This is a genomic window from Paenibacillus chondroitinus NBRC 15376 (genome assembly GCF_004000765.1).
Lineage (GTDB): Bacteria > Bacillota > Bacilli > Paenibacillales > NBRC-103111 > Paenibacillus_E > Paenibacillus_E chondroitinus.
The window spans coordinates 1-57671 of sequence record NZ_BILW01000015.1 but is presented as its reverse complement, the minus strand read 5'-3'; the positions used below and the strand labels follow the sequence as shown (position 1 = coordinate 57671).

Sequence of the window (57671 nt, the reverse complement as noted above, 5' to 3'; positions counted from 1 at the left end):
TGAACAAAATGAGCACCTTCTAACGAATTCTTGACGAATATTAACGTTTATAACGCGAGCCTGAACCTGATTTATTTTTAAACAAATGAATATTTTCCAAGGCGCGGCCTGTCCCAATCGCTACACAATCAAGCGGATTCTCTGCAACGAGAACGGGCATGCCGGTTTCTCTGGCAAGCAAGCGATCCAAGTTGCGCAGCAAACCGCCACCGCCGGTTAACACGATTCCGCGGTCCATAATATCCGCTGACAATTCCGGCGGACACTTCTCCAGCGTAACTTTCACAGCTTCAACGATCGCATTCACCGTATCCGTCAATGATTCTGTGATCTCATCAGAGGTTACGCTCATGGTCTTCGGCAGACCGGAAACAAGGTCACGTCCACGGATTTCGAGTGTTTCCGGCTGTTCCATTGGAAGCGCAGAACCAATCTCCATCTTGAGCGTCTCCGACGTGCGTTCCCCAATCATCAGATTGTATGTACGTTTGATGTATTGAATGATGGCCTCGTCCATTTCATCTCCGGCTATGCGGATGGAACGGCTCGTCACAATGCCCCCAAGTGAGATGACCGCTACTTCTGTGGTTCCCCCGCCGATATCGACAACCATGCTTCCCGTTGGTTCCCACACAGGAAGATCTGCGCCGATCGCTGCCGCAAACGGCTCTTCAATCGTATAGGCTTCACGCGCTCCGGCTTGTTTCGTTGCGTCTTCCACCGCACGTTTCTCTACGGCCGTGATGCCGGAAGGCACACAAACCATCACATTAGGGTGACGTTGGAATAACCAGCGCTGTTTTTGAGCCTGTCTCAAAAAGTAGCGAATCATGGTTGACGTTGTTTCAAAATCAGCAATAACGCCATCTTTCATCGGACGAATCGCACGAATATTGCCTGGTGTGCGGCCGATCATTTTTTTGGCTGCGTCTCCAACAGCTTCGATTGTTTTCGTATCCGTACGTAGAGCAACCACCGATGGTTCTCTAACGATTATTCCTCTGCCTTTTACATAAACCAGTGTATTCGCTGTACCTAAATCAATTCCCAGATCTTTCGTAAAGCCTCCAAACATGGCAGTTACTCCTTTCCTATTGCCAACCTATTATATTACATAAAGCCTTCTTCCTTCAAACTTATGAATCTCTGATCACCTATGATAACATGATCCAACACTTCAATACCAATAATAGTTCCGGCTTCCACCAAACGGTGGGTTAGCTGTATATCTTCCGGGCTTGGCGTGGGATCCCCGCTAGGATGATTATGTACACAAACAATAGACGCACTGCTTCTTTTGATGGCTGCACGGAAAACTTCGCGGGGATGGACGATGGACGCGTTCAAGCTGCCCATGGAGAGTGTTTCTTGCGCAAGCACATGATTTTTCGTATTCAAAAACAAACAAACGAAATGCTCCTTCTGCAAATATCGAAGTTCCTCGCTCATTAAGTTCGCGATATCCTTCGGGGATCGAATCGTAATCCGCTCTGCGAATGTGCTTTTGGCAATTCGCCGACCGAGCTCGATACCGGCTAGAATTTGCAGCGCTTTGGCATCACCAATGCCTTTGATTTGTGTAAGCTGATCCTTGCTCATGTCCACCAGGCTGCGCAATCCTCCGGACTCGCTTAAGATGCGGTTTGCCAGACGAACCGCTGACTCCGAAACCGTTCCGGTTCGAAGAATAATCGCCAACAGCTCGGCGTGGCTTAACGCCTCAGCTCCATATTGAAGCATTCGCTCTCTAGGCCTTTCTTCCGTCGGTACTTCACGAAGCATTAAACTTGTGACTTCCATCAATTCCCCTCTTTCCATCTGTAGGTTGTGTTACTTATCCGTATCCCATTCATCGCGACAAGGACCTTAAAACGACACAAAACCCCCGGATTATAAGATCCGAGGGCTTCTAGGATAACTGCTCATTATTCAATTCCGGGCATCCGTAAGCTTTGATTCGTTCCAGCATACCGCCGATGGTATAACCATCGAAGTATAATTCCATCTGCTTTTCGGCGTCTGCGAAAACGTTGCCCATCAATTTATCCATTTTGGATGAAATGATACAATCGTTATTCTTCTCATCGCCGGAACACCAGCTTGGTTTCAAAGAACCATGACACGTTAATCGGTAAATTTCACCGAGTGTCACATCATCCGGATTACGGCAGAGAATGAATCCGCCCCCGATGCCTTCTTTGGTTGAAACGTAACCTGCTTTTCGCAGAAAGCCCATAACTTTGCGTATACGAGCAGAATGTGTGGATACATTCGTAGCAATTTCTTCACTGGTTGCCATATGATCAGGCAAATTTGCAAGAAATACGAGACTGTGGACGGCTATTGTAAATTCGCTGTTCATGGCCAATCCTCCCTGAAGTTGCGATGTCATGTCGCTTACTGTCATTGTAACCGTTACAGATTGCACAGTCAATGTGTGCACGACTAGAAAGGAGAGATTACAGAACTTGGATATCGAAGGTTAACAGCAAATCACTAAGCAAGGAAAGCGGCAAGCCAACAACTGTAAAATAGTCCCCTTCAATGGCTTCTACGATGGTTGCGCCAATCCCTTGAATCGCATACGAGCCGGCTTTGTCCTTAGGCTCGCCTGTCGCGATATATCGACGAATCTGCTCGTCTGACATAGCTTTCATCTTCACATTCGTTACGCTGTGCGAGACTACCTGCTTGCCTGTAGCTGCATCGATGCAAGCCACTCCGCTGTACACCTGATGCGTCGTGCCTTGCAGGCCTTTCAACATCCGGAAGGAATCTTCTTCATCCACAGGCTTTCCAAGAACCTCATGGTGAAGCACAACGACCGTATCAGATCCCACGATGATCCCGTGTTTTTCACTGGACTCCAGCATCTCGCGAACCGTTGACGCCTTGCGTACCGATAGAACTTCTACTAGTTCTGAAGGCGTTATTTTTCCTTCTACGGTCTCATCCGCGTCGCTTACCCGAATGATATAGGGTAGTCCAAGTCCCTGAATCAATTCCTGCCTCCGCGGCGAGGATGAAGCAAGAATTAATCTTTGCTCGTGGTTTGGTGATTTATTCAACAGAAACAACTCCTAGCTTATGATAATGTCCGTATAGGATTCAATGCCGATTACAGCTTGCGATACAGGAGGAAAGCACCTACTAATCCAAGAATACTGCACAAATTTAGTCTCACCAGAAGATGCAGCTCATATTTCACAACTTGCAGATCTGCCTTTGGATCCCAAGTAATCGAGGCCGATTTGGTTAAAAAAGATAGAGCGGGCACAGGAGTCAGCAGCTGGCCGACAATAATCCCGGTTATCAATCCGATGATTAAAAATATGACTAAGGTAAAAGTGCCTTTTTTCATCGCTGTCATCCTCTCTTCTATGTACAAGCCCTATTATACGGGCACACTCTACTTTTTTCCATGAAAAATGTAACCGGATGGTGATTCTTACCTGCTTACATCCTTAGCTGTTCCTAGTAAGATAGATTTTGGAGGTACTTCAACTTATGACTTTACTTAAAAGACTTGTTCTACTCACCTTTATACTTACGATAGCGTTTCCTTATCAAGCTTTTGCCTATAAAATCGTTCTTGATGCCGGACATGGCGGAAGCGACCCCGGTGCCTTGGGCTTGAACGGTTTGAAGGAGAAAGATGTCAATCTCGACATCACGCAAAAGCTGCGGGACGAGCTAACGAAGCGAGGTTACGAGGTCGTCCTGACAAGAACCGATGACACGTATTGGTCACTCGCGGAGCGCGTAAATTTCACGGATGCCTTGCAAGCGGATTTATTCGTATCCGTCCACGCCAATTCGCATCCGAACGGCACAACCAGAGGCAGCATGGTGCTTTACTACGACAACGATTACCCCCAAGAGGATTATCCCGCAAGCGACAAAATGAAACAGTTGACACCCTACAGTAAAGATTTGGCCCAGCATGTTCTGGATTCCTTGGTTTCGGCAGCCGGCACGAAGAACTTGGGTTTAGTTCCAAGCGCGGTTTACGTAGCGAGAATGGGCAGCATTCCAAGTATTCTTGTGGAAACTGCTTTTCTAAACCAATCCAGCGATGCAGCATTGCTTGCAAGTGACGCCGTTCGAGCGAAAATGGCTGTTGGGATTGCCAACGGCATTGCGGGCTATGCCCCGCCCTTATTCACAGATACCCTTGGGCATTGGGCAAGAGAGTCCATTATGCGCATGAAAAATAAAGGCATTATTGACGGAATAAACAATCAGTATCAACCGGATCGCGCTTTGAAAAGAGCGGAATTCCTCACTTTGATGGATCGGGCGTTTTCATTCGACAAACTCGCAGCCGCTTGTACGCCAAGTGGAACCGTCACCTCAGCGGTATATAGCTGCCAGACGGCTGACCAAACGTACAAAGACCTGCCGGCTTCTTACTGGGCAAGCCCTGTTTTTGCCAAAGCGCAACAATTAAATCTGCTTCAAGGATATGCGGATGGAACGATTCGCCCTGAACAACCGATCACCCGTGGCGAAGTCGCTTATCTTTTCGACCGCCTCATTCAATTGTCTACAAAAAGTGGTGGGCAAAGCCCGGCCCCTAAGGCAACTTTTGACGATGTGCCGGCGGATTTGTGGAGCGCCAAAGCTATTTATGCTTTGAAACAGAAGGGCATCATTAACGGAATCACAGATACTTCGTTCAAACCGGAGCAAACGATGACACGCGCAGAGATGGCTGCCCTGTTAGATCGTTACTTCACAAAATAAAAAAGCAGGTGTCTTTCAAAGCTCCGACGAGCTCTGAGGACACCTGTTTTTTTCAAGTTAAGAAACGCTTATTTTCTTCAGCAAATCTTTCTGTGCCAGAATGTACTGCATCATGGATGTTTGAGCTTGCCAGAGCATCGCCGTGGAAGGGCTTTTCTTGTACTCATCCATCGATTGCACGGCACTGTTCAAGGAGGATGTCATCTTTTGGACGATAGGCTTAGTGTCATCGCTTAAGCCTTCATTTAGCGCCGTAGACAACGTAGTCAGCGATTGGTGAGAAGTGTGAATCGTTTGCAGCGAACTATCTGAAAGCGCGCTAGGCTTCGTTTCAGCCAGATGAATAAGTGCCAATTCATTGATTGTATTCACAAGCTTATTTGCTTCTGTTAGGAAAGCAGGCACTGAATCGGGCTTTTGGCCGCTCCAACGAATTCCTGTCACTGCCGGGATGTCTAGACTTTTGATATACACTTCTATCGTTTTATCCACGGTTTGGACTTGTTGTCTCAAGGCCGTGGCGTCGTCTTTGTTATTGGCAAATCCTACAAAAATCGTGGGCTTATCCGAACTGTCCAGGGCGGATGCCAAACCTTTCTTCTTCAGCGTATCCTGGATGGCTTGAGCGCTCTGCATGGAGCTGAACACCCCATTTTGCAGGAATGTATAGGATTTAGCCGGAATTTGAACCGGTGTGACAGCGCCAGCCGTTGCAGGCAAGCCAGCTGCTTGATCTGTGCCTATTTTGGTAGCACCGCCCGGCGCTTTCGAAGGAACAGCCGCTACGTTAGCGGAAGGGACAGCAATCGTAGTCTTGCCGGGCGCTGTGTCCGTCGGGGTGCGGTCAGATGGCGAGAACATCGAGAGGACAAAAAATCCGAAAGCGACTCCCGTCACGACAGCTCCTGCTACGGAGGTTGCAATTCGAATCCAGGGGGCACCGTTTGATTTAGCATATCTAGTGCCAACTTCCGGTTCGATATAAGGCCCTTTATGCGTCCAGCTCGACCATTCATCACGATTTTGCTCTGTTATCGGCTCTTGTCTTTGGACAGGAACCTCTGCCCTCACTTGCTGTTCCCGAATGGCCTGAGACTCGCGGATAATTCGCTCGACTCTTTCGCCTTCCGTCTCAATCTGGCTGTTCCAGCTGCCGAAATCCGTAGTAAACGTATTCAGCGCATGCGGTTCAAACAAGCTTTCTACTTGCTCTCTCTCAGCTTGTTGATAGGATGTTATCTCCTCTGAGTTTTGCCCGTCATTGGGAGAATTCGTTACAACCTTATACTCTTCCTGATAGAGTGGAATCACCTTTTCTTCAGGACCGGGTACTCGCGACACTTTACGGTTCGATTCTGCCGGCTCCTTGGTGTCGAAACGATACGTGATTCTTGCTTTACTCATTCCATTCACTCCTCATAAAATGTATTTGGAAACGGACCCGCCGTCATCTTGTCCAAATCTTCTGTTACTAGATTATGATTGAGAGAATTGAAATATGTTTGGTTAAGCAAAAAAAGACCGCCTCCAGCCAATTGGCTTACAGCGATCTTTCCTCTAACCGTTCGTCTCGTATTTCTTGCGCAGTGACTTCGCTAAACCGTCGGCCGCTTTCCAGATATCCCCGGCACCCATCGTCAGCACCAAATCACCTGGCTGTACATGATCGATTAAATACCCAAGAACATCTTCCCTTGTGGCAATGTGCTGAACATTAGGATTGCTATTGCTCTTGATCAATTCAACTAGTTTAGCTGAATCTACTCCCTCAATCCGCTTCTCGCCCGCAGGAGAATAAATATCGGTGATAATCACCTCGTCCGCCTCATCAAAAGAGCGGCTGAATTGCTCAAATAGATAATAGGTACGTGTATAGCGTTGTGGTTGGAAAACGGCAATGATCCGTTTGCCTGTTGCCTTGGCAGCAGAGATCGTTGCTTGAATCTCAGTCGGATGATGCGCATAGTCATCAATGACCAGGATGTTCTCTACTTCCCCGAGCACCTGGAATCTACGCTTCGCCCCCCGGAACTCTTGAATCGCCTCAGCAATCTTCTCAAAAGGCAGTCCCGCTTCCAGGCATGTGATCACTGTCGCCAATGCGTTATACACGTTGTGCTTCCCTGGCACAGATAAGCTAACCTGCCCAAGCAGCGCGCCTTGGTTGTGAACGTTAAACGTAACCTTGCGGTCGCCTAACGAAATATCGCTGGCTACGTAGTCAGCGTCATTATCTATTCCATACGTGATGACTTCGCTTTGAATGGCCGGAATCATTTCACGTAAAAACATATCATCTTGACAAACAATCGCTTTTCCACCAGGTCTTACTTGGCTGAGGAATTGCTTATAAGCTTGCTTTAAATTCTCGAAGTCGCCATTATAGTTCTCTAAATGATCAGCTTCAATGTTATTTACTAGAGCAAGCGTTGGATGATATTGAAGGAACGTACCATCGCTTTCATCGGCTTCCGCTACAACGAATTCACCTTTGCCTGCTTTGGCATTGCTGCCGACATTCATGATTTCGCCGCCGATAATATAAGTCGGATCTATTCCGCAAATTTCCATAACCAAAGCGATCATTGAGGAGGTCGTCGTTTTGCCGTGTGCTCCTGCAACCGCAATGCCTTTGCGTTCGTTCATAAGTCTTGCCAGCATCTGTGAGCGGTGAATGACCGGAATGTTTAATTCCTCCGCCGCTTGCATCTCCACATTATCTTTGGATAAGGCTGTCGAATAAACAACCAAATCAGCACCTGATACATTGCGAGCTTCATGCCCTATGAAAACTTGCGCACCCTTCGCTTTTAACTTTTCCGTTAACTCTTGGTGTGCCAGGTCGGAACCGGATATCCGGTAACCCATTTCAAGCATGACTTTGGCAATAGCACTCATGCCGTATCCGCCGATGCCTATAAAATGTACGTGTTCTGCTTGACTCACGCCGTTCTCACCATCCTTTTTCAGAATCGGTTTGATAGGTAATCCAAGAACGAACATCAGAGATTAAATACAGCGTGCCGGATACGACCGCCAGATCATCCTGCTCAGTTCTGCTTGTAAGGATTTCTAATGCCCGCTTCCAATCGCGCTCAACCACGATATTCACCTGACGGTTCATATCATGAAGAAGTTCACGTGCTAGCTCCGCGAGCATCTCGGCATCCCCTTTTTTATGAAAATCGGGTTCCGTAATGATAAGTGTATCCACCAATGGTAGTATATGCCTGAGGTAGCCCGTATGATTCTTTGTCGAAAGCATTCCCATCATGAGATTCAGCTTTCGGTAGCTATAGACGGTTTGAAGTGCAGCAGCAAGTGTCGCGGCACCTTCAGGATTATGCGCACCATCGAGCAATACACGAGGCTCGTTCGAAATCATCTCAAGCCGTCCAGGCCAGCGAGTCTCTTTCAGCCCTTTGTACAAATCCTCATCGTCCACAATGCATGCATAGTATTGACGAAGCACTTCCAGCGTCATCACGGCCACTGCGGCATTTTTCAGCTGATGTTCGCCATTCAGCGAAATCGGCACGCCCGGAATCGGCCGGAATGGACCCGTGAAATCAAAGGTCTGAAGATCCAATTGACTGGTCACATTCGCGTAATTGAATTGATCTCCAAGCGAGTAAAGCGTCGCTTTCTTGGCTTTCGCCGTTTGTTCGATAACGCTCCAGCCTTCATGAGGCTGTGCTGCCGTAATAATAGGAACACCGGCCTTAATGATTCCCGCTTTTTCAGCAGCTACTTTTTCGATGGTATCTCCCAGAATGTCCATATGGTCATGACCCACATTGGTAATGACGGTTACGACCGGATTCACGATATTCGTGCTATCCAGCCTTCCCCCCAAGCCAGTTTCCCATACGACGTAATCGGGATAAGCCACCTTGCCGAAGTACATAATAGCGAGCGCCGTAGAAATTTCAAACATCGACGGAGCGCCAAGCTCGGTTTCGGCAATCTCGTCAATCACAGGCTTCATGTCATTCACCAGTCTAAGCAGATCAGCATCTGGAATATCCTCACCGTTCACTTGGATACGATTCGTATACTTCTCCAAATACGGGGACGTGAACGTCCCCACATCATATCCGCATGCCCGCAAGACAGAAGTTAAATAAGCGCATGTAGAGCCCTTGCCATTCGTACCCGCCACATGAATGAATTTCAATCTGCGTTCAGGGTGACCGAGTTTCTCCATCAACATCTGCATCCGTTGGAGTCCCGGTTTGATACCGAGTTTCTCCATCCGCCCGACAATCCAAGAGATCGCTTCTTGCGCGCTTTGGAATGCGGCCGGATGGTTGTCTTTGAATTCGTTCATCGATCTCATCCTCATTTACTATATGAATCACCTTGTATACGTAACTAGGCAATCGTTGGTTTTATTGAAATTATCCCTTTAATTCCGCTAAACGAGCAATCACTTTATCCCGCTTATCCGCATAATCTGCAAGCTTAGCCTTTTCTTCCTCGATCACCTTCGCAGGCGCCTTGGCCACAAAGCCCTCATTGCCCAGCTTTTTCTCGATACGTTCAACTTCCCCGTGCAGAGTTTGCAGCTCTTTATCCAAACGCACGAGTTCTTGGGCAATATCGATCAGCCCTGCCAGAGGCAAGAACAGCTCTGCTCCTGTGATGATCGCCGTCATCGCTTTCTCCGGTGCGCCCATTTCAGCGTCGATCTGCAGCAGGGATGTGTTGCAGAAACGCTTCAGGTACTCTTCGTTCCTTTGAAGAATACTTTGCGTCTCACTGCTTGCCGGTTTGACCAACAGCTCAACCTTTTTGCTCATCGGAACGTTAACCTCGGCGCGGATGTTACGAACGGAACGGATCGCATCCATCAGCAGCTCCATCTCGCGAACAGCATCCGGCGATTCGAACGCCGGGTTCTCAGTCGGCCAGGAAGCAAGCGTAATCGTTTCGCCTTCATGCGGCAAATGCTGCCAAATTTCTTCGGAGATGAACGGCATGAACGGATGAATAAGGCGCTGTGTACGATCAAGCACGTAAGCTAATACGGATTGCGTCTTCTTCTTCGCAGCTGCATCTGTGCCGTATAGGCTCAATTTACTGAACTCAATGTACCAATCACATAGGTCATCCCAGATGAAATTATACAGCAAGCGGCCGGTTTCACCGAATTCATAGCTGTCGATCAAGCGAGTTACATCGCGAACTGTTTCGTTCAAACGATGCAGAATCCAGCGATCGGCTGTGCCAAGTTGGCCTGTCAGATCAATATCTTCAGCCTTAACGCCTTCGAGATTCATAAGGGCAAAGCGGGATGCATTCCAGATCTTATTGGCAAAATTGCGAGCCTGCTCCACTCGCTCCCAACGGAAGCGGAGATCCTGTCCCGGCGTGCTGCTCGTAGAAATCATATAGCGCATAGCATCTGCGCCATATTTCTCAATCACTTCTAACGGATCTACGCCGTTGCCAAGCGATTTAGACATCTTACGGCCTTCGGAGTCGCGTACGAGTCCGTGCATTAACACGTCTTTGAACGGAATTTGCTCCGTAAATTCAAGGGCTGTGAAGATCATGCGAGCTACCCAGAAATAGATAATATCATAACCTGTTACTAGAACATTCGTAGGATAGTAACGTTTAAGGTCTTCCGTATCGTTCGGCCAGCCCAACGTGGAGAACGGCCATAGAGCCGAACTGAACCATGTATCAAGAACATCGTTATCTTGTTTCAGATTCGTGCTTTGGCAGTGTGTACATGCTGAAGCGTCCTCACGGGATACCGTAATTTGACCGCAATCCGCGCAATGCCAAGCTGGAATGCGGTGACCCCACCATAGCTGACGGGAAATACACCAATCGCGAACATTTTCAATCCAGTTCAAATAAATTTTCTCAAAGCGGTCTGGTACGAAGTTGACCCCTTTGCCTGATTTTTGCGCATCGATCGCTTGATCGGCAAGCGGCTGCATTTTTACGAACCACTGCGTGGACAAGTACGGCTCGATGACAGCCCCGCTGCGCTCACTGTGGCCTACTTGGTGAACATGCTCTTCGATTTTGATCAGAACGCCTTGTTCTTTCAGATCAGCAACGATTTGCTTGCGGCATTCGAACCGATCTTTGCCTTGGTAAGGGCCCGCATTCGCATTCATCGTACCCGTTTCATCCATGACAAGAATTTGCGGCAGATCATGGCGTTTCCCTACTTCGAAATCGTTCGGGTCGTGAGCAGGCGTAATTTTCACAGCTCCGCTTCCGAACTCTTTCTCAACATACTCATCGGCAATAACCGGAATCTCGCGATTTACAATTGGAAGCAGCAATTTCTTGCCGATCAAATGCTGGTAACGCTCATCCTTCGGATGTACAGCAACCGCCGTATCCCCTAGCATCGTTTCAGGACGCGTTGTAGCGACAACGATGGAATCTAGCCCGTCTGTCGTTTTGTAAGACAAATGGTAAAGCGCGCCTTGAACCTCTTTATATTCAACTTCAATGTCAGATAACGCTGTGCGAGCCGCAGGATCCCAGTTAATAATATAGTTTCCGCGGTAGATAAGCCCTTTTTCATACAAGCTGACGAAAACTTCACGAACGGCTTGGGATAACCCCTCATCCAGCGTGAAACGCTCACGGGAATAATCCAAAGAAAAGCCCATTTTAGCCCACTGCTCGCGAATCGTGTTCGCATACTGCTCTTTCCATTCCCAAACTTTCTCCAGGAACTTCTCGCGTCCCAGATCATAGCGGGATTGGCCATCCTCGCGGAGCTTTTGTTCCACTTTCGTTTGTGTCGCAATGCCCGCATGGTCGGAACCAGGCAGCCAAAGCGTGTCATACCCTTGCATCCGCTTCGTACGAACCAAAATATCCTGAAGCGTGAAATCCAGCGCATGCCCGATATGCAGCATACCCGTTACGTTAGGCGGCGGAATCACAATGGTGTAGGTTTCCGCGTCCGGACGGCCGCCCGCTTTGAAAAACTCATTTTTAATCCAGTAATCGTACCACTTTCGCTCCGCTTCTTTGGGGTCGTACGTGGTAGGCATTTGCAATTGCTCTTTCGTTTCATTCGCTTCGGTCATAAGATTACCTCCATTACTGTTATCTCTGTTAAATAGGCTTTTGAGGCCTGTTATTAAGCTCGTTTGCTAGGTTAAATCAAACAAAAAAAGCCCTCCGCCCGCAAAGGACGAAAGGCTTGCTTCCGTGGTACCACCTTTATTCCGCGCAGCTTCAACATGAAGCGCGTGGCTCTCAAACAGATAACGGCTGCGGCCGGCAAATGCTAAGTAAGCTACTCCGCGGATCGCGGGCGCTTCCCGTCACATTCACAACTCCAGGGCGACTTCGTTCGGTTGCTTCCTATGGAACCTTTCAGCGCTGCAGTTCCACTCTCTGAAGGGCATTCCGCCTACTACTCCCTATCAACGTTTCCAATATTACTCAAAAGGATTACATCATATGATAACGAACATTTGAAATAGAGTCAATATATCATTCAAGTATTACCGTTTATGTGTAAAATATGCCGCTTTCAAAAAAGATGTTCCGCAACAAATGAAGAGCCCCCGGCCGTGAAAACGGCCAGAGGCTCTTGCCTATGTATCCAGCTTATGATCTAGGGAGATAAATAACCTGCCCTACGGAAATCTCTTGATCGCCGAGCCTGTTCAACAGCTGCAGCTCACGCGGGTTGAGCTGATAGCGCTTGGCAATCGTCTCTAACGTTTCTTCTTTTTGAACGATGCACATTTTCAGCTTTCTGAACTCTTGCGAATTCGTTTGGTTTTGAAGAAACAGGCGCTTCCACTCAACGGCGTCTATCCGCGACTCCTCGGCGAGAGCAGCTTGCGCTTCCTCCTCAGCCCGCCTCTTGTCCGTAAGATACGAGCCCGCTTTCGAGAGCAGCGACTTGAGGCCGTACGGGTTGATATCGACAGCCTCATTGGCTTTCTTCCCGAACGCAACTTTGAGATCCTTTTTCTCCTCCGTAACAACCGTGCTGTCCGAATGGGGGCTCACCTTCAATTCCGTTTGCTCAATTTCTACGACTGCCGAGCCGCCGTCCTCACCGTCGTCTTCCTCAATCGACGAAGGAGATGGCTGCACAAGCTCAGGAACGGGCTCTTCATTCACTGGCATTTGTGTAGGCATTGGCATCTGTTCTTCTATTGGCTCCTGAACCTGGGGAGTCGGCTGCATATAAGGCGTTGGAATCGGTTGAATCGACGGATTCTCTTGAATCGGCTGAGTCGGATAGTTGGCAGGCGGCGGCTCGTACCGTGGGAAATTAATCTCATGCACGAATGTAACTTCCTCTTCTTCCCGCCAGCTCTCTACCGGAGCCGAAACAATTTCGACGCCCTGCAGGGATAACACACCTGTCACATTCAAACTTCTTGCTGATAATAAATCAATGTCAAAATTCTCAATATCCACTTGAATGTCTTCTACACGATGAATGCGGTTCAGGGGCAATGTGATCTCAACCGGAATCAAATGTTCAAGTAGTCGCGGTGCTCCCCCTTCTTCGCTGGCATAGTTGCCTGTAAGCAGCAAGTTTCCTTTAAGTATCGCCTGATTATCCAAAGTAAGCACCTGAATGTGAGGAACCAATTCTACATCATTCAACTCTTGTATCCCCGCCAAATCCTCCTGCAAATGAACACGCTCGTAGATATCGAATCTCAGACCTGGTTGTTGTTCAGACACCGGATTAATCCTCCCTTCCATCAAACCCGGATGCCGAAGGCATTCTCGGATTGCTGGTCCATTTACTTGTTTGTCTTTCTAAGTATATGGGTGGTAAGGGCGAGGCATGACTACATTTTTGTCGTCGACTCGACTTTGTCCAGCAATTGCTGGAAATCAAGCGGGAGCGGTGCATGAACCTCAATCAGCTTTTGAGTAATAGGATGCTCGAACGTAAGCTTCTCCCCATGCAGGGCCTGGCGATGAAACAAACGGGAAGATCCCCCGTACAGGACGTCGCCAACAAGCGGATGCCCCAAGTGGCTTAGGTGTACCCGAATCTGATGCGTACGCCCTGTTTCCAGCTCCAGTTCCACAAGCGCAGCATGGTTCAATTGGCGCAGCACTCGATAGTGAGTCACTGCTTGATCGCCGCCTGCTGTCACTCTGCGTTTGCCGGATTGATGCCGGTCTTTGCCGATTGGCGCATCCACCGTTCCTTGCTTTCTTTTGAAAACTCCTTGGGTCAGAGCGACATAACGACGATCAATCCGCTTGTCGCGCATGGCTTCATCAAGCAGAACATGTGCCCATTCATTTTTGGCATATAAAACAGCGCCAGTCGTATCCTGGTCCAAACGATGGATATGCCGCACGGCGCAGGCTTGACCGGTCGATTTATAATAATAGGCTACGGCAGAAGCCAGCGTACCGCCTTGACCTGCTTCGGAAGGATGCACCGACATGCCTGCCGGCTTATTAACGACAAGACAGAAATCGTCCTCGAACAGGACGTCAACATCTTGGCGTTCAGCTTGGAACGTTGCCTCTTCGTTCGCAAACACATGAAGCCTTACCTGATTGTCTTGCACACGGATACGCCCTTGGGAAGCCAATCGCAGAAAGTACTTGCGCGGAACCGGCAGCAAAGCAGCAATTTCATCAACGCTACCTGGCTTCAAGGGTTTCCATGTTTCACTCGGGAGAGGAAGTTCCAGCCATTCCCCGCTGCGTTTCCACACCGTCATGAACGTGTCCCTCTATGAAAAGAAATGAAGATAGCTAGTAGAATCAGTAGAAACACCAAGGTCAAAGCCATTAAATCTATAGGAAAATCAAAAAAGTAATATCGTTTCATGGGTCAATAACTCCTTATGGATACTGGATATGAATATTGGATGACGTACATTTTATTTTAACAATTACCAATATCAATTGCATGCAAAAATATGATAATATAAATCTAGTATTGATTTTTTTCGACATTGAATCATCAAATAGAATACTAGAGCAGGAGAGGAACAACTTGGGCAGTTCAATTTTAGATCATTTTCGCAACTATAGTTGGTTGAAGCGCACTTTACTTGTTATAGCTGTATGTACATTCCTTACTTCAAGCTTTTTGTTTCTGACCCCACCGGGGACATTCATTCGCGAGTATTTAGCCAAAACAGTCATCACCACGCAGCACCGTGATTGGGCCTGGATTTTCGTAGGCGCCCAGCGCAGAGACCAGATGGTTCTTGAAATGCAAAATTTAACAGAAGTCAACTCAGTAGAAAAGCAAGACTTGCAAGCTGTTCAGTTCAATAAGAACCGTCCCATCGAGAGCCTCGTGAAGGTTGAAGATATTTCCGGTCAATTCTGGAAAGGTAAAAAGATGTATGTTTACGATCCGCGTACAATTCGGGTTGTCGTTCCTGATAAGCAAGGCGAAGGCGAAAGAATCACCTCGATGGTTCAACGCACAGGCGCTGTCGCAGGCGTCAACGGCGGCGGATTTAACGATCCGGACGGTTTAGGAAACGGATTTGCCCCAATTGGAGCTATTATGTCCGGCGGGGAAATTCTTTATACCGACCAAGAAGGCAGCATTCCTCAGCATATTGTTGGGTTTACCAAAGAAGGTACCCTCATTATCGGAAAATATACGATTGACGATCTATTGAAGCTAGGCGTTACAGATGCGGTTTCATTCTATCCTCGTGTTATCGCAAACGGCAAACCGCTTATTACAAGCGGAGATGGCGGTTGGGGACGCGCTCCCCGTACGGCTGTAGGCCAAAAAGCAGACGGCACCGTTATTTTCATCGTCATCGACGGCCGTCAAACTCACAGTGTGGGTGCAACCCTGAAAGAAGTACAGGATATTTTCCTGGCAGACGGCGTAATTAATGCAGGCTTCTTGGATGGCGGAGCTTCTTCCGAGATGGTTTACAACGATGAGTTGATCACGAGTCCTTCCAGCCGTTATGGCGAGCGCCGCTTGCCGTCAGCTTTCCTTGTTTTCGATCATCCGGATGAAGTAAAAGTGAAAAATGTTTGGGCAGGACTGACCACCATCGATCCAGGCGGCGCTTACGATCACCCTGATTTCTTGAAAGAACAAGCTGAACTCAAGGCGCATCCGCCAAAAGCAACACCGAAACCAACAGCTACTCCGACACCGTCCCAAAAGCCTGAATCCAGCGGTGATCCAGTCAAGAATGGCGGGACAACAACCCAGAACCCTTCAGAATCAAATAACGGTTCTGGCAAACCAACTTCGACGGGGAAACCGCAAACTTCACCGACGACAACACCTACGCCAACGCCGACTTCACCAGCGTCATCGGCAACTCCAACGCCGACACCGGGAACAGGCGGCGGCACAACAGGTTCCGGAGGCTCCTCGACAGGAGCTTCCGCAACACCAAAACCGAGCGCGACACCGACGCCGAGCTCGAACGCTTCGCAGGGCCAGCAGCAGGGTAACAATAACGGTGCGAACCCGTCCCAGCCCGTGACTAGTCCTCCAGCGAAAACAGAATAGGTCCCAGCTACATAAGACCGCACAAAAGGCTGTATCCGAAGTCATCGATCGTAGATGACTCAGATACAGCCTCTTTGTTGTTCATGCTGGTCTTACAATCTTTTCAACGCTTCGCGATGAGCATCAATCGTCGCCGCGATATCTTCATCCGTATGCGCAGTGGATACGAACATTCCTTCAAACTGCGAAGGCGCAACCGAAACGCCCAGATCAAGCAAATGGCCAAAGTAAGCATTAAATTTCGCCAGATCGGACGTTTTGGCCGTCTCATAATTCGTGACCTTCGTCTCGGTAAAGAACGGACAAATCATCGAGCCTACGCGATTAATCGTGCTTGCCACTCCGAATTCAGCGGCATTGCGCGTAAACCCCGCTTCCAACATGGCGGATTTGCGCTCCAGCTCCTCGTAGACGTTTGGCTCGCCTAGTAGCGACAACGTGGCATACCCTGCTGCCATCGCCAGTGGATTTCCGGACAACGTGCCAGCTTGATAGATCGGACCAGCCGGAGCCATCTGCTCCATGATGTCCAGACGGCCTCCATAAGCGCCTACAGGAAGTCCGCCGCCGATTACTTTACCCAGACACGTTAAGTCCGGTGTAACGCCGTACAGGCCTTGTGCGCAGTTCTTGTGCACGCGGAAGCCCGTCATCACTTCATCGAAGATAAGCAAAGAACCGTATTGCTTCGTAATTTCACGTAGTCCTTCCAAGAACCCCGGTGCTGGAGGGACTACGCCCATATTGCCAGCAATAGGTTCAACAATCAGAGCGGCGATTTCTTCACCGAACTTCTCAAACACTAACTGCACAGAAGCCAGATCATTATAAGGCACTGTAATGGTGTTACTTGCCACACTGCTAGGGACACCAGGGCTATCAGGCAAGCCCAGCGTAGCTACGCCGGAACCCGCTTTGATCAACAGCGCATCCGCGTGACCATGGTAGCTTCCTTCGAACTTAACGATTTTGTCGCGTTTCGTATAACCGCGAGCCAATCGCAATGCGCTCATCGTCGCTTCTGTACCGGAGTTAACCATTCGAACCATATCAATAGACGGCACACGATTTATGACCATTTGCGCCATTTCTGTCTCCAGAAGCGTCGGAGCACCAAAGCTCGTCCCCTTCTCCGCAGTCGCTTTAATCGCTTCCAGCACGACAGGATGAGCATGTCCAACGATAAGCGGTCCCCAAGAACCTACATAGTCAATAAACGTGTTGCCGTCGATATCCGTAACGCGGGATCCAACACCTTTCTCCATAAACAATGGAGTAAGTCCCACTGATTTAAAGGCGCGAACAGGGCTGTTGACGCCACCGGGAATGACCTTCTTGGATTCTTGAAAAGCGGCTGCAGAGCGCGTGTCGATTCTGCTCGAATTTTCCATAATTTAATACCCCCCGTTAAACTTTCTATGCTAAAATATTGACAATATACCTATAAAAAGGCGGTAGCTGACATGCTTGATTATATTAAAAAAGTCCCTTTATTCGCTCGGCTCAATGAAAATCAGCAGAAGGCGCTGGCAGAGATTTGCATAAGACGCTCTTACAAAGGGAATACCGTCCTTTTTTCCGAAAAAGAAATCGGCAACGTGTTTTATATGGTTGTCAGCGGGTCCGTTAAGATCTTCACAACAGGCAGCTCCGGCGAGGAGAAAATACTGTCCATCTGCAAATCCGGCGAGAGCTTCGGCGAGCTGTCTCTGATCGACGGCAAGCCGCGGTCAGCCTCAGCGCAAACCTTGGAAAACTGTGTGCTGCTTTCCATGACAGCGCAAAACTTCCTCGAGCTGCTGCGGAACCATTTTGATATCACGTTAGTCATTATGCAAGAACTTAGCAACCGGCTTCGCGATACGAATCAGCAGGTCTATGATTTAACCTTTTTGGACGCCAGAACGCGGGTTATCAAAAGCTTGATTACATTGGCTAACAAACATGGCATTCGCTCAGAGAACAAGATCACCATCAAGCTCGTGCTCAATTTCGATGAAATCTCGCAGCTTGCCGGTGTGCAAAAGGGCATCCTCATGCAAGTGATTCGCGATCTAGAGGAAAAACAAATCTTGGTCATCTCCCCTTCCGACTTCAAGTTGGATCTGGCCAAGCTGCGCTAGACGGAGGCGGAGGTTACAGCCGGCTCCTTAGCGGATTGATGTATGATACGGTCTGCAAGCTGCCAGGCAGCCTCTTTCCCCTGCCTGATGCAGTCAGGAAGACCAACGCCATGGAAACCTGCCCCTGTCACCAGAACCTGTGGCATTGCAGCATTCAGCTCTTCGCGGAAGCGCGCAATCTGCTCCAGATGCCCTACAGGGTATTGAGGCATTGAATGGTTGAGGCGCGTTACTTCCGTAAACAGCGGCTCAGCCGTTAAACCGAGCAAGTTACGCAGATCATGGCGCGCTTTGCTGATCAACTGCTCATCAGACCACGCAGGCCATTCCTGCTCGCCTGAACGCCCGATGTAGCAGCGCAGCAGCACTTTACCCTCTGGAGCCGTGTGCAGCCACTTGGCGGAGGTTAACGTGCACGCGGTGATCGTGCTGCCCTCATTTCGCGGAACTAGAAAGCCCGAGGCGTCCAGTTCAAACGGAATATCTTTCCGATCAAATGCCATGATGACATTCGCTACGGAAATATAATCGATTTTCTTCAATTCGCTTGCTGCGGGGAAGTGACCCAGCATTTGGGCAGCCTGATAAGTCGGCGACGTTACAATCACGCCATCGACAATTTCGCTGCTGCCATCTTCAAATAAGATCTCTGTCTGCTGTCCTGCCTGACGAATAGAAGCAACCCCTAACCCCGTTCGCAAGTCCGCTGACTCCAGAGCTGCCACTAAACCCGAAACAAGCGTTTGGAGCCCTTTCTTGAACGTAACGAAAACCGAACTACGAATCGCTGCAGGCAAGTGTGCCGTTTCTTCCGGAACGTTTTTGCGGCTCGCCATCATGCCAAGGATCAAGCTCCGATGCTTCTGCTCCATCGTTCGGAATTGAGGAAACGTCGATTTCAAGCTGAGATTGAACGTATCTCCCGCATAAATCCCAGCTAACAACGGTTCCACGATTCGCTCCAGGACTTCTTTGCCTAAACGGCGTTCCAAAAAATGACCCAAAGACTCGTCGTTCGTGATTTCACGCTTAGGCAAAACCAGATCCAAGGCTGCCCGCACTTTGCCAAGCGGAGAGATAAGACCTGTTTTCATGAACGGGGTCATTTGTGTGGGAATCCCAAGCACTAATCCAGGAGGCATCCGATGCAGCTTGCCTTGACGCACAATATACGTCTTTTTGGCCTTCGGGTTCGTGCCGGTAAGCTCCTGCTCAAGTCCAAGATCATACGCCAAATCAATAATAGGGCGCTTCCGGGCAAGAAAGGAGTCGGGCCCCTTTTCAATAACGAAGCCCTCTTTCTCGATCGTACGAATTTTCCCGCCAAACGCCGCCGCTTTTTCCACCACTGAAATACGAAATGGCCTGCCTTCCGCTTCCAAACGTTTCTTTAGATAAAACGCAGCGCTAAGTCCCGTAATCCCCCCGCCAACGATCATGTAGTGAGGTGTAGGGGTACTCATGACTGTTTACTTTGTTCCTGCCATTTGGTGTAAACAACATCACTAAGTGTTTGCATATATAACGGGTCCGTATTAAGCGATTCCGTCCGTTCTAAATGCAAGCCCAGCTCCTTAGCCAACGCTTGCGCTTCAATATCAATGTCATATAGAACTTCCAAATGATCGGATACAAATCCGATTGGGCAGAGCAGAACGTTTTTCACGCCTTCTTCTTTATGAATTTGCTTGAGCACGTCCAAGATGTCAGGTCCAAGCCATGGCATGGCCGTTTGGCCTGCGCTTTGCCAACCGAACTGCCAATTGGTCAACTGTACGCGTTCAGCGATAGCTTTGGATGTCGCAAGCAATTGATCCGGGTAAGGATCTTTCATTTCGAGAATTTTCTCAGGTAAACTATGTGCCGTAAAAATAACACGGATGTCACTCCGCTCCGCATCATTGAACTTCGTTAGCGCCTTTTCGACCCGAGTGCTCAGAGCATCAATCAATTTCGCATGAAGATGGTAGTCCAGAACGAAGCTCATTTTAAGTCCAAGCTCCTCCGCCTTATCCTTCGCTCTCTTCACATAACCGCCAACGCTCATCGTCGAATAGTGAGGCGCCAAAACGACTCCTACAGCCTCTGTGATCCCGTCTTTGACCATTTGCTCCACACCATCTTCAACATACGGCTGAGCGTGCTTCAGGCCTTGATAGCACACAAACTCAACTTCCGGATGCTCGGCACGCAATGTGTCCTCAAGACCTTTGACCTGCTTATTCGTATTTTCGCGCAGCGGGAAGAACCCGCCTACAATCGCTTCATAACGCGCAGTTAATTCGTGCAGCTGCTCAGGTGTAGGCGGATGCCCGCGTCTAATATGCGTGTAATACGCTTCCACCTGATCAAGACTTTCCGGTGTCCCGTAGGACATGACTAATACACCAACACGACGTTTTGTCACCCTAAACACCACTCTTTTCTGCTTGTTGAGTTAACACGGAATGCGAGTACGCATGAATGAATGCCGTCAAATCTTTGAGCTTTTCCAGCGACGCTTCCGGGAACAACCCATGTCCAAGGTTAAAAATATAACCTGGCTTCTTCATGCCTTCATCCATAATCGCTTTCGCCTGCTGCTCGATGACATGCATAGGAGCCGTCAGGATATAAGGATCCAGGTTGCCTTGCACTGCGAAACGCTCGCCTACCCGCTCACGTCCTACCGGGATCGGAATCCGCCAGTCCAAACCAATGACATCCGCTTGCAGATTGTGCAAATACGGAAGTAATTCGCCTGAGCTCACGCCTGGGAAATAGATTTTCGGCTCCTTCAAGTGAGACAGCTCCTTGAAAATCCGCTCCATTGTGGGTAAAACATACACTTGAAAATCTGCAGGAGACAGCGCCCCTACCCAGCTATCGAATACTTGAACAGCCTTCGCACCTGCGGCAATATGGGATTTCAAATAAGTAATCACCATGTCACCAAGTTTATCCATCAGCGCAAACCAAACGGCAGGCTCAGAGTACATAAGCTGCTTCGTACGAATGTAGCTCTTGGATGGCTTCCCTTCAATCAAGTAGCTGGCAATCGTAAATGGCGCTCCGGCGAATGAAATCAGCGGAACTTCAAGTTCTTTGTCTAATATGCGGATCGTCTCAATGATATGGGACAAGTCCTTGTCCACATCAATAGGACGCAAACGTTCAACATCCTGCGCCGTACGAACCGGTGTATGAATAACTGGACCAACATCCTTGACAATATCAAAATCGATCCCAAGTGAAGCAACGGGATTCATAATGTCTGAATATAAAATTGCCGCATCAACACCAAGCTTCTTAATGGGCATCATCGTAACTTCTGCAGCAAGCTCCGGCTGTTTGCAAATCTCGAGCAGAGTGAACTTTTCTTTAATTTTCCGATAATCCGGATCGTAACGACCGGCTTGGCGCATGTACCATACCGGCAGCGTATCCACCTGTTCTTTCCGGCACGCTTTAATAAAATTGTCGTTGTAGCTCATGAGGCACCTTCCTCTGGTTTCCATCTATTCTCATTCATTATGCCCTAATTATACCCCTGTCACAACCGACGTAAGCTTACGTTTTGCGACAAATGTATGACAAAAGAACCACCCGCAACTAGGTGTGGCAACGGTTCAATTTCCTCTGGAAACTGCTCGTCTGCGCCTTCTAGGGTGGATGGTTCCAACTTTTAAAATTAGCTGTTTTTCAAATAACGGGCAATATCTTTGGCAAAGTACGTCAGGATAATATCGGCACCGGCGCGTTTAAAGCTTAGCATCGTTTCCATCACGATCGCCTCTTCATTAACCCATCCTTGCAGGGCAGCAGCCTTAATCATGGAGTATTCGGCACTCACATTATAAGCTACGACCGGCAGGTCGAAATTATCTTTGAGCATGCGAATGACGTCCATGTAGGCAAGAGCCGGCTTCACCATTAAGAAGTCAGCGCCTTCTACAACATCGCTTTCCGCTTCACGCAGCGCTTCTCTTCCGTTCGCAGGATCCATCTGATACGTTTTGCGGTCGCCAAATTGCGGTGTGGAATGTGCAGCATCCCGGAACGGGCCGTAATATGCTGACGCATATTTCACCGAGTAGGCCATGATCGGTGTATTTTCATAACCCGCTTCGTCCAATCCGGAACGGATCGCCTGAACATAACCGTCCATCATATTCGATGGGGCGATAATATCGGCTCCGGCTTTTGCTTGGGAAACCGCCGTTTTGACCAGAAGCTCAAGGGAGGCATCATTCGCAACGTCGGCTGCGCCTGTAATCGGATGATGGTGAATGACACCGCAATGCCCTGTATCTGTAAACTGGCACAGACAAGTATCTGCAATAATGAGCAAGTTCGGGTTCAATTCTTTGATAAAACGCGTTGCTTGCTGCACGATACCTTCATCCATGTAAGCGGACGTGCCTTTTGCATCCTTGAAGTCGGGAACTCCGAACAGAAGAATGGCTTGGATACCAAGCGATGTAATTTCGTCAATTTCGGCTTTCAGCATGTCTAATGACAAATGGTAAACGCCAGGCATAGAAGCAATTTCGGACTTGACGTTCGTGCCATGGGTTACAAAAATAGGCTGTACCAGGTCATTGACGGTCACCTGATTTTCACGAACTAAATTACGAATAGCTGCATTACCGCGTAAGCGGCGATTACGAACAATGGGGAAACTCATGAGGATTCCGCCTCCTTTTTTAATGCCATTATTTAGGTTGAATCATGCTTTGAACAAGTGAAGCAATAGTGGCCTCTTCAGCCATATACGTAATCGGCAGTCCATATTGACGTACCGTTTCTGCGGTTTTGGGTCCGATACAGGCAATTTCAACACCTTGCAGCAGAGATAAAGGTTCTTCAACGCCAAGCTGCTTCAAGGCTTCAATCAAATTCGTAACGGTGGATGAGCTCGTAAAAGTAATAATATGAATGCTATGATTTTGCAGCAGATGAATGATTTCATCTCCGTCATCCGCTGTGAGCACATTCTCGTACACATCAACTTCCGCCACTTGCAAACCAAGCTCACGCATCTTAGCAGGTAAATAATCACGTGCCAAATCGGCTGTTGGCAGCAGGACCTTCTGACCCGCTATCAGATCAGCCTGAATGGCCTCCAGCATGCCTTCGCCCTGATATTTGCTTGGTAGTACGTCGGCGATAATGCCTCGCTCAGCAAGCGCCTCAGCCGTTCTGGGACCAACTGCCGCAATGCGGGCATTGCCCATTCTGCGAACATCGATCTTCCGCTCGCGCAACCGGTTGAAGAAAAACTCCACCCCGTTCACACTGGTCAATAAAATCCAATCGTAAGTATCCAGTTCGTCCAAAGCCTCGTCCAATGCTTGCTGGGCTTCAGGACGACTTGGCGGCTGCAGCTTGATCACCGGGAACTCGACAGCTTCTCCGCCAAGGTCATCGATCAGATCAACCAGCTCGCTGGCTTGGCTTCTGGCGCGTGTCACCAAAATTCGACGGCCAAACAACGGCTTCTTCTCGACCCAAGCCAGCTTCTCACGCAGCTTCACAACTTCACCGACAATAATGACAGCAGGCGATTTGAATTCAGCTGCTCTCACCTTCTCCGTAATGTCGGAGAGCGTGCCTGTGATGGTTGCCTGATCAGCCCACGTCCCCCATCTGACCAATGCTACCGGCGTTTCCGGGGGCTTGCCGCAGCGTATTAATTCACGGCTGATTTGTTCGAGATTCGCAACACCCATTAAGAAGACCATCGTGCCGATTGCTTTGGCCAGATGCTCCCAGTCCAGACCGGAATACGTTTTATTGGGATACTCGTGACCCGTAATAATCGCGAAAGACGACGTGAAATTGCGATGTGTGACTGGAATTCCCGCATAAGCCGGAACGGCAATGGAAGACGTAATACCCGGAATGATGTCGTAAGTCACATCGTGCTCCGCAAGCAGCTCCGCTTCCTCCCCCACACGTCCGAAAACGCTGGGATCGCCTCCCTTTAGACGCGTCACGACCTTGCCTTGCAAAGCCAAATCTACGAGTAAATGATTGATTTCTTCTTGCTTTAAAATATGTTTGTCCGGAAGCTTGCCGACAAAGATCAGCTCAGCATCCGGTCTGCGATGCTTGAGTAAACGGGGATTCGCCAAACGATCATAGACAATGACATCTGCTTTCTGAATGGCTTCCAAACCACGAACCGAGATCAGCTTAGGGTCGCCAGGACCTGCGCCAACGAGATAAACTCTTCCCTTGTTCAAGTGGCTCACTCCCTTACCTCGGCTAGGATACGTTCAGCGCCTTGTTCAATCAGCTTGCCTGCGATAAGTTCGCCAAGCGCTTCCGGATCACGCCCGGAAGCCGTTTCCTTCAGCATGGTCGCGCCATCCGGCGTTCCGACCATGCCTGTCAGCGTCAGCAGCGGCCCTTCGGATCCGCTGCCTTCTTCGCTTACGCTCGCGTAAGCGCCGAGCGGCACCTGGCAGCCTCCGTTGAGTCTGCCAAGGAATGCCCGCTCTGCCCGCACCGCGAGCGCAGTAGGCTCATGCTGGAACTTGCCCAGCAGGTCCATCACGAAAGCATCGCCGCCCCGGCACTCGATGCAGAGCGCGCCCTGCCCGACGGCAGGGAGGCACTCTTCGGGCGGCAAGTACGCGCTGATGCGATCCTGCCAGCCGATCCGGTGCAAACCGGCTGCGGCCAACATGATCGCATCGAAGTTCTCTTCATCGAGCTTGCGCAGTCTCGAATCAATGTTACCGCGGACCGACTCGATGCGAAGGTCCGGGCGAAGATGCTGCAGCTGGCTGGCACGGCGCAGCGAGCTGGTCCCTACAAGCGCGCCCTGCGGCAGCTCCTGCAGGGAGCCGTATCCGCGTGTGATAAGCGCATCGCGCGGATCCTCACGCTTCGGTATCGCTCCGACCACAAGCCCTTCAGGAAGCTCGAAGGGCATATCTTTCATGCTATGGACAGCGATGTCGATCTCGCCGTCCGTAAGCGCCTGTTCGATCTCCTTGACGAACAGCCCCTTGCCGCCTACTTTGGATAAAGTTACGTCCAAAATACGGTCGCCCTTCGTGACAATTTTCTTAATTTCAAATTGACAGTCAATCCCGTGCTCCGCAGCCAGCTGCTTTAAGAGCTCTACCGCCTGCCCCGTTTGGGTTAACGCTAGTGCGCTTTGTCTAGTACCTACAATAATGGTTCTCATCTCTACCCGCCTCCTAAACTCGCTGTCCGAAATCTGTAATCGTTGACCATGAAGGCCGGTCTGTATCCACTTGACCTGCTAATCCATTCGGCCAAGGTCCTCTTTCTATCGCCAAGTAAAGCTTGTCCTTCCAACTGTTGAACGAACCGTCGCGAATTTTGTCCAACACGTCCCAGTCCAGCATTTCTTTGAACATGCGTTGTCTAGCTTGTTTGTCCGCTATTTTACTTTGAACGAGATGCCGTACTTCGCTGAGAAAATCAAGATAAATGGCGTATTCCTCACCGTAATTGTTATCCAGTTCCCGAGCGATTTTACGTGATGCCGAAGGACTTGCTCCCCCGGTTGAAACGGCAATCACCAGCTTCCCTCTTCGTACAACTGATGGTTGTATATACGAGCTAAGCTCCGGCTGATCCACCACGTTGACCAACTTCCCCTGCGCCGTTGCAAATTCATAGACTTGTGCATTTACTTCAGGGCTGTTAGTTGCCGCAACTACCAGTGTAAAAGGCATAAATTCTTCACTGGTCATCATAGACGGATGAAACGTCTGCCTGTGCAGGACTACTGCCGAATGATTCGCCAGTTCGACTAATCCTTCCGTGAATTCCATGCTGATCATCGTCACGCGAGCCCCAGCTTCGAGCAATGAGAAAACCTTACGTTCAGCAACAGGTCCACCACCAATTACCAAACATTGCTTTCCCGCGAGATTCACCATAATTGGGTACGGGTACTTCATGTTCAATAACTCCATATCCAGTCGTGAAAACCGGAAACTAAATTGGAAACAACAAAGTTAACCACGACAATGAAAAAAGCAGCCAGGTTCCAAGCGGCTAATTTGTAGCCGGAAATCCGCATCGACTTCTGTTGAAATAAATAGAACGCATAGGCGGCGAGCACAAAAAATGAATTAATCACCTTCGGATCATAGAGCAAATTGTGATTCCCCTCCAGGACAACCCAAACCACGCCAAGACTTAACGCCATTAGCAGCAATGGAGCCCCGATAATGACGGAAAAATACGTATAATGCTCGATTTTCTCAAGCGAAGGCAATCGCATTACGGTTTGAGAAAACTTTTTAGCCTTTAACATATTGTGTAAAAACACATACATGCAAGAGAAGATTGCTGCAATGGAAAATGCCACGTAACTGCCGATCGCTAGGGAAATATGTATAAATAAGAGCTCATCGTTGACGTCCCAACCGGCTTTGATCGGCATGACATTCGGGTTTCCAAATATGTTTAAGGCGAGTATGGCGAAACCAAAAACGTTAACAAAAAATACGAACAATTCGATTCGGAAAAATCGGTTGACCAGCAAGGAAATAGACACGATCAACCATGAAAACATAAACAGGACGTCTGTTCCGGCAAATGCCCATTCTGTTAAATGATTGTATAAATTAATTGCTAAATACGCGGTCTGCAGGACCCATACAAATAAAAGGAGCCCCGTCCCCATCCGTTTTGCGCTTCGGTTCGCATTCGCGAAATCCGAAAAGTAAAACAATAGGCTCAGGGCATACATATAAATCATCGCATCAAACAACCAGCTACGAGTTACCATGGCACCTCTCCCAGGCGATTAGCGCCTTTATTCTCAAGATTTTGCCAGAATGTCCGCGGTTTGTAAGCCGCGTACGGACAGTTTCTCTTCCAGAAGCTGTTTCGCTTCCTGCGCTTTCTGCCCGGCTTCCAGCTCTTGTGCTAATTGATTGGCTTGCTCTTGTTGTTCTAATGTCTCTTCCAGGGCAAATAATTTCGTGAAGAGGTCCAGCGCTTCTTCCCCATGGCGTTCTCCCGCCATTTCCTTAATACGCAGGATAGGGTCGCGCAGCACTTGGTTCACGATGCTCTTGGTTAATTTACGGATCACTTTGATTTCACGCTCATCGAGATCAGGCAGCTTATTCAGCATGCTTTCCATCGTTTCTTCGTGAATCTGGCTGGCTTTCGCCTGTAGAGCGTTAATAACCGGACTTACACCAAGTGTCTTTGTCCATTGTTCAAACACACCGATTTCCGTTTCAATCATCGTCTCAATCTTGGCGGCTTCTTTCTTTCTCTCCTGCAAATGCTTATCAACGATATGCTCCAGATCATCAATATCATAAAGGAACACGTTCGGCAGTTCGCTAATTTGCGGATCCAAATCACGAGGCACGGCAATATCCATCATGAACAGCGGGCGCGATTTTCTCTTTTGGACATAAGACTGAATATCATTTTTGGTTAAAACATAACCCGGAGCACCTGTCGAGGAGATAATAATATCCACCTCAGGCAAATACGATGCCATTTTGTCCATGGTGCACGGAATACCGTTGAATTTATCCGCTAACTCGGCTGCACGCTCAAATGTACGGTTAACGACGATAACTTTGTTAGCCCCGTTCGCATACAAATGCTTAACCGTGAGTTCGCTCATCTTCCCGGCACCGATAATCATAACAGTTTTATTGTTATATGTACCAAAAATCCGCTTACCGAGCTCCACAGCAGCATAAGAAACAGAAACCGGATTATTGCTAATGCCCGTTTCGGAATGCGCCTTTTTGGCTAAAGTAACGGATTGCTTAAACAACGTGTTGAAATATGAACCCGTCGCTTTCATTTTTTGAGACGATAAAAAAGCTTCTTTGACCTGTCCTAGAATTTGGGTTTCCCCTATCACCATAGAATCTAAACCGCTGGTTACGCGGAATAAATGCTCAATCGCCTTCTCATTTTCATGCATATATAAATGTTTCTGAAACTGAGCCTTGGGAACTTGGAACCACCGCTCAATAAAATGTGTTAAATAATGATTGCACATCTGTGGTCGATCCACAACGGCGTAAATTTCCGTGCGATTGCAGGTGGCGACAATTACACATTCCAAGATGCTTTTTGTTTCTTTCAATTCCGCCAATGCGATCGGCAAATCTTGTTCGGAAAAAGCAAACTTCTCGCGAATTTCAACTGGAGCTGTTCGATAATTAAGACCAACTGTTACGATATGCAAGTGTACCACCTGCCCTTCTTTTATTTTCTATGAACATTATAGCACAGCAAACTATTCAATCCGACAAAATTTTTGAATAAATTATGAATGCTTCGCTATGCTCGTTAGTTTTAACAGCATTCGGCTCGCCTATACCTGAATTGGCAAGAAGCCCATTTATTGAAGCAGTTTTTTGCGGAGAAAAGCCGTTAAATTGCTATCGAGCTCCGCCAGTTTCGTGTTTTGGGAAGACACAATATCTCCATTGGAGGCCATGATTTTCTCATATATCTCATACATGCTTTTATATTGCAGCCCCGCTTCTTTGAGCGTTTGCAGTTCATCAGGCTTTAGTGCCCGTTCACCGCCGATCTGGAGACGCTGCAAGTACTGCGATAACTGTATCATGCTGGACATGGGGGTGAGATAATCCGATCCCCCTGCCGCTAGTACAAGACGTTCATGCGTATAGCCCGCTGAGTATAAGGCCTGCTGGCTCGCCGCCAGCTCATCTGTCGTTTTGCTTTGCGCGGCTTCCTCCAGGTAGCTCATTAACAGCTCCATCTGAAATAACGAAACCTGATACAGCAGATGGGAGGCGTCATGTTTTTCTTTATGATGGCCAAGCATTTGTGACAGCTGATAGATGGGCCAAATGATGAGAAACAGAACAATACTGTACAGGACTGCTTTTCTCGTTAATTTTCGTCTCACTGCGCTAACTCCCCGCTTCCCTTATTGGACATGTGCCGCAATAACATTGTATGGGAAGAAGGACAAACAAATAACCACGGATTTCTCCGTGGCCATCGTTATTGTTATGTGCAGAACCTTATTTCACAAGCTCTGCTAGCTTAATTTCAGGAGTTTCTACTTGCAATTCACCCATTCCGCGAACTAGTTTCTTCGCATGGAATGTTTCTGGTTTCAATACGGATACCATAAAATCAATTGCTAATTGAGGGTCCACTGTCTCACCGCAAGTATAACAGTCAAGCGCGGCAAAACCTCTCTCAGGATAAGTGTGAATGGAGAGATGACTCTCGGACAACATAACAAGTACAGTTGCTCCTTGTGGTTCAAATTGCTTGGATTGTACAGATAGTACGGTTGCTCCGCATACCTCGGCAGCTTCTACCATCTGAGCCTGCAACCATTCTGCATTGTTCAGAAGTTCGAAATCTACCCCCCAAGTATCTACAGCAACGTGTCTTCCGAAAGTTGAGTATTCAGTTTCCATCTTTCGGTTCCCCCTTCCTAGGAATAAAATGTGTGTAAAAATTTCATCCGCTAGGACCTACGTCATTCACTTCCCGAGGGTATTATCTCTCGCAACATTCAATGTCCTGAGTGAATCCTGGTTCCTATATTGTTTCAACGAGAATAAAAATAACATCTATCGACGAGAAATGCAATAGTTTTTTTTGCCAAAGCCCTTCTCCTCCGAGCACGCAATATCTAATCTATGTAGAAGGCGTTTAACTTGTTCATTCGGCTCAAAAAGTCGTAATTTGGACACAAAAAAGACCCTTAATCGGGTCTTCCATTTGCATGTATATGTGGTTGTTAAGCCTCCAAAATAAACAAACGATGTGTGAGCTCATTGAGGCGAGTGTCGATCTGCTGGTGTTCTCCTTGATCCTGCACCATATTGCGCAAGTCGAGAAGATGATTAATTTGGTCGTAGATCATTTCGATCTCTTGTTCGACTTCTCTCTTTTGGAACATTTCCTGCATGAGGCCAATGGTATCTCGGAACTCATAAATGACCGTTATCAATTGCCCTTTAACTTCTTCAATCTTCACAACAGTGCCGCGCTCATAGTAGTATACCATGGTATAGCTGGAATAAATTCGGTTTACCGTCGCGCTTCCTTTGAACTCCGATACAGCTTTTCGCATTAAATTAGCCAGTAAAGTATTACTTAATCTGCAGGATCCTGTACATTCATATAGGCCCGATTTCTTCTCAAATGAAAGGACAATTTCTTGACCTGCACCATCTTGAAAAACAACTTCTTGATTGCCATTTTCCAAAACCTTCACTTGCAAAGTCACTTGATGGTCCACGAACATTTGAAAAAACCTGAACATCTCGGCTTCTGTTAACTGGAGGCAGGTCTTGACATATTCAGTCGCTAACCTTTGTGCCATAAAAATCCCTCGATTCTTTGTTTTCAAGCAATGAACAATTACCTTGTTTATTATTATACTACAAGCGGCATGAATATTCCTGCGTGCATTTCATGATAATCCGCCAAATATTCTGAAAAAACCAAGGAAATACGGAATGCCAGTAAATTTTCCCTAGAAAACCTCACTTTCCTGTATGCTTCTTCTTGATTTCCTCTCTCTTTTGGCATCTTGCTCTCATATACGCAAAAAACCGCCCTTTGAATCAGGACGGTTCTCGCTGGATTACTTCTTCGTTTGTTTCTATCGTTCCAGCCGGGGCTTCAGCTGCTTCGACTTCCGGCTCTCCATAAGCAATAGCTTGCTCCAAAATCCCCCACAGCTCGTCCTTCCCGAGCGTAAGCTCAGAAGAGAACATCAGAGGCTGAACGCCTTTATCCATTCCCAGTGTTTCTCGCACAATTTTAAGGTGTTTGGCCCATTGGCTTTTGGGAATCTTATCTGCCTTCGTTGCAACCACGAGAACAGGCACATCGTTATGTCTTAACCATTCATACATCGCTTGGTCATCCTTGGAAGGCGGATGTCTTAAATCCACCAGCTGCATGACAAGACGCAACGTTTCACGGTTCAATAAGTAATTCTCAATGAATTTTCCCCATTGTTCTCTTTTTGTTTTGGATACTTTGGCGTAACCATAACCGGGAAGATCAACAAAATATAAGTCCTGATTTACTTTATAATAGTTCAGTGTTTGGGTTTTACCCGGTTGGGAGCTGGTTCTAGCCAAGTTCTTGCGGGAGATCAAGCAGTTAATGAGCGAGGATTTCCCGACATTAGAACGCCCTGCCAGAGCAATCTCCGGCAAGGCATCCTCTGGATATTGGCTAGGTCCAACCGCACTGATAACGAACTCAGCTTGATTGACTTTCAAGAATGTTCAACTACTTTCTATGGTTATCCGACGTGAGCTGGCGGCCTATTTTTCACAAGTGCATGTTCGAGCACTTGATCCATATGGCTGACCGGTATAAAGGTCATCTCATCGCGGACACTTTCTGGAATTTCGACGATATCTTTCTCATTATCCTGAGGCAGCAGAATGGTACGTATACCAGCACGATGTGCAGCGAGCGCCTTTTCTTTCAGTCCCCCGATTGGCAGCACGCGGCCGCGAAGTGTGATTTCGCCCGTCATTGCAACTGAGCGGGAAACCGGGATATTCGTCAAAGCCGAAATCAAGGCGGTTGCCATCGTTATCCCGGCGGAAGGGCCATCTTTGGGTATCGCCCCCTCCGGAATGTGGATATGGATGTCATTCTTCTCGTGGAAGTCAGGAGCAATCCCAAGCACATCAGCGCGTGTTCGCGTATAGCTGAATGCTGCTTGTGCGGACTCTTTCATAACATCTCCGAGCTTACCTGTCAGCGTCAGCTTGCCTGTGCCTTGCATCACGGTCACTTCAATTACCAGCGTATCCCCGCCGACTTCCGTCCAGGCAAGCCCTGTGACCGCTCCGATCTGATCCTTCTCTTCCGCTACATTGTACCGGAACTTAACTGGACCCAAGTAGTCCTTCAGGTTCTCTTCCGTTACATGCACCGGCGTTGAGGGGTCGGACACGATTTTTTTGGCTGCCTTCCGGTTCATCCCGGCAACTTGCTGCTCTAAATTACGAACACCGGCTTCTCTAGTGTAATCACGGACGATTTTCATCAACGCTGCGTCATCAACGACAAGTTGATCTTCCTCTAATCCATGATCTCGCTTTTGCTTCGGCAGCAAATATTTCTTGGCTATCTGCATTTTCTCAATTTCCGTATAGCCCGGGATGTACAGAACCTCCATCCGATCTAACAAAGGACGCGGAATATTGTGAACGGCATTAGCGGTTGTGACGAACATGACGTTGGACAAGTCGAACGGAACTTCAATGAAATGATCACTAAAAGTGCTATTTTGCTCGGGATCCAGAACTTCCAGCAGCGCCGATGCAGGATCACCGCGGAAATCCATGGCCATTTTATCGATTTCGTCTAATAAGAAAACGGGATTATTGGCTCCGGCATTTTTCATCCCCTGGATGATCCTGCCAGGCATAGCTCCAACATACGTGCGGCGATGGCCGCGGATCTCCGCTTCATCCCTGACACCGCCGAGCGAGATGCGGATAAACTGTCTGCCCATGGATCTTGCGATAGAGCGGGCGATGGACGTTTTACCGACCCCTGGCGGTCCCACCAGACAAAGGATAGGACCTTTCAGCTTTTTGACCAGCTTCTGCACAGCCAAGTACTCCAGCACGCGTTCCTTCGGTTTCTCAAGCCCGAAATGATCCTCATTGAGAATTTCCTCGGCGATGTTCAAATCAAGATCATCTACGGTCGATTTGGACCAAGGCAGCCCCAGCAGCCAATCAATATAGTTGCGAATGACGCCACCTTCCGCAGAAGTTGCCGGCATTTTCTCCAGACGGTCGATTTCTTTCTCGACCTTCTCGCGAACCTTGTCAGGCAGCTCAGCTTCCGACAATTGACTCCGCAGCTCATCGACTTCGCCTGCGCGGCCTTCCTTATCGCCAAGTTCCTTCTGGATCGCTTTCATCTGCTCGCGAAGGTAGTATTCCTTCTGCGTTTTTTCCATCTGCTTTTTGACACGTTGACTGATCTTGCGCTCCAGTTCAAGCACTTCTCGCTCATTGTTGAGAATATTCAGCATTTTCTCAAGCCGCTCACGCACATCCACGGTCTCCAAAATGTCTTGCTTATCCTTGATTTTGAGCGACAAATGACTGCAGATGACATCAGCTAAACGGCCTGGCTCATCGATATCGGATACAGCCGCGAGCGTCTCTGGTGTCACCTTTTTAGATAAATTGATATAATGCTCGAATTGGTTCAGAACGGTACGCATCAGCGCATCGATCTCTGGATCCGTTATTTCTTGCTCAGGCAGCTCTCTGGCCGTCACTTCGTAGTATTCATCATTCACGAGGTACTCTACAATCTCAGCACGCAACACGCCTTCTACCAAGACACGAATCGTTCCATTCGGCAGCTTCAGCATTTGCCGCACCTTAGCAATAGTCCCGATGCGATAAATATCTTCTTTGGAAGGCTCTTCAATGTTGATCTCAGATTGAGAGCAGAGGAGTATCATGCTGTCATCCACCATTGCCCGCTCTAATGCTTTAACCGACTTTTCCCGCCCTACATCCAGATGTAGAACCATGCTCGGATAAACCAGCAGTCCCCTTAGAGGCAATAGCGGCAATCTGCGCACCTTGATTTTTCCGGGTCCCATCCTCTGCACCTCCATATATAGGGAGCTCTGAGCCCTGCTCAAAGTCTCTCATTATTGTATTCATCCGTTGCCCTTTACATTTTATCAAAACTGCACAGAAAACACCAATTGGCACCTAACGCGGCATGTAAGGTAATTGCAGCTGAATTTAGGAATCAATCGTATGCTGTGAATTCGCATGCAGAATCGGCAATGTCGATGAGGCAATTGTTCTTTCTGCGGCAAAAGGCAAAGGAATGACATTGTCATGAAGTTCAATTCCCAGCGCAGCACTCAAAACTTCCTCGATGGATTCCGCAGCAACGACCTCTACCCCTGGTAAATCGGCAAACATCTCCTGCCAATTTTCCTTCGGGATGATGACTTTGGTTGCTCCAGCTTGGAAGGCCGCCTCTACTTTCGCGACTACGCCGCCTACCGGCTTGACTTTCCCATGTATGCTCATTTCACCGGTCATGGCCAGTTTGTTATCGACAGGAATCCTGTGTATCGCAGATGCGATAGCTGTTGCCATTGAAATACCGGCAGAAGGCCCGTCAATCGGCACACCACCGGGGAAGTTAATATGCAGATCATAATCGGAAGTGTTGAATCCGAGCTTGCGAAGGACTGTCAGCACGTTTTCTACAGAGCCGCGAGCCATGCTTTTTCGGCGAATCGTCCGTGATCCTCCTCCCATTTCTTCTTCATCCACCACACCTGTGATGTTGAATTTCCCTGTACCTGCGACGGCAATCGGAATAGCTGATACTTCAATCTCAAGCAAGGTACCCAAATTAGGACCATAAACAGCTAACCCGTTAACAAATCCAACTTGCGGTTGGGCAGGTACTTTGCGTTCAGGTCTGGGAGGAATTTGTGATGAATTTACAACCCATTCTATGTCGGAAGCCGTAATTTCATCTCTTTTATCCGATAAAGCGATACCGGCTGCAAGTTGAATAACGTTCACAGCTTCCCGGCCGTTCGTTGCATACTTCATGACAACCCCGACGGCAGCTTCGCATTTCTTAAAGCCAATCTTATCCAAAGCTTTGCGTGCAATCTCTCCAACTTCTTCCGGTAAAAGAGGGCGAAAAAAGATTTCCAGACACCGTGATCGAATAGCCGGTGGAATCTCGCTTGGCGTACGGGTCGTAGCCCCCACTAAGCGGAAATCCGCAGGAAGGCCATTTTGAAATATATCATGGATATAACCTGGAATATTCGTATCTTCCGAGCTGTAATACGCGCTCTCAAGAAATACTTTACGGTCTTCCAGCACCTTTAATAATTTGTTCATTTGCGTTGGGTGCAATTCACCGATTTCATCGATGAACAGGATGCCCCCATGCGCCTTGGTCACGGCGCCTGGCTTCGGCTGCGGAATTCCCGCAACGCCCATTGCGCCTGCACCTTGATAAATCGGATCGTGAACAGAACCGATTAAGGGATCGGCAATTCCTCTCTCATCGAAGCGAGCTGTTGTCGCATCAATCTCCGTAAATTTAGAATCCGCTCGGAAAGGAGATTCCTGATTTTTCTTCGCTTCTTCCAAAACGACCCGGGCAGCTGCCGTTTTACCGACACCCGGAGGGCCATAAATGAGAACATGCTGTGGATTAGCACCGCACAGAGCGGCTTTCAAAGCCTTCAAGCCTTCCACTTGGCCAACGATATCCTGCATGGAGGAAGGTCTCGTTTTCTCCGATAACGGCTTTGTCAGTGATATGGATCTAAGCTTTCTGAGCTTCTCCAATTCTTTTCTGGATTCTCTATCGACAGCAGTCCGATTCGTCTGTTGGTTACGCAGTAAATTCCAGAAATACAGCCCGATAACAACCGCAAAAAACACTTGAATTACCATTAAAATAATACTTAGACTCATTGTCATGCCTCCTTAGTAAAACCTTAGCGATAACTTCCATTATTCCCGTGTAAAAGAAGGTTAATCCAATCCATGCAAACTTTTGAATGATGTATGTAAGCTCCCTTTATGAAGAAGGATAAGAGATGACCTTTCATGCAAAAGGATGTGGCATTTTGAAGCGCTTATTGACAATCGTCCTTCTTTTTCTGTGCCTCCTCGCAGCAGCAGGCTCTGATGCTTATGCTTTTGCAGGAAACCCCCTGCTCCCTTATGCCGATATCATTATTGATGTAGGCCATGGCGGCGTTGATTCCGGAGCTAGATACGGCAAATACCAAGAAAAAGATATGAACTTAGCAATTTCTAAAAAGACTTACAAATTACTTCAGAAAAAAGGCTACCGTGTCATTATCAACCGAACCAATGATTATGCCTTGAGCCAAGATAATAAATGGTCCTATGGAGGAAGACATCGCAAAGATTTGGCACAGCGATCCGGAATAGCCAACACGATTAAGCCTAAAATGATGCTCAGCATGCATATTAACTGGTCAGGCAAACCAAATCGGCGAGGACCTCTTGTTTTTCACCAAAATCGATCCGAAAGTATCCTGTTTGCCAATTTGCTGCAAAACTCTCTTAATCGTGTGTATGGCTCGAAGGAACTGCCTATTCTCGGAAAAAAATACTATGTGCTCCGAAATACCAAATACCCGGCTGTTATCGTGGAGTTCGGATTTATTTCAAATAAAACCGATCGCAAACTGTTGAATAGCTCTCACCATCAAGCCAAACTCGCGGACGCCGTTGCCCGGGCTGTGGATGAATACTTTGGAATGGTCAATAATTCTACTTTCTCGCGTTAAGATTCACCGTTTGCGAAAGAGGAACAAAGGTTGCTTCCTTTTGAATCGTTGGAATGGCCTCTTTGATGACTTGAGCTGTTTTCTTGCCTGGAGGGCCAACATGTCCAATTGCAATGACCAAATCTCTGTCTTTCACAAACTTCTTAAACTTTACCATCTGATTGCTGATGTGGCTGTAGGTATAGAGGTCGTCAAAAAACAGCTGATTTTCTGAAAATGGAACGCCCTTCTGTCCCGCCAATTTCCCAATCAAGCTATGCGGTGTCGTGCGGCTGTCCAATAAAATAAGATTTTTCTCTTTGCAGATGTCCACAAGAATATTCATGACTCTTTCATCGGCTGTCGCTTTAGAGCCCATATGATTATTGATGCCTATCGCATAAGGGACATCCTCTATCGCCGCTACGATCCGCTTATGAATCTCATCGCTGGATAAGTCCGTAGTAATGGCTCCAGGGCCAAGCCAACTTTTCTTACCTCGTACAGGTTCCATAGGCAGGTGCAGGATAACCTCATGGCCTTTATCATGCGCTAGTTGAGCGTCTTGCTTGGTAGAGGGCAGAAATGGCATCACAGCTACTGTGAATGGGATGGGCAAATTCAACATTTCGGTGGTGCCGTCCATATTGTTGCCAAAGTCATCAATGACAATGGCTACCTTTTTCGTCTTGGATTCAGCAACAGGCTGATTGGGGTTCAGGCTATCAGCAGCGCCGGAATGTACGGGCAGCAGGAACAGCGAAATCCCCATCGTAACTGCCAAGGAAATTCGGCGTGTTGCAGCGTTCTTTTTTAACAAAATCATGGTCATTCTCCTTCATCCATAGTAAAACTTGCGTGAATTGAGCAAGCTTTCCAGTTCTCTCATTATGCTTCTCTTGCGCCCCAAATATGCGTGCGCTGAATAACAAAAAGCCGTCAAGATCCCTTACAAGGGTTCTTAACGGCTTTGCTTATGTTAAATAAAAATTAGTGCTTACGACCAGGAATGACGCCTGTTTCTTCATAGGCTTTGACGATGATATCAATTTCTTTCTTCAACTCATCGAGCAATTCGGCTTCCGGCACCTTACGGATCATTTCTCCATAGCGGAACAGCATGCCTTCACCACGAGCACCTGCAATCCCGATATCTGCCTCACGAGCCTCTCCAGGACCGTTTACGGCACAACCTAAAACAGATACTTTAATTGGCACCTTAATCTTGGCAATGTAGTCCTCTACCTCGTTAGCGATCGAGAACAAGTCAATGTCAAGACGTCCGCAAGTCGGGCAGGAAACCAGCGTTGCTGCGTTCGTAATTAACCCGAACGTTTTGAGAAGCTCACGTGCCACCTTAATCTCTTCAACCGGATCCGCGCTAAGCGAAATACGAAGCGTGTTCCCGATGCCCATGTTGAGAAGCGTTCCAATACCCGCGGCACTTTTCACTGCGCCCGTAAAGAGCGTTCCCGCTTCCGTAATACCAAGGTGAAGTGGGTAGTTAAAAGCTTTCGCAGCTTGTGAATAAGCGGCAATCGCCATCGGTACATCAGAAGCTTTGAGAGAGACGATGATATCTTGAAAATCTAATTCTTCTAGAATGTTGATATGAAATAAGGCACTTTCCACCATAGCTTCCGGCGTCGGATAACCATACTTCTCCAGAAGATGGTTCTCCAGCGAACCTGCATTCACACCGATTCGGATGGGAATCCCGCGCTCTTTACAAGCCTTAACTACCGCTTCAACCTTCTCGCGGCGACCGATATTGCCCGGGTTAATCCGCACTTTATCGATCCCGTTCTCAATTGCAGCAAGCGCTAGACGATGGTCAAAATGAATATCGGAAACTAGCGGAATATGGATCTGTTTCTTAATTTCTTTAATCGCTTCAGCGGCTTCCTTATTGTTCACGGTTACGCGAACCAATTGGCAGCCTGCTTCTTCCAGACGAAGAATTTCAGCAACAGTGGCTTTTACATCCGCTGTTTTCGTCGTACACATGCTTTGCATGATGACTTCATTGCTGCCGCCGATGGTCAGATCGCCTACTCGAACGGGCCGCGTGTCTTTTCTATGGAACATTATGGTTTCTCTCCCCATGACACCAAACATCCTCCGCTCCAATTTCCTGTATAAGGAAACCGGATTGGAGGCTGTGTGTTCGTTAATGAAATTATGGGTTACGCACTTTCTTCTTTTTTCTTACCTGACGCTTGTGAACCGTCTTTCGTTGTCAGCACAGGTGTTAGCTTGTTCTGAACAGTCTCCTTAGAGACTACACAAGAAGAGACATCGGTTCTTGAAGGGACTTCAAACATCACGTCAAGCATAATGCTTTCGATGATTGCTCTCAGACCGCGCGCGCCGGTATTCCGTTTAATCGCTTCTTTCGCAATGGCGTCAAGCGCCTCTGCGTCGAATTCGAGTGAAACGTTATCCATTTCGAGCATCTTCTGGTATTGTTTCACGAGCGCATTTTTCGGCTCGGAAAGAATACGTACCAGTGCTGCTTCATCCAGCGGCTCCAGGGTAGAGATAACCGGCAGACGGCCTACGAATTCCGGAATCAATCCGAATCTGAGCAGATCTTCTGGAAGTACCATGGACAGGTACTCACCCGGTTTCAAATCTACTTTAGCTCCGTCTGTGCTGAAGCCGATCACTTTTTTACCGATTCTGCGTTTAATAATTTGCTCTAGACCATCAAAAGCTCCGCCGCAAATAAACAGAATGTTGGTTGTATCGATTTGAATAAACTCTTGATGAGGGTGCTTACGTCCGCCTTGCGGAGGAACTGATGCAACCGTACCTTCAAGAATCTTGAGCAAAGCTTGCTGAACGCCTTCACCAGAAACGTCTCTAGTAATAGACGGGTTCTCGGATTTGCGTGCTACTTTATCGATCTCATCGATGTAGATAATACCGCGTTCTGCTTTCTCCACATCGTAATCTGCAGCTTGAATCAGTTTGAGCAAAATGTTCTCAACGTCTTCCCCAACATAACCCGCTTCCGTCAATGAAGTTGCATCCGCGATAGCGAAAGGAACATTCAAGATTTTGGCAAGCGTTTGTGCAAGAAGTGTTTTACCGCTTCCTGTTGGTCCTAGAAGAACGATGTTACTTTTTTGAAGCTCAACATCTTCCAGTTTATTTTGCGAATTGATACGCTTGTAGTGATTATAAACCGCTACAGCAAGTGATTTCTTCGCTTGTTCTTGCCCGATGACGTACTGGTCCAAAATGTTGCGGATTTCCTTCGGTTTCGGAACATCCTTCAGATCCAGTTCTTCCTCATGACCTAGTTCTTCTTCTACAATCTCCGTGCAAAGCTCTATACATTCATCACAAATGTAAACTCCCGGACCTGCAACAAGCTTGCGAACTTGGTCTTGGGATTTTCCACAAAAGGAACATTTGAGTTGGCCTTTTTCATCGTTAAATTTAAACATGGGATCACTCCTTTATTTCAAGTCGTTTCGAGTGATAACCTCGTCGATTAACCCGTATGCCTTCGCTTCTTCAGCGCTCATAAAGTTATCTCGGTCGGTGTCTCTTTCGATCTTTTCAAGCGGCTGTCCCGTACGATCCACATAAATCTGGTTGAGTTTTTGTTTCGTTTTGATAATCCAATCCGCGTGAATCTTAATATCGGTCGCTTGACCTCTTACACCGCCGAGCGGTTGGTGAATCATAACTTCAGCATTCGGCAGCGCGTATCGCTTGCCTTTGGCACCCGCTGTTAACAGCAAGGAACCCATACTTGCGGCCATACCTACACAAATCGTAGATACATCCGGTTTAATAAATTGCATGGTATCGAAGATACCCATTCCAGCTGTTACAGATCCACCTGGTGAGTTGATATATAAGTGGATATCCTTTTCGGGATCCTGAGCAGATAAAAAAAGCAGCTGGGCAATGACCAAATTAGCCACATCATCATCAATGGCAGTCCCAATGAAAATAATGCGGTCCTTAAGTAGACGCGAGTAGATGTCGTAAGAGCGTTCCCCACGTGCCTCTTGTTCAACAACCATAGGAATAAGACTCATTGTACCAACTCCTTTTGTGGCCAAAGCCATGTTTTCCAAATTGGGATTCAGTAACAGTTTAACATGTTTGAGCAGCAAAGTCATTTTTTCAGAAGACTGCTATGTATTCAATGAATTTCTTATGTTTGTAGGCAGTTTGTGGCTAAAATAGGGTAAAAGAAAGGCACGTTGCTTACGTACGTGCCTTTACTTACCTTATTTATACTGCTGCGGAAACATGCTTGCTATTTTCAAGCAAGAAGTCAACCGTTTTTCTAATCACAAGATCATTGCTCAGACCCTCTAGGCTGCCGTTAGAAGCAAACAGCTCACGAAGTTCTGCCGTTGATTTTTGGTAGGATGGTGCATATTTCTCAAGTTCCGCGTCAACTTCTTCGTCGGATACTGTGATGTTTTCTGCAGCTGCAATGGCTTCAAGAACAAGGTTGTTACGAACACGCTTCTCAGCATCTTCTCTCATTTGATCTTTCAGCACGCTCTCGTTTTGACCGGAGAACTGGAAGTAAATCTCAAGCGTCATGCCTTGGGAGCGAAGACGTCTTTCGAATTCTTTCACCATTACATCAAGTTCTGCTTCTACCATGGATGCTGGAATTTCAACATCAGCGTTAGCCGCAGCCTTATCAACAACAGTTGTTTCCAGAGCAGCTTCTGAATCTTTTGTTTTGCGCTCTTGAAGACGGTTTTTCAATTCTTCTTTGTACTCAACAAGCGTGTCGAACTCGCTCACATCTTTAGCGAACTCATCATCAAGTTCTGGCAAGTTTTTGCGTTTGATGTCGTGAATTTTCACTTTAAACACAGCCGCTTTGCCTTTCAGATCTTCGGAGTGGTAGTTCTCAGGGAAAGAAACGTTAACATCTTTCTCTTCGCCTTTGCCAAGTCCTACAAGCTGCTCTTCGAACCCTGGAATGAAGGAGTTGGAGCCAAGCTCAAGGGAGTACTTCTCTGCTTTTCCACCTTCGAATGCTTCGCCATCAACGAAACCTTCGAAATCAAGAACAACTACATCGCCGTTAGCTGCTTGTCCTTCTTCAAGAACAACCAATTCAGCATGACGTTGTTGCAGACGGGAAAGCTCGCTGTCCAGTTCTTCATCCGTTACGTTAGCATCTACAGCTTCAACTTCGATGCCTTTGTAATCGCCAAGCGTTACTTCCGGTTTAACAGTAACCTTCGCTTTGAATTTAAGAACTTGTCCTTTGCCGAATTGCTCTACGTCTACTTCCGGACGATCCACAGGCTCGATTTTAACCTCTTCAATCGCTTGTACGTAAACTTCAGGCAAAATGATGTCTAGTGCATCTTGGTATAGGCTTTCTACACCAAATTTAGCTTCAAAGATTGAACGTGGCACTTTCCCTTTACGGAAACCTGGTACATTTACTTTCGCGGATACTTTTTTGAAAGCTTTATCCAATGCATCTGCGACGCGCTCTGCGCCAACTTCCACTTCAAGAACGCCTACGTTCTTCTCTATTTTTTCCCAACTTGCTTTCATTTTATGCTTTCCCCTTCCAAAAATGTACGATGACATATTTTCACGTTACGCTCATTATAACCATTCTATTATAACATATAACAAATTCATTTCAAGGCGACCTTTCGCCCCTAAAACGGATCAGGGTTAAACTGCTTCACAAACGCCTGCAGCACGAGATGCGCCCGCTTCCATTGCAGCGCCATCGACCCTACAATCCCGTAATTATCTAGCAATTCCTCTCGGTTAACAGAACCAAATAATCGTTCTTGCAAAATCGCGTGCAAGGCGGATGCCCATACGTCAACGGCGCCCTCTTCGGCTTTCAGCAAGTCTGAGTAGATGGCTGTTCCGTAGGCATAGGCCAAAAATTCCTGCCAAGTTTGTTTGGCAAAATAAACAAAATCCGGCTGGCTTATTTCACTAATATCCCCGACTCTGCGAATCATATCACGAATTTGGGATGGAAAATCCTCCGGGCATAGCGGTGTTTCCTCGATCTGGACGGCAATCATGTTCCCGTTTTTGGGAAACTCAATGAATCCTTGCTCCCCCATTTGCTTAAGCGCCTGCAGCGCCTTGAACTGGATATGCGGGTGCCGCGGCTTTTCGCTAAGCCATTCTTTGATAGCCGAGCCTATACCAGGTTGATCGATAAAACCCAATTGTTCAAGACTGCTTACCTGCTGTTCCAAATTACCTTCTTTGAGCAAGTCCAGCAGCTTCAAGGCGTATGCCCCATCATCTGACGACTTCTCATGTATGTATTGCCTTAATAAATCCTCTTCTTCCTCTAAATCCTCTTCCGATGGACTCGGCATAGGGAATAGCTCTTCTGGAAACATGGTTTGGAGCCAAATCCGCAATGCTTCCCACTGCTCGATCTTATCCGATTGCGCAGCTGGAAATTGAAGCAGAAATGTCAGCAGTTGAAGAGCATCGCTATACTGTTCGTTTTTTAGAAACCTGGTAAGTTCCTCTTCGTAATATTGCTCTGTTTTCGGGAAAAGAATAACATTATTCATCGACAACTCGGTTATGTGGATCACCTCAGAAATCATGGTCTGCTGGTGACAGTTTACTTGATTGTTCGGGTGATTGCAAAATAATTTTAAAACAAGTGTTGACTTCTCTTAAAAAGATATGATAATATAACTCTTGCTTCGCCAAACAGCTACACGCTGCTAGGTAAGAAGAGGTCCATGTCTCAGTAGCTCAGCTGGATAGAGCACACGCCTTCTAAGCGTGCGGTCGGGGGTTCGAATCCCTCCTGGGACGTATTGCAAGGAGAGAAGATCGCGAGATTTCGCGATCTTTTTTTGTTTGAGGGGTAAGCGAAGCTTACCCCTCTATTTGTATGGAGCAATCCCCCCAATGAAATTTGCTGCTATTGCTTGGCGCTCTTAACAAGCACGAAGGGAACTACAGGTCGCTATTTCATCGAAATATGCCCTTTTTCGCGCGGAGGGGAACTGTGGGCCTCTATTTATCCGTTTTCTTAAAGAAAACGGGATAAGGCGGTCAGATAAGGCCCTGTAGTTCCGCTGAACGCTCAAATGGGCTGAATTTGCTAGAATAGTGGCCCGTAGTTCCTCTAAATAGAAAAAGCCGCCAACCCACGGTTGCGGCTTTTTGAAGCATTATTTTAAAATACAAATCCGTTCCTACACAGAAGGCCGATTCGGCTGATGATGGCCAGGCTCAGTTGAATCCAAATTAGACTGCACGCGTGAAGATTGCTTCGAATGATCGATCGTGCTTTGCGCTTTTTGTTTCATACTTTTTTTGCCCATGATGAATTCCCTCCTAGTAAGGTGAGCCCGTAGAGTGACCTCTACAGGCTCTTGTTAATGCCATTAGACTTTAGTGCTTCTTGTGAGGCAAGTTACTGCCTGGCTGACCGTCACCTTGTGTCCTGAAATTCTTCGCGGCTTTCCTCTGCTTGTCGTGCAGCTTGCTAATGAAATGACTATCCATGAGCATTCGCCTCCTGAAGAAAGAATGGCACTACCCCTTTAGAATGTCACGCAAGGTCAAGATTTAAACGCATGGCTAAATTTAGAAGAGCGCCTCTAGCTTCTGCATCTGTTTTGACTCTTTCATAGAGTTCCTCGAAATTACTGCGATTTGCAATGAATTCAGGCTCTGTTTTAATGGCGATTTGCGTCCAATTAATCAGTAAATTCTCCGCTTGCGTCAGTTCATTATAGGCACGGTGCAGGCCAACGCGTTCAATGATATCTTCCATTTCAGCCTGTCCGACTTCTTGGCCCGCCTCTTTCAAATCGGCAATCCGTTTATCCGCTTGATTACTAATTTGCAAAAAATGCTCTCTGGAGGCTAGATAATCGATTTGTGCTTTGGAATGTTTCTTTTTCATGGCCATCACCTTTACTGTTTAGTAATAATAATTCATTAATAATAACAGGCTTGGATTTAAAACACAAAATCTATCCGATGACATTTCTCGCTATTCTTGGACAGACATTATATATTCCCAATTTGCATACCCTTTATCATCATGCTCTCTTCATAAAGAAAGGAAGGAACGTCTATGTGCGGAATAACGGGTTGGATAGATTGGCGGAAAGACTTGACCGGGTACCCGTCCATTCTAGAAAATATGACGGAAACGCTCCATTTGCGTGGACCGGATGCTTCTGGCACCTGGATCTCACAGCACTGTGCCCTGGGCCATCGACGTCTTAGTGTAATGGATCCGGAAAACGGCGCTCAGCCTATGATCCGGAAACAAGGAGACTACACCTATACGATCGTATATAATGGCGAACTTTACAATGCCCCCGAGCTGAAGAAAGAGCTCGAACTTCGCGGACATCATTTCCGAACAACCTGCGATACCGAGGTGCTGCTTGTTGCCTTCATTGAATGGGGGCGGGCTTGTGTAGACCGTCTGAATGGGATCTTCGCCTTCGCAGCATGGAACGACCAGGAGCAATCCCTTTATTTGGTCAGAGACCGGCTTGGCGTAAAGCCGCTTTTTTATTCTCATCAGAACAGCGTCCTTCTATTCGGTTCTGAGCCAAAAGCCATCCTCGCTCACCCAGACTTTCAGGCGGAAGTTGGCGCGGAAGGATTGGCTGAGATCTTCGCAGTGGGTCCTGCGCGCACTCCGGGACATGGCATTTATCGTAATATGTCGGAGCTGAAACCGGGACAATGCGCTATTTTTGACCGCAACGGCCTATCCATCAGAACGTACTGGAAGCTGGAAAGCCAACCTCATCCGGATGATGTGGCAGCGACGGCGCTCCAGGTTCAACAACTGCTGAGCGACACGGCCCAGCGGCAGCTCGTCTCCGACGTACCGATCTGTACGCTGCTATCCGGAGGGCTTGACTCCAGCGCACTGACCTCACTTGCCGCGGAACATTACAAAGAAAGCGGAAAAGGCGCTTTGCACACTTTTTCAGTCGATTACAAAGATAATGATAAGCACTTCAAAGCCAATCTCTTTCAACCAAACTCCGATGCACCTTGGATTAAGCGGATGACTGAGCATCTTGGCACCGAGCACCATTATATTGAGTTCGATACGCCTGAACTAGTGGAATCCCTGAAAACAGCAGTGTTTGCCCGGGATACCCCGGGAATGGCGGATGTTGACGGATCCCTTTATTTGTTTTGCCGGGAAATTAAAAAGGAAGCCACGGTCGCCATTTCGGGCGAAGCTGCGGATGAAATCTTTGGCGGATATCCTTGGTTCCACAACGAAGAAGCCCTCTCTGCCAATACGTTCCCTTGGTCATTAAAATTGCCTAACCGGGTTGATCTGCTGGCACCTGACTTAGTTGACTGGATTAAGCCAGTTGAATACGTCAGCAATCGCTATCAGCAGGCCTTAAGCGAGGTACCGCGGCTAGCGGGAGAAACGCAGCAGCAAAACCGGATGCGGGAAATGTCCTACCTCAACATCACCCGTTTCATGCCGACTCTTCTCGACCGCAAAGACCGCATGAGCATGGCTGTCGGACTTGAAGTGCGTGTTCCGTTCTGCGATCACCGTCTTGTTGAGTATGTGTGGAATATTCCCTGGGAAATCAAAACATCCGGAGATCGGGAAAAAGGCATTTTACGAAAAGCACTCAAAGGCGTTCTGCCTGATGATGTCTTAACCCGCAAGAAAAGTCCATATCCAAAGACACACAACCCTAATTATTTAACGGCTGTTCGCAAATGGGTGCTGGAAATTTTGGATGACCCCGGCTCACCGCTGCTGCCCTTCATTGATGTAAAAAAAATACGGGCACTCGCCAGCTCCGACACGAATGACTTCGATCTCCCGTGGTTCGGCCAGTTGATGACGGGACCTCAGCTGTTCGCGTATTTGGCACAAGTGGATATGTGGTTGCGAAACTATAAAATATCAATCCGTTAATAGAAAAAGACCTGCTGTCCACTGTTGATGTGGGAGCAGGTCTTTTCATTAGGATTCATTTTGATCAGGAAGCCTATCCAGGAATAATCTCAGAGCTTTAGCGCGGTGACTAATTTCATTCTTCTCTTCCACCGTCAGCTCCGCCATGGTTCTTCCCAGAGAAGGAATATAAAACAGCGGATCGTAGCCGAAGCCACTCTCGCCGCGTTGTTCCGCAATAATGTAACCCGGGCAAGAATCCTCGGCCTCAATGGTTTCATTCGCTACCGGATCAATAAGCGCAAGGGCACAAACAAACGCTGCCTCGCTTAAAAATTTCGGATGTCCTGCTTCCACAGGCAACCCATCAGCCGGCGCGGACTCGCTCAAAGCTTGGAGCAGTTTGTGATTGTTGGCTGCATCCGTTGCGTTTTCTCCGGCATATCTAGCCGAGTAAACGCCAGGATCACCGCCGAGCGCCTTCACGCACAAGCCTGAGTCGTCTGCCAGGACAGGAACATGAAGATGCGCCGAAATAATCTGTGCTTTGATCCGCGCATTCTCTGCAAACGTCTTACCGCTTTCCACGATTTCCGGAAGATCCGTATAATCAGCCAAGCTGCGGACTTTGTACCCTTTTGGGCCAAAAAGACTTTCAAACTCCTTGACTTTCCCCTCATTGCGGGTTGCAATCACAACAATATTACTTCGTAGCCGCATGTTGTACACCCCGAATACGATCCGCTATAGGGCCTAACACTTTTGACTGCTCTTCAATCATTGTATGAATCCCTGATTCTGCAAGCGCAAGCAGCTCATCCAATTCCTTGCGTGAAAACGGAGAGTCTTCACCTGTTCCTTGGATTTCTACAAATTGGCCTTGCCCCGTCATGACAACGTTCATATCCACCTTAGCCTGCGAATCTTCTTCATAGTTGAGATCCAGGCGCGGTGTTTGGCCGATAACGCCAACAGAAACAGAAGCCAAAAAGTCGTTAATCGGAAACTTAGCCAAATTTTTATCCGTTGCCAGCTTGTTGATCGCGAACGCCATCGCTACGAATGCACCGGTAATCGAAGTGGTCCGAGTACCTCCGTCAGCTTGGATAACATCGCAGTCCAGGGTGATGGATCTTTCGCCCAATGCTTCCAAGTTAACGACGGAACGCAGAGCCCTGCCGATCAAACGCTGAATCTCCATCGTCCGTCCGCCAAGCTTGCCTTTGGCAGCCTCACGCTGATTTCTGACTTGTGTGGCGCGAGGGAGCATGGAATACTCCGCGGTTACCCAACCTTTGCCCTGTCCTTTCATAAAAGGCGGGACACGCTCTTCAACCGTTGCTGTGCAAATCACTTTCGTATCCCCGACCTCAATGAGCACCGAGCCTTCCGCATGTTTTATATAATGAGGGGTTATTCTCATTGGGCGCAACTCTTCATTTGTTCTTCCGCCAATTCGCATAAATCGTGTTCTCCTCCTGTCGCTTCCAAGGGAAGCTGAATACTCTTGCCCCATTGTAACAAAGTAGCCGGAGAAAAGCACCCTCATCAAGAACAGTGATACCCGGCTGATCAAAAAGATGAGAAAACCTCTATGCAAGATTCCTTGCATAGAGGTCTATGAAGCGACGCAAGCTGATTATGACTTGGTCGAATTAATATGAGCAGGTCTCGCGACTGGCTTCGTATAGTTCTGAGTACTATCCGAAGATGTAAATTTCACAGCACCATCCACTTTAATTTGCACTTGTTTAAAACCTGTGTTCTCCGTCAAGGAAAGAATAACGGACTTCAGAGCATCTTCAGGCGCTTTCTGATCAGCGCCAAGCAGCTTATTCGAGAAGTCAACCGTAATCAAAGCGTCCGCCGGGCTAATACTCTTCACTTCCGTTGCGGCGTTCAGAACGCTGGCCAGCCCTTTCTTCTGATCAGGCCCTTTGATCAGCTGATCTACAACGGCTTTCGCTACATTATCCGTTCTTTTGACGAGCCTTGTTACAGGTACATAATATTTGTAATTTTGATCGTTTTGATTAAGGAAGTAAAGCGTAACCGGTGTGGATTGCCCGAATTCCGCGTCTTCTGCCTTTTCAAGATTAATCCCCATTGAACGCGCCAGCGGAGTATCCAGCGGCGTCTTGCCTTTTGGCATCTCTTTGAGATCCTTGCCTTCAACACGGAGTTGTACTTTTTCTACCGTTGGGAAATTCGTCAAATTCCAAGTGATCGCTTCTAATATTTTTCTTTCGTTTTGCTGATCATACGTGAGGAACTCTTTTGAAAAATCGACAATGGCGCGTTTGTCTGAAGTTACATTTAAGGAGATGACTTTCGTCCCTTTTGGCAGCAAGGCCTGGAAGCCAGATGGGAGTAAACTGGAGACCGGACCGCCATCCACCATGTACTCCAGCGTCGTCTTCGCAACCGACACCGATTTCGGCAATCCCAGACTCAGCGGAGCGACGAAGCCTTTGGCATCCTTCACATACACCGTCATTTGGGATGAATTATCGTCGATCATATCGATCGTGACCGCAGCTGATGTCGTCTGAACGTCTGCTTCCGCACCCGTGGTCGGAGGTGCATCAATGTCAGCTTTTTTCCCAGTGCCCAGGACCGAACATCCTGTGGTCAGCAAGGCAATCACCCCCGCGATGGCGGCTGAACGAATCCAATGTTGATGTTTCATTTGCTTATTTCCTCCTTCGAGTTTTCGCAGAAGCCTCTTCTGAAGCGTCTGCCGCTTATTTACTTTTTGGCATGGCCTGTACATTGCTTTTTCGTATTATTATGTATACGGGGATTTGTCCGATTTATAACTACTTTTTGTCCACATGCTCAAAAAAGCAGTCCCGAAAAGCCTCCACCTTTTTTCTGCCAAATCCATGTCTTTTCGGCTTATTAACGCGATATGCTATACTTGTAAAAATAGACAGATTTGATCTAACTGGAGGCGCACAGATGAGAACATTCCTCAAAGATAAAACGCTCATTTTCAACGAATTCCGGGATGAAGTATTCAGTCACTATCCGCAAGCTGTCATTGAAGAGGCTGTTGCCCGCCTGCTTGTGGAAATCAAAGGCATCAAAAAAATCCCTTACGAGATGATCACCACGACCTTATTAGGGGTTTTAAGCAAAACAGAAACTTACAATGTCATGACTACGCTCATGGAACTGCAAAAAAAGGTCAAACATGACTCCGAGCTGTTAGCAAGCATGAAAGACCCTGCCTACAACGTACATCGAACCATTGCCATGTCAATCTGTGGCTTGTATGGCAGCGGCGCAGCCTCCCTTTTCGGTTTCATGGATTGTAAATTCCGCTTTTTCTTTCCGACCAAACGTCCTAAATCGTTTATTTCAAAAGGCATTTGCGCAATTGTCGCTTCAACGGCAAGTGTCATCATTTCCGAGAATGTAAAAGTCGATTATTCGCAGCGCAATCTCGCTCTCCTCGCTGAGAGAGGCGTCCAGCTAGAAGACATGGTGGAAATTCTGGATCAGCTTCAGCGTCCCTACAATCCCGACATGGAGCGCAGCCTATGCGAAGAACACATTGTCGCTGTGCTGCGCAAACAGCAGACCTTCCATGCGCTGCAGTTGGCGATCAAAATAGACACCGCCGTCGAAGCCGGCGAATTCAATCCGCAATATAATCATATTGTCGGGCAAGACGAAGGGCTTTTCGGTGTAGATGAAAGTATCGCAACCGCTGTGCCGCTGATGTATGGAACGATTGCGCTTACGAATTTTGGCTACTTGGACAAAGAGAAAATCGGGATCATTAAAGATTTGGACAGCGATCATTCCGAGGGGAAATGCAATACGTTTATTGACGATATGGTTTGCGGCATTGTAGCTGCTGCCTGCGGCCGGTTAGCGCATAATAATATTCCTACTTACAGTAAGCCTTTGAAGTAGGGGAAGGCGCGGATGGCCGCGCGTTGCCAACACGTGGAATGCCGAGAACATGAAGGCGTAGCTGCTGGGAAGATGCCGAGGTGATGAGGGCAGTGACCGCCGCGCGATGCGAACTCGCGGAGTCACCGAGACGATGAAGGCAGTGAGCTGTTTGAGCGGGTCAGGAGTAGGTTAAGGGAACCAGAGGACGCTATTCACGGGAAATAAGCGTTACTTAGATTTTAGCGGAACTACAGGGTGCTATTTGATCTCAAACTGCCGAATTTCAGCTAGAATCGGGAAAATAGTGGATCGTAGTTCCCTTCAAATCGCGAAGCGGCTGTTTCTCGCGGTAATAGCGGACCATAGTTCCCTCCAACTCGCGTAGGGCCGCCGCCAATGACAAAAAAGCACATCAACATCCGCTCAACATGAGGATGTGATGTGCTTTTATTCATTTAGCGGGTGATTGCTACGTAGCGCACCAGCTCCGCGGCAGGGTCGACCTGCTGAACGCGGCCCTCCGCCTCCAGCAAGATGAGGTGAGCGATCGTCTCCGACAACGCGAACCTCATCTGGTGCACGCTGAGCCGATCGCCGAAGGTCGAGCGGCACACCTCATAAGCGCTAAGCGGCGCGCTTAGCTGACCCTCCATGAGCGCAAGCCGCTCATGATGATGGCGCACCAGTTCCTCGGTGCGTGCGCCAAAGCCGGTCCAAGGCTCCCGGTGCCCCGGGTAAGCCATCTTAACCGGCAGCCTGCCGATCTCCTGCAGGCTGCGCAGGTACTCGCCGAGCGGGTTCTCTTCCACCTGCGGGAGGAAGGAAACGTTCGGCGATATTTGCGGCAGGACGTGGTCGCCGCAAAAGATCACCTCCGCCTCGGCATCGTAGAAGACCAAGTGACCCGCGGCATGGCCGGGGGTCTCCATGGCTTCGTACACGCGGTCCCCGAGGCGCACGGGCCCTTCACGCAGCAGCGTAACCTGCGGCTGCGGGGAAACCAAATCGACGAAGCTCACCATGTGCTTCGTCATCTCCGCCAGCCCGGCTTCCGGGAAGCCGTGCCGGGCAAAAAGCTCCAGCAGCCGCGCCGACATCGGCTGCTCCGGCCCCCACAGGAGCTGCACTTGCGCGTAACCGGTCTCCGAGAGGAGAACCGGCGCGCCCGTGCGCTCCTGGAACCAACCGGCCATCCCGTAATGGTCGGGATGGTGGTGGGTGAGCACGATCTGCTCGACGTGCTCGAAGCCGATCCCGCGCTCCTGCAGCACCTGCAGCCAGAGCGCTTCCGCATCCGGGGTATGCAGCCCCGGATCCAAGACCGTGTACCCTTTGCTTCCGCGAATCAGGTAGGCGTTCACCCATCGAAGCGGAAAAGGCAGCGGCACCTTCACTTGAGTAATTTCATCTGTATGTTCGGTTACGATGTTCATTTGCGAGTCTTCATCCTTCCTTATGCCCTACAAAAATCATCCGGCAAGATGAATCAGCCTCATACGGATGACCGTCATAACTGCCGTATACGTGATCGATATGTAAACCTGCTTTTTGCAGCATCGCTTCAAACGCCACTCGGTCGTACAATTTTACCTGTTCCAAATATTTGCGCTCCGGAAAGCCCTCCTGCGATATCACAATTCGCTTACGCACACAGCCATCTTCAATAGCTCTCGTTTCGAGAATTTGAATGTCTCCCTCCATCCGCTGTGATCGCGGTACGAGATGAGTTTGAACATAAATCGGATTCAGGAAATCGATAATAAAACGACCGCCCTCTTTTAAAAGACGATGCATCTCGTAAAACACCTTGGCATTCTGTTCTTCCTCATCAAAATAGCCAAATGAAGTAAATAAATTCACAACCGCATCAAACTGACGCCCCAAGGGAACTTCCCGCATATCACCGCGCACCCATGTCACACGCTTCTGCTTATCCAATTCTGCCGCTTCCGTCAAAAGCACTTCAGACAAGTCAACACCCGTGATTTCATAACCAAAATCAGCCAGTGCCAAGGAATGACGCCCCATCCCACAGCACAAATCCAACACATCGGCCCCTTGCTCCAGGTCAAGCCAATCCATCATTTTTTTCACTTCATGATAAGCGCCTTGCATATCCCGATGCTTATATACTAATAAATAATCATTTCCAAAGCTTTCCTGATACCAAGCCATTTTATCACCTGCAATTTCTATTTATAATCGTTAGAAGTTTTAAAAAGAGTCCAATTTCTGCTGTACCCGGCGCAAGCTTTCTGCGGCTTCTTCCGTACTAAAGTTACCTGCTACGAGCAACGTTTCTTCGGTATTCAGCAGTGTTTTATAAAAGGCAACACCTTGCCGCAGGAACTCCGATTGGTCCGGATGGTCCTCCATATAATGAAACAGCACGTCCTCCGCCTTCGCGTATTCGCCTTGTTTTTCATAATGGGCAAAAAGCAGCCTCTTCATATCCTCCGGAACCATCCAGGCCTTGAGCCGGTCCAAACTGGTTTGTATGCGAGCAGCCACTTCTACATTCTCATCATCCTTAGGACTAACTTCGGGAGAAAGAGACAAGTGCAGCAGTAAATCGAGAGATTTTACATAGGCATGGTAGGCCTCGTCCATTTGTTCATGCTGCTTCAGCAGATCTCCGTGACCGACGAACATATCTGCAATGACCATCGCTTTCGCCGTATCCAAATTTCCATGATAGGAGAGCAGCTCCAGAATATCCTTGCTTGATAAAGCCATTAACGAACGAACGTTGAGCCCGAGCAAATGCCGGCTGGCTTCGTCCAACAACTGCTGGGCATCCGCCAGTGGAATATGTTCCTTATTAAAAAGAATGCGATGCAGGACCTGAGTCATCTGCTCAATCTGCCGCATAAAATAATCACGTTTGAACATAAGAAACCCTCCTGTGCCCAAATGATATACCTCGTTTCAGCTTACCACGCCTCGGATAGAAACTCAAAAGCGGATATCGCCTATTTTTGCATATACACCGCACCATTGGCAGCAGCCCTTCATAAACTAATTTTGACTGTATCCCTAAACCTTGTATTTCCCAATACCCGAGCAAGGAGGGGTGACACACATCCATGGGCAGCGACCACAAAAACAAATTTCTACTTACGAACCGCGAACGCGAAGTATTCGAACTATTAGTGCAGGACAAAACGACGAAAGATATCGCACAGCAGCTTTTTATCAGTGAAAAAACTGTGAGAAATCATATCTCCAATGTCATGCAAAAGCTGAACGTAAAGGGTCGTTCACAAGCGGTTGTAGAACTGATCAAGCTTGGGGAATTAAAGATTTGATTCCGTCAGCAAACGGATCCATGTAAGCCTTCGATGCCTCCTATTGGAGGATTCGAGGGCTTTTATGTTGTTCGCGCGCGCGTTAAAAAGTGAACGTTTTGTTAACCCAACATTTCGACAGTAAATGATCCTTAGCATGTACTATGATAGTAACTAACAAGTACATTACACCTTTAGGGGGCTATTTCAATCCATGATCGAAATGATTACCGAGCAAAAAAATGTGTTTTCCTTGTCAGAACTCCTGAACGTGGAACCAGGCATTCTGTTTCGACTCTGCCAGTATATTGAGTCAAGAGGCCATCATTTCACGAAATCAGAAGAAGGCGCCTTCCAATTCAATGATAATGATATTGCCGTGATTTTAGCCCATTATTAATGGGTTTTTTGTTTGCTTGCAAACCACAGTTCCCTCGCACAAAAAAGAAGCCCCATGCAGGGCTCCTTCTTCTCTCTTTTTCTAACCTCTTCCCTATCTCCCGCGGTCCCTCTCCATCACTTTATCGTGATAGAAGTGACAACCTTATTCGCGCCTTTCAGCTGAATAAGCCGTCCTTCCTTAAATAACGCTAAATTGCCTGTAATGGTCACACTGGAAGCAACTTGATAAACGGTCGTCTGATCCTTACCATTAATCGATTGCACGATAGAAATCGTAGCAAGCTCACCTTGCGCATTAAGCGTTGTTCCTTTCAATTTCCCTTGCAACTCAAACGGCAAATTCTCGTCAACGCTTTTTGTTACTTCAATGTAAATGACTTTATTGTCAGAAGTGCGGATATCGACCTCGTCGCCTACTTTAAGGTCAATGGCTCTAACCTTCACGCCGCCACGATAGACGATGACATCCGGATGCAAAGTAAAAGCGGTTGTAACTCCCGATTTCGTGAGCTTCAGCTCGCTATTGGTAACAACAGCGCTAACGGTGCCGTTATTCGTGATAGGCTGCACCATTTTCGTCACTTCTATATAAATGACTTTGTTCTCGGAGGTGCGAACGTTGACTTCATCCCCAATTTTCAGCTCGGATAGAGCCACTTTCAAACCATTGCGATACACAACGACATCCGGATGCAGCTTTATTTCAAAATTCACATTGTCTTTCTTGAGCTTCAGTACGTTGTTACTCACCGCTGCCGTGATCGTTCCGCTATTCGTAATCGCTTGCGCCGTTTGTGTTACTTCAATAAAAATAACTTTATTGTCCGAGGTCCGAACGTTCACCTCATCGCCGACCAACAGAGCGGTAGCCGCAACTTTGACGCCATTTCGATAAATAACGATGTCTGGATGCAGCGTATAGTTGGTTGTAACACCTGATTTGGTAAGCTTAAGGACATTGTTGTTCACAACGGCTGTGACGGTACCGCTGCTGGATATCGGAACAACCGATTTGGTCACTTCAACATAGATGACTTTGTTATCCGAGGTCCGAATGTTAACTTCATCCCCGATTTTCAGCTCATAAGGACTCACTTTCACACCATTGCGGTAGGCGACAATATCAGGATGGAACTGCAAAGATGAGGTAACGCCCGATTTGGTAAGTGTCAATGTATTGTTGGCAACCGCTGCGCTGACGGTACCGCTATAGATAATGGTTTGCACCGGTTTAGTTACTTCAATATATATAATTTGATTGTTAAAAGTCCGCACACTCACTTCGTCTCCAGCCTGCAAAGCCGAAGGACTGATTTTCACTCCGTTTTTGTAAATGTAAACGTCCGGATGCAAGGCATAGGTTGATGTCGTACCTGAGGTTGTCAATACTAAGGCGTTCCCGTTAACAACACTTTTGACCGTTCCCTTCAGTGTGTTATTTCCTTGATCAGGCAATTGACCGCCTGTACGGTCAAGCAATGCAGCAAGCTGAGCCCGTGTAACCGGCTGATTCGGCCTGAACGTATTATCCTCGAAACCATCAACCAGGCCTTTTTCGATGGCCACAGCAACATAACCAACAGAACCCGCTGGAATCTGCTTCGCATCTTTGAACGGCAGGGTCGTGTTCATTTTGGCTTTGGCCTGAGCGTCCAGCTTCAGTGCTTTGACCAAAAGCGTCGTCGCCCATAGCCGATCGCCTTCTTTTTGAGGCTGAACGGAGTCGTCATTTTCGGAAAACAGGTCATTTTCCAGCGCAACAGCTACATATCCTACCGCCCAGGCCGGAATTTGATTGGCATCTTTGAAATTGAGATGTGTGCTCATTTTGGCTGAAGATTCTGCTTGGCTGCGAAGCCCCATAAGCCGGACGGCTGCTGTAATCGCTTCAATGCGTGAAACCGTGTTTTGCGGTTTAAAGGTACCATCCTCATACCCCTCAAATACACGCATGGATGCTAAACTCGCGATATAGCGTATGGCCCATTCCGCAGTTTTCAAATCGTTAAAAGTGAGATGGATTTCGACCTTCCCGTCATTTTTCCGATTTTCATTGCCATTGTCTTTAGCTAGAACAGCTGCGCTGCTCCCCATGATCGTTACGAAAGCAAGGCCCGTCGCAATTACTTTTTTGAGCATCAAGCTTCACTCACACTCCTTCACCTTAGATAACCACATGTATCAGATTAATTCGTAAAATTGGTTATTTTTAGGAGGGTGACTCTATATTTTACTTTCACATTCTCTCAAAACTCCTCCTTCACGGGCACGCCATTGGCGAAAGCGCCTACATTATGCTATGTTGGAAGAAATTATAAACAAGGGAGCGAACGAAATGACGGCACATGCAGAGGGACCTCTGTCTCTTTTTCACCCGATTCTGAAGGAGTGGTTTATTTCACGCTTCGGCGAGCCCACCGACGTACAGAAGCAGGCGTGGAAAGAGATTAATGCCAGGAAGCATACCCTCATCTCCTCCCCAACGGGTTCAGGTAAAACATTAGCAGCCTTGCTGCCTTGTATGGATCGTACTGTGAAAATGAAACAGGCTGGCGGCGAGCCCTACGCTCCCGGTGTACGCGTACTGGTCGTGACGCCGCTAAAAGCGCTGAATAATGATATTCATGATCATTTGTTTCATTATATAGCGGAGATCGAGGAGCTTGCCGCCTCGTTTGAAAAGGACACCGCCTGGCACGGACTACGTGTCGGCGTCCGCACCGGCGATACTACGCAGAGCACACGTGCTTCGATGTTGAAGCATCCGCCAGATCTGCTGGTGACCACGCCAGAGTCCCTCTATCTGCTGCTTACCTCGCCGCGCGCGAGAGAAATGCTCAAGAGTGTGGAGCAAGTCGTCATCGACGAGATTCACGATCTGGCAGCGGACAAGCGCGGCATGCATTTGTCATTGACGCTGGAAAGGTTGGATGTGTGGTGCGGACGATCCGTACAGCGGATCGGCGTCTCTGCCACACAAAAGCCGATTGAACGCGTCGCACGATATCTCGGCGGATGGGAAGCCGGCGAGCCGCGCCCTGTCGCGATTATCGAGAGCAAGGCCGAGAAGCACTACGCCCTGCAGGTGACGATGCCTGAGCCGGCGCGGGCCGGTGCGGATAAAGAGGCCATCTGGACGCCTCTTGTAGAACGTGTGCTGCAGCTTATGGAAGGCTGCCGCACGGTGCTCATCTTCGCCAACAGCCGCAGGCTGTGCGAGCGGTTAACCCTGCGCCTCAATGACCATGTCGGTCATGAGATCGCGCGAAGCCACCACGGCAGCGTAGCCCGCGAGATCCGGCTCGAAGTCGAGCGGCAGCTCAAAGCCGGCGAGCTTCGCTGCCTAGTCGCCACGTCGTCGCTGGAGCTCGGCATCGACGTCGGCCATGTCGATCTGGTCATCCAGATCGACTCGCCTTTCACCGCTGCCGCAGGCATCCAGCGGATCGGCCGCGCCGGCCATGCCGTCGGCAGCGTCAGCCGCGGCGTGCTG

Annotated in this window: 53 protein-coding genes and 1 tRNA gene (1 of these 54 running past the window's edge); 10 read left to right on the top strand and 44 right to left on the bottom strand. The window is 48.1% G+C overall.

The window, feature by feature from the left end; all coding sequences use genetic code 11:
* The 6 genes from mreC to PCH02S_RS17870 form a co-directional block, all read right to left on the bottom strand.
* Positions 1-7 carry the beginning of a rod shape-determining protein MreC gene (mreC, locus tag PCH02S_RS17895; protein ID WP_246069136.1) on the bottom strand. 857 nt of this gene lie to the left of the window's left edge, so only the first 7 of its 864 coding nucleotides appear in the window; the start codon lies at positions 5-7; the stop codon falls past the left edge of the window.
* A 33-nt stretch (positions 8-40) separates the two neighbouring features.
* Complete coding sequence (locus PCH02S_RS17890) at positions 41-1075, bottom strand: rod shape-determining protein (protein WP_127455304.1); 1035 nt, start codon at positions 1073-1075, stop codon at positions 41-43.
* Between the two features lie 35 nt (positions 1076-1110).
* Complete coding sequence (gene radC, locus PCH02S_RS17885; RefSeq protein WP_127455303.1) at positions 1111-1800, bottom strand: RadC family protein; 690 nt, start codon at positions 1798-1800, stop codon at positions 1111-1113.
* Positions 1801-1909: 109 nt separating this feature from the next.
* Positions 1910-2362, bottom strand: coding sequence for an RrF2 family transcriptional regulator (locus PCH02S_RS17880; RefSeq protein WP_127455302.1), 453 nt, complete (start codon positions 2360-2362; stop codon positions 1910-1912).
* A 97-nt stretch (positions 2363-2459) separates the two neighbouring features.
* Positions 2460-3068, bottom strand: coding sequence for a Maf family protein (locus PCH02S_RS17875; RefSeq protein WP_407670095.1), 609 nt, complete (start codon positions 3066-3068; stop codon positions 2460-2462).
* 50 nt (positions 3069-3118) lie between these two features.
* A complete protein-coding gene (locus PCH02S_RS17870) occupies positions 3119-3361 on the bottom strand; it encodes a DUF4321 domain-containing protein (RefSeq protein ID WP_127455301.1) in 243 nt (80 codons plus the stop codon).
* Positions 3362-3507: 146 nt separating this feature from the next.
* Between PCH02S_RS17870 and PCH02S_RS17865 the strand changes: the two genes are divergently transcribed.
* A complete protein-coding gene (locus PCH02S_RS17865) occupies positions 3508-4746 on the top strand; it encodes an N-acetylmuramoyl-L-alanine amidase (protein WP_127455300.1) in 1239 nt (412 codons plus the stop codon).
* 57 nt (positions 4747-4803) lie between these two features.
* Here the strand turns inward: PCH02S_RS17865 and PCH02S_RS17860 are convergent, their stop codons facing one another.
* The 6 genes from PCH02S_RS17860 to PCH02S_RS17835 all read right to left on the bottom strand — a co-directional run bounded on the left by PCH02S_RS17860 (position 4804) and on the right by PCH02S_RS17835 (position 14453).
* A complete protein-coding gene (locus PCH02S_RS17860; RefSeq protein ID WP_127455299.1) occupies positions 4804-6150 on the bottom strand; it encodes an SPOR domain-containing protein in 1347 nt (448 codons plus the stop codon).
* A 153-nt stretch (positions 6151-6303) separates the two neighbouring features.
* Positions 6304-7692, bottom strand: a complete 1389-nt coding sequence (murC, locus tag PCH02S_RS17855; RefSeq protein WP_127455298.1) for a UDP-N-acetylmuramate--L-alanine ligase — start codon at positions 7690-7692, stop codon at positions 6304-6306.
* A gap of 7 nt (positions 7693-7699) precedes the next feature.
* The gene (locus PCH02S_RS17850; RefSeq protein WP_127455385.1) at positions 7700-9085 is read right to left on the bottom strand and encodes a bifunctional folylpolyglutamate synthase/dihydrofolate synthase; all 1386 of its coding nucleotides are present in this window, start codon (positions 9083-9085) and stop codon (positions 7700-7702) included.
* A gap of 61 nt (positions 9086-9146) precedes the next feature.
* Positions 9147-11816, bottom strand: a complete 2670-nt coding sequence (locus tag PCH02S_RS17845; RefSeq protein WP_127455297.1) for a valine--tRNA ligase — start codon at positions 11814-11816, stop codon at positions 9147-9149.
* A 529-nt stretch (positions 11817-12345) separates the two neighbouring features.
* The gene (locus PCH02S_RS17840; RefSeq protein WP_127455296.1) at positions 12346-13446 is read right to left on the bottom strand and encodes a LysM peptidoglycan-binding domain-containing protein; all 1101 of its coding nucleotides are present in this window, start codon (positions 13444-13446) and stop codon (positions 12346-12348) included.
* A gap of 110 nt (positions 13447-13556) precedes the next feature.
* Positions 13557-14453, bottom strand: coding sequence for an RluA family pseudouridine synthase (locus tag PCH02S_RS17835; RefSeq protein ID WP_127455295.1), 897 nt, complete (start codon positions 14451-14453; stop codon positions 13557-13559).
* Between the two features lie 278 nt (positions 14454-14731).
* On the opposite strand from PCH02S_RS17835, the gene PCH02S_RS17830 reads away from it, so the two are divergent.
* Entirely contained in the window at positions 14732-16237 is a 1506-nt protein-coding gene (locus PCH02S_RS17830) for a phosphodiester glycosidase family protein (RefSeq protein ID WP_246069135.1), read from the top strand.
* A gap of 92 nt (positions 16238-16329) precedes the next feature.
* Here the strand turns inward: PCH02S_RS17830 and hemL are convergent, their stop codons facing one another.
* A complete protein-coding gene (gene hemL / locus PCH02S_RS17825) occupies positions 16330-17628 on the bottom strand; it encodes a glutamate-1-semialdehyde 2,1-aminomutase (RefSeq protein ID WP_127455294.1) in 1299 nt (432 codons plus the stop codon).
* A gap of 72 nt (positions 17629-17700) precedes the next feature.
* Here hemL and PCH02S_RS17820 point away from each other — a divergent pair, with 72 nt between their 5' ends.
* Positions 17701-18360 (top strand): Crp/Fnr family transcriptional regulator, encoded by a 660-nt coding sequence (locus PCH02S_RS17820; protein WP_127455293.1) that lies wholly within the window; start codon positions 17701-17703, stop codon positions 18358-18360.
* Here PCH02S_RS17820 and hemG read toward each other — a convergent pair.
* From hemG to lonB, 15 genes are all read right to left on the bottom strand, one after another.
* Positions 18357-19823, bottom strand: coding sequence for a protoporphyrinogen oxidase (gene hemG / locus PCH02S_RS17815; RefSeq protein WP_127455292.1), 1467 nt, complete (start codon positions 19821-19823; stop codon positions 18357-18359). The two genes, PCH02S_RS17820 and hemG, sit on opposite strands and share 4 nt — an antisense overlap.
* Positions 19820-20767 (bottom strand): ferrochelatase, encoded by a 948-nt coding sequence (gene hemH / locus PCH02S_RS17810; RefSeq protein WP_127455291.1) that lies wholly within the window; start codon positions 20765-20767, stop codon positions 19820-19822. Before hemH ends, hemG begins: the two co-directional genes overlap by 4 nt.
* 1 nt (position 20768) lies before the next feature.
* Complete coding sequence (gene hemE, locus PCH02S_RS17805) at positions 20769-21833, bottom strand: uroporphyrinogen decarboxylase (protein ID WP_127455290.1); 1065 nt, start codon at positions 21831-21833, stop codon at positions 20769-20771.
* Positions 21834-22030: 197 nt separating this feature from the next.
* Complete coding sequence (hemB, locus tag PCH02S_RS17800) at positions 22031-23026, bottom strand: porphobilinogen synthase (protein ID WP_127455289.1); 996 nt, start codon at positions 23024-23026, stop codon at positions 22031-22033.
* Between the two features lie 28 nt (positions 23027-23054).
* Positions 23055-24587 carry a uroporphyrinogen-III C-methyltransferase gene (gene cobA / locus PCH02S_RS17795; RefSeq protein ID WP_127455288.1) on the bottom strand — a complete coding sequence of 511 codons (1533 nt, stop codon included), beginning with the start codon at positions 24585-24587 and terminating at the stop codon, positions 23055-23057.
* Positions 24588-24592: 5 nt separating this feature from the next.
* Positions 24593-25540: a hydroxymethylbilane synthase gene (gene hemC, locus PCH02S_RS17790; RefSeq protein WP_127455287.1), complete on the bottom strand. Its 948-nt coding sequence runs from the start codon at positions 25538-25540 to the stop codon at positions 24593-24595.
* A gap of 13 nt (positions 25541-25553) precedes the next feature.
* Entirely contained in the window at positions 25554-26285 is a 732-nt protein-coding gene (locus PCH02S_RS17785; protein ID WP_164819611.1) for a precorrin-2 dehydrogenase/sirohydrochlorin ferrochelatase family protein, read from the bottom strand.
* Between the two features lie 2 nt (positions 26286-26287).
* A complete protein-coding gene (gene ccsA / locus PCH02S_RS17780; RefSeq protein WP_127455285.1) occupies positions 26288-27121 on the bottom strand; it encodes a cytochrome c biogenesis protein CcsA in 834 nt (277 codons plus the stop codon).
* A 33-nt stretch (positions 27122-27154) separates the two neighbouring features.
* A complete protein-coding gene (gene hemA, locus PCH02S_RS17775; RefSeq protein ID WP_127455284.1) occupies positions 27155-28558 on the bottom strand; it encodes a glutamyl-tRNA reductase in 1404 nt (467 codons plus the stop codon).
* A gap of 156 nt (positions 28559-28714) precedes the next feature.
* Positions 28715-29251, bottom strand: coding sequence for an S-adenosylmethionine decarboxylase (locus PCH02S_RS17770; RefSeq protein WP_127455283.1), 537 nt, complete (start codon positions 29249-29251; stop codon positions 28715-28717).
* Between the two features lie 118 nt (positions 29252-29369).
* Complete coding sequence (gene speD / locus PCH02S_RS17765) at positions 29370-29777, bottom strand: adenosylmethionine decarboxylase (protein ID WP_127455282.1); 408 nt, start codon at positions 29775-29777, stop codon at positions 29370-29372.
* 326 nt (positions 29778-30103) lie between these two features.
* Positions 30104-30691, bottom strand: coding sequence for a non-ribosomal peptide synthetase module (locus PCH02S_RS17760; RefSeq protein WP_127455281.1), 588 nt, complete (start codon positions 30689-30691; stop codon positions 30104-30106).
* A gap of 244 nt (positions 30692-30935) precedes the next feature.
* Positions 30936-31604, bottom strand: a complete 669-nt coding sequence (yihA, locus tag PCH02S_RS17755) for a ribosome biogenesis GTP-binding protein YihA/YsxC (protein ID WP_127455280.1) — start codon at positions 31602-31604, stop codon at positions 30936-30938.
* A gap of 23 nt (positions 31605-31627) precedes the next feature.
* Positions 31628-33973, bottom strand: coding sequence for an endopeptidase La (gene lon, locus PCH02S_RS17750; protein ID WP_127455279.1), 2346 nt, complete (start codon positions 33971-33973; stop codon positions 31628-31630).
* 148 nt (positions 33974-34121) lie between these two features.
* Positions 34122-35840 (bottom strand): ATP-dependent protease LonB, encoded by a 1719-nt coding sequence (gene lonB, locus PCH02S_RS17745; protein WP_174806792.1) that lies wholly within the window; start codon positions 35838-35840, stop codon positions 34122-34124.
* A gap of 155 nt (positions 35841-35995) precedes the next feature.
* Between lonB and PCH02S_RS17740 the strand changes: the two genes are divergently transcribed.
* Positions 35996-36688 carry an N-acetylmuramoyl-L-alanine amidase family protein gene (locus PCH02S_RS17740; RefSeq protein WP_164819610.1) on the top strand — a complete coding sequence of 231 codons (693 nt, stop codon included), beginning with the start codon at positions 35996-35998 and terminating at the stop codon, positions 36686-36688.
* Here PCH02S_RS17740 and PCH02S_RS17735 read toward each other — a convergent pair.
* The 6 genes from PCH02S_RS17735 to PCH02S_RS17710 all read right to left on the bottom strand — a co-directional run bounded on the left by PCH02S_RS17735 (position 36672) and on the right by PCH02S_RS17710 (position 43236).
* Complete coding sequence (locus tag PCH02S_RS17735) at positions 36672-37493, bottom strand: divergent polysaccharide deacetylase family protein (RefSeq protein ID WP_407670093.1); 822 nt, start codon at positions 37491-37493, stop codon at positions 36672-36674. The genes PCH02S_RS17740 and PCH02S_RS17735 overlap by 17 nt on opposite strands.
* Before the next feature lie 164 nt (positions 37494-37657).
* Positions 37658-38755, bottom strand: coding sequence for a flavodoxin-dependent (E)-4-hydroxy-3-methylbut-2-enyl-diphosphate synthase (gene ispG / locus PCH02S_RS17730; protein WP_127455275.1), 1098 nt, complete (start codon positions 38753-38755; stop codon positions 37658-37660).
* Positions 38756-38853: 98 nt separating this feature from the next.
* On the bottom strand, positions 38854-40122 hold the full coding sequence (gene clpX, locus PCH02S_RS17725; protein ID WP_127455274.1) for an ATP-dependent protease ATP-binding subunit ClpX: 1269 nt from the start codon (positions 40120-40122) through the stop codon (positions 38854-38856).
* A 12-nt stretch (positions 40123-40134) separates the two neighbouring features.
* On the bottom strand, positions 40135-40725 hold the full coding sequence (gene clpP, locus PCH02S_RS17720; RefSeq protein ID WP_127455273.1) for an ATP-dependent Clp endopeptidase proteolytic subunit ClpP: 591 nt from the start codon (positions 40723-40725) through the stop codon (positions 40135-40137).
* Between the two features lie 199 nt (positions 40726-40924).
* Positions 40925-42226, bottom strand: a complete 1302-nt coding sequence (tig, locus tag PCH02S_RS17715) for a trigger factor (protein WP_127455272.1) — start codon at positions 42224-42226, stop codon at positions 40925-40927.
* A gap of 110 nt (positions 42227-42336) precedes the next feature.
* Complete coding sequence (locus tag PCH02S_RS17710) at positions 42337-43236, bottom strand: hypothetical protein (protein WP_164819609.1); 900 nt, start codon at positions 43234-43236, stop codon at positions 42337-42339.
* A gap of 173 nt (positions 43237-43409) precedes the next feature.
* Here PCH02S_RS17710 and PCH02S_RS17705 point away from each other — a divergent pair.
* Positions 43410-43483 (top strand) — tRNA-Arg (locus PCH02S_RS17705).
* 386 nt (positions 43484-43869) lie between these two features.
* Here PCH02S_RS17705 and PCH02S_RS36720 read toward each other — a convergent pair.
* The 3 genes from PCH02S_RS36720 to PCH02S_RS17695 form a co-directional block, all read right to left on the bottom strand.
* A complete protein-coding gene (locus tag PCH02S_RS36720; protein ID WP_258567559.1) occupies positions 43870-43998 on the bottom strand; it encodes a hypothetical protein in 129 nt (42 codons plus the stop codon).
* 70 nt (positions 43999-44068) lie between these two features.
* Positions 44069-44182 carry a DUF4023 family protein gene (locus tag PCH02S_RS17700; RefSeq protein WP_082562468.1) on the bottom strand — a complete coding sequence of 38 codons (114 nt, stop codon included), beginning with the start codon at positions 44180-44182 and terminating at the stop codon, positions 44069-44071.
* Positions 44183-44228: 46 nt separating this feature from the next.
* Entirely contained in the window at positions 44229-44585 is a 357-nt protein-coding gene (locus PCH02S_RS17695; RefSeq protein ID WP_127455270.1) for a hypothetical protein, read from the bottom strand.
* Between the two features lie 174 nt (positions 44586-44759).
* Between PCH02S_RS17695 and asnB the strand changes: the two genes are divergently transcribed.
* Positions 44760-46604 carry an asparagine synthase (glutamine-hydrolyzing) gene (asnB, locus tag PCH02S_RS17690; RefSeq protein WP_127455269.1) on the top strand — a complete coding sequence of 615 codons (1845 nt, stop codon included), beginning with the start codon at positions 44760-44762 and terminating at the stop codon, positions 46602-46604.
* Positions 46605-46652: 48 nt separating this feature from the next.
* Here asnB and PCH02S_RS17685 read toward each other — a convergent pair whose 3' ends face one another.
* From PCH02S_RS17685 to PCH02S_RS17675, 3 genes are all read right to left on the bottom strand, one after another.
* Positions 46653-47303 carry an XTP/dITP diphosphatase gene (locus PCH02S_RS17685; RefSeq protein WP_127455268.1) on the bottom strand — a complete coding sequence of 217 codons (651 nt, stop codon included), beginning with the start codon at positions 47301-47303 and terminating at the stop codon, positions 46653-46655.
* On the bottom strand, positions 47287-48045 hold the full coding sequence (gene rph / locus PCH02S_RS17680; RefSeq protein WP_127455267.1) for a ribonuclease PH: 759 nt from the start codon (positions 48043-48045) through the stop codon (positions 47287-47289). The genes PCH02S_RS17685 and rph overlap by 17 nt, the downstream gene beginning before the upstream one ends.
* Before the next feature lie 177 nt (positions 48046-48222).
* Entirely contained in the window at positions 48223-49272 is a 1050-nt protein-coding gene (locus tag PCH02S_RS17675) for a GerMN domain-containing protein (RefSeq protein ID WP_127455266.1), read from the bottom strand.
* Positions 49273-49544: 272 nt separating this feature from the next.
* Between PCH02S_RS17675 and PCH02S_RS17670 the strand changes: the two genes are divergently transcribed.
* Complete coding sequence (locus PCH02S_RS17670; protein ID WP_164819608.1) at positions 49545-50507, top strand: phosphatidylglycerophosphatase A family protein; 963 nt, start codon at positions 49545-49547, stop codon at positions 50505-50507.
* A gap of 437 nt (positions 50508-50944) precedes the next feature.
* Here PCH02S_RS17670 and PCH02S_RS17665 read toward each other — a convergent pair whose 3' ends face one another.
* From PCH02S_RS17665 to PCH02S_RS17655, 3 genes are read right to left on the bottom strand one after another with little or no spacing between them, the layout of a single operon-like run.
* Positions 50945-51922: an MBL fold metallo-hydrolase gene (locus tag PCH02S_RS17665; protein WP_127455264.1), complete on the bottom strand. Its 978-nt coding sequence runs from the start codon at positions 51920-51922 to the stop codon at positions 50945-50947.
* A 10-nt stretch (positions 51923-51932) separates the two neighbouring features.
* On the bottom strand, positions 51933-52664 hold the full coding sequence (locus PCH02S_RS17660; RefSeq protein ID WP_127455263.1) for a class I SAM-dependent methyltransferase: 732 nt from the start codon (positions 52662-52664) through the stop codon (positions 51933-51935).
* A gap of 39 nt (positions 52665-52703) precedes the next feature.
* Positions 52704-53381 (bottom strand): DUF6483 family protein, encoded by a 678-nt coding sequence (locus PCH02S_RS17655; RefSeq protein ID WP_127455262.1) that lies wholly within the window; start codon positions 53379-53381, stop codon positions 52704-52706.
* A 194-nt stretch (positions 53382-53575) separates the two neighbouring features.
* Between PCH02S_RS17655 and PCH02S_RS17650 the strand changes: the two genes are divergently transcribed.
* Positions 53576-53797 (top strand): helix-turn-helix domain-containing protein, encoded by a 222-nt coding sequence (locus PCH02S_RS17650; protein ID WP_028556998.1) that lies wholly within the window; start codon positions 53576-53578, stop codon positions 53795-53797.
* Positions 53798-53990: 193 nt separating this feature from the next.
* Positions 53991-54176, top strand: a complete 186-nt coding sequence (locus PCH02S_RS17645; protein ID WP_127455261.1) for a hypothetical protein — start codon at positions 53991-53993, stop codon at positions 54174-54176.
* Between the two features lie 116 nt (positions 54177-54292).
* On the opposite strand, the gene PCH02S_RS17640 is transcribed toward PCH02S_RS17645, so the two are convergent.
* Positions 54293-56317, bottom strand: coding sequence for an S-layer homology domain-containing protein (locus PCH02S_RS17640; protein WP_127455383.1), 2025 nt, complete (start codon positions 56315-56317; stop codon positions 54293-54295).
* A gap of 196 nt (positions 56318-56513) precedes the next feature.
* Between PCH02S_RS17640 and PCH02S_RS17635 the strand changes: the two genes are divergently transcribed.
* Positions 56514-57671: DEAD/DEAH box helicase (locus PCH02S_RS17635; protein ID WP_127455260.1), on the top strand; the 1158-nt coding region annotated here is incomplete at its 3' end.

What these genes read in the sequence shown, in the direction of transcription:
- PCH02S_RS17660 (WP_127455263.1), bottom strand. Translation starts at nt 52,664, where the DNA reads ATGGCTTGGTATCAGGAAAGCTTTGGAAATGATTATTTATTAGTATAT.
- lon (WP_127455279.1), bottom strand. Translation starts at nt 33,973, where the DNA reads ATGGGACCCGGAAAAATCAAGGTGCGCAGATTGCCGCTATTGCCTCTA.
- hemC (WP_127455287.1), bottom strand. Translation starts at nt 25,540, where the DNA reads ATGAGAACCATTATTGTAGGTACTAGACAAAGCGCACTAGCGTTAACC.
- PCH02S_RS17850 (WP_127455385.1), bottom strand. Translation starts at nt 9,085, where the DNA reads ATGAGATCGATGAACGAATTCAAAGACAACCATCCGGCCGCATTCCAA.
- asnB (WP_127455269.1), top strand. Translation starts at nt 44,760, where the DNA reads ATGTGCGGAATAACGGGTTGGATAGATTGGCGGAAAGACTTGACCGGG.
- tig (WP_127455272.1), bottom strand. Translation starts at nt 42,226, where the DNA reads ATGAAAGCAAGTTGGGAAAAAATAGAGAAGAACGTAGGCGTTCTTGAA.
- ccsA (WP_127455285.1), bottom strand. Translation starts at nt 27,121, where the DNA reads ATGGTAACTCGTAGCTGGTTGTTTGATGCGATGATTTATATGTATGCC.
- PCH02S_RS17735 (WP_407670093.1), bottom strand. Translation starts at nt 37,493, where the DNA reads ATGATTTTGTTAAAAAAGAACGCTGCAACACGCCGAATTTCCTTGGCA.
- PCH02S_RS17890 (WP_127455304.1), bottom strand. Translation starts at nt 1,075, where the DNA reads ATGTTTGGAGGCTTTACGAAAGATCTGGGAATTGATTTAGGTACAGCG.
- PCH02S_RS17645 (WP_127455261.1), top strand. Translation starts at nt 53,991, where the DNA reads ATGATCGAAATGATTACCGAGCAAAAAAATGTGTTTTCCTTGTCAGAA.
- PCH02S_RS17650 (WP_028556998.1), top strand. Translation starts at nt 53,576, where the DNA reads ATGGGCAGCGACCACAAAAACAAATTTCTACTTACGAACCGCGAACGC.
- PCH02S_RS17695 (WP_127455270.1), bottom strand. Translation starts at nt 44,585, where the DNA reads ATGAAAAAGAAACATTCCAAAGCACAAATCGATTATCTAGCCTCCAGA.
- PCH02S_RS17640 (WP_127455383.1), bottom strand. Translation starts at nt 56,317, where the DNA reads ATGCTCAAAAAAGTAATTGCGACGGGCCTTGCTTTCGTAACGATCATG.
- PCH02S_RS17665 (WP_127455264.1), bottom strand. Translation starts at nt 51,922, where the DNA reads ATGAACATCGTAACCGAACATACAGATGAAATTACTCAAGTGAAGGTG.
- PCH02S_RS17865 (WP_127455300.1), top strand. Translation starts at nt 3,508, where the DNA reads ATGACTTTACTTAAAAGACTTGTTCTACTCACCTTTATACTTACGATA.
- lonB (WP_174806792.1), bottom strand. Translation starts at nt 35,840, where the DNA reads ATGAGTCTAAGTATTATTTTAATGGTAATTCAAGTGTTTTTTGCGGTT.
- PCH02S_RS17835 (WP_127455295.1), bottom strand. Translation starts at nt 14,453, where the DNA reads ATGACGGTGTGGAAACGCAGCGGGGAATGGCTGGAACTTCCTCTCCCG.
- PCH02S_RS17870 (WP_127455301.1), bottom strand. Translation starts at nt 3,361, where the DNA reads ATGAAAAAAGGCACTTTTACCTTAGTCATATTTTTAATCATCGGATTG.
- PCH02S_RS17655 (WP_127455262.1), bottom strand. Translation starts at nt 53,381, where the DNA reads ATGTTCAAACGTGATTATTTTATGCGGCAGATTGAGCAGATGACTCAG.
- hemL (WP_127455294.1), bottom strand. Translation starts at nt 17,628, where the DNA reads ATGGAAAATTCGAGCAGAATCGACACGCGCTCTGCAGCCGCTTTTCAA.
- PCH02S_RS17880 (WP_127455302.1), bottom strand. Translation starts at nt 2,362, where the DNA reads ATGAACAGCGAATTTACAATAGCCGTCCACAGTCTCGTATTTCTTGCA.
- PCH02S_RS17670 (WP_164819608.1), top strand. Translation starts at nt 49,545, where the DNA reads ATGAGAACATTCCTCAAAGATAAAACGCTCATTTTCAACGAATTCCGG.
- hemE (WP_127455290.1), bottom strand. Translation starts at nt 21,833, where the DNA reads ATGAGCTACAACGACAATTTTATTAAAGCGTGCCGGAAAGAACAGGTG.
- ispG (WP_127455275.1), bottom strand. Translation starts at nt 38,755, where the DNA reads ATGTTCCATAGAAAAGACACGCGGCCCGTTCGAGTAGGCGATCTGACC.
- PCH02S_RS17785 (WP_164819611.1), bottom strand. Translation starts at nt 26,285, where the DNA reads ATGAAGTACCCGTACCCAATTATGGTGAATCTCGCGGGAAAGCAATGT.
- hemB (WP_127455289.1), bottom strand. Translation starts at nt 23,026, where the DNA reads ATGAGTTTCCCCATTGTTCGTAATCGCCGCTTACGCGGTAATGCAGCT.
- PCH02S_RS17760 (WP_127455281.1), bottom strand. Translation starts at nt 30,691, where the DNA reads ATGGCACAAAGGTTAGCGACTGAATATGTCAAGACCTGCCTCCAGTTA.
- clpX (WP_127455274.1), bottom strand. Translation starts at nt 40,122, where the DNA reads ATGTTTAAATTTAACGATGAAAAAGGCCAACTCAAATGTTCCTTTTGT.
- PCH02S_RS17675 (WP_127455266.1), bottom strand. Translation starts at nt 49,272, where the DNA reads ATGAAACATCAACATTGGATTCGTTCAGCCGCCATCGCGGGGGTGATT.
- PCH02S_RS36720 (WP_258567559.1), bottom strand. Translation starts at nt 43,998, where the DNA reads ATGGGCAAAAAAAGTATGAAACAAAAAGCGCAAAGCACGATCGATCAT.
- speD (WP_127455282.1), bottom strand. Translation starts at nt 29,777, where the DNA reads ATGGAAACTGAATACTCAACTTTCGGAAGACACGTTGCTGTAGATACT.
- PCH02S_RS17820 (WP_127455293.1), top strand. Translation starts at nt 17,701, where the DNA reads ATGCTTGATTATATTAAAAAAGTCCCTTTATTCGCTCGGCTCAATGAA.
- hemG (WP_127455292.1), bottom strand. Translation starts at nt 19,823, where the DNA reads ATGAGTACCCCTACACCTCACTACATGATCGTTGGCGGGGGGATTACG.
- radC (WP_127455303.1), bottom strand. Translation starts at nt 1,800, where the DNA reads ATGGAAGTCACAAGTTTAATGCTTCGTGAAGTACCGACGGAAGAAAGG.
- clpP (WP_127455273.1), bottom strand. Translation starts at nt 40,725, where the DNA reads ATGAGTCTTATTCCTATGGTTGTTGAACAAGAGGCACGTGGGGAACGC.
- PCH02S_RS17685 (WP_127455268.1), bottom strand. Translation starts at nt 47,303, where the DNA reads ATGCGGCTACGAAGTAATATTGTTGTGATTGCAACCCGCAATGAGGGG.
- PCH02S_RS17845 (WP_127455297.1), bottom strand. Translation starts at nt 11,816, where the DNA reads ATGACCGAAGCGAATGAAACGAAAGAGCAATTGCAAATGCCTACCACG.
- PCH02S_RS17860 (WP_127455299.1), bottom strand. Translation starts at nt 6,150, where the DNA reads ATGAGTAAAGCAAGAATCACGTATCGTTTCGACACCAAGGAGCCGGCA.
- rph (WP_127455267.1), bottom strand. Translation starts at nt 48,045, where the DNA reads ATGCGAATTGGCGGAAGAACAAATGAAGAGTTGCGCCCAATGAGAATA.
- PCH02S_RS17700 (WP_082562468.1), bottom strand. Translation starts at nt 44,182, where the DNA reads ATGGATAGTCATTTCATTAGCAAGCTGCACGACAAGCAGAGGAAAGCC.